The following is a 42,772-nucleotide window of genomic DNA, read 5'->3' on the forward strand; positions in this document are numbered from 1 at the left end:
GAAAATCGGAGGGCCCGGGGCTAAAGCTAGAGCATGTTCTTCACGTCCCCGAAGAAGTTGAAGCTCCCCACTCCCCAGGAGGCGCTGCCGGGCCGTCCGCAGGAGATGCAGGTTCCCCCGAAGCACACCGTGCTGGGCACCCCGTTGAAGGGGCCGGTGCCGGAGGGCTTTGAAGAGGCCGTCTTCGGCATGGGCTGTTTCTGGGGGGTGGAGCGCAAGTTCTGGCAGGTGCCGGGGGTGTACTCCACGGCGGTGGGCTACGCGGGCGGGCTGACGCCGAACCCCACGTACGAGGAGGTCTGCTCGGGGCTCACCGGCCACAACGAGGTGGTGCGCGTGGTGTACGACCCGAAGAAGGTCTCCTACGCGCAGCTCCTGAAGGTGTTCTGGGAGAACCACGACCCCACGCAGGGCATGCGCCAGGGCAACGACGCGGGCACCCAGTACCGCTCCGGCATCTACTACGCGAACGACGCCCAGAAGCGCGCCGCGGAGGAGACGCAGCGCACGTTCCAGGCGGCGCTGAACGCGAAGGGCCTGGGCGACATCACGACGGAAATCCTGCCGGCGCCGGCCTTCTATTACGCCGAGGACTACCACCAGCAGTACCTGCAGAAGAACCCGGGCGGCTACTGCGGCGTCGGGGGCACGGGCGTCAGCTGCCCGATTGGCGTCGGCGTCAGCGCCTGACGTGAAACACGCGGCGTGACACAGGGACGCGGCGCGGATCCACCGTCATCGGGTTCGCGCCCTCCCACCACGCTGCGGGCAGGAAGGGAACCCGGTAGGGTCGCGGTCCCTTGAACACACGCCTCGCCACCCTGTCGGCCGTGGCCCTCGTCGGGCTCACCGTCGCGTTCGCCCTGCACTTCGCCGCCGCGCCCACGGCCCTGCCGGCCACGGCGCCCGCGGAGGTGTTCTCCGCCGGGCGGGCCCGCGCGCACCTGGAGCACATCGCGGCGGTCCCGCACCCCGTCGGCTCGCGGGCGCACCGCGACGTGCGCGAGTACCTGCTGCGCACCCTCCGCGAATCGGGGGTGACGCCGGAGGTCCAGGTGACCTCCGCCATCAACCCGACGCTGGGCACGGGCCGCACCATCCCGGGCTCCACGGTCCACAACGTCCTGGCCCATCTGAAGGGCGTGGATGGAAGCAAGGTCGTCGCCATCGTGGCCCACTACGACTCCGTCCCCACCTCGCCCGGGGCCTCGGATGACGGGGCTGGCGTGGCGGCGATGCTCGAGACGCTGCGCGCGCTGCGCACCGGTCCCCCGCTTCGCAACGACGTCCTCTTCATCTTCATGGACGCGGAGGAGACGGGGCTCGTGGGCGCCAGGGCCTTCACGCTCCAGCACCCGCTGGCGAAGCGGGTCTCCGTCGTCCTCAACTTCGAGGCCCGCGGCTCGCGCGGCCCCTCGCTGATGTTCCAGCCGAGTCCCGACAGCCGCTGGCTCATCGAACGGCTGGCGCGCTCGGGGGCCCCCGTCCAGGCCAGCTCGCTCTTCGATGAGACCTACCGGCGGCTGCCCAACGAGACGGACTTCTCCATCTTCCTGAAGGCGGGCACGCCGGGCCTCAACTTCGGCTTCATCGACGGGTTCATGCGCTACCACACGCGCCTGGACGACCTCACCCGCCTGGATCCGGACAGCCTCCAGCATCACGGCGAGATGATGCTCGCGCTCGCGCGCCACCTGGGCCAGGACCCGCTGGAGCCCGCCCCCATGGGGAGCGCCGTCTACTTCAACGTCGGGCCCTTCCTCGTCCACCATGCGTCGTCCTGGGCGGTGCCCCTCGCGCTGCTGGCGCTCCTCGCCTGCGGTGCCGCCATCGCCGTGGGCCTGCGGCGGGGCGCGCTGCGAGCAACCGGCCTCTTGAAGGGCGTGGGCGCACTGCTCGCGACGACGGCGGGGAGCGCGGCGGTGATCCAAGCCGCGTGGTGGCTCGTGCGGCGCATCGATGGGGGCTTGAGTGCCCTGCCCCAGCGCGACGCCTACCAGGGCCGCCTCTTCATCGTGGGGCTGCTGGCGCTGACGCTCGCGACGGTGGCCGGTTTCCAGGCCCTCTTCCTGCGCAAGGTGCGGCGGGCGGAATTGGCGGCGGGCGCGCTCATCGCGTGGACGGTGCTGGGACTCGTCAGCGCGTTCGTGGCGAGCGGACTCAGCTACCTGTTCACCTGGCCGGTCGTCTTCGGCGCGCTCGGCCTGGGGTGGCGGTGGCGCGAACCGGGGGAGACGCTGACCTTGCGCACGCGCCTGGTGCTGGCCGCGAGCGCCATCCCCGGCCTGCTGTTGTGGGTGCCGCAGGTGCCCCACTTCTACGTCGCCCTGACGCTCTTCCTGGTGGCGGTGGTGACGGCGGTGGTCGCGCCCTGGCTGGCGCTGCTGCTGGCCCAGACGGTCGCGGAGCCCGTGCGCCTGGGCCGGACGGTGGCGCCGCTGGCCTTCGCGCTGGCCGTGGTGCTGCTGGGCGTGGGCGTGGTCCGGGAGCGCTTCGACGTGGAGACCCCGCGCCCCAGCAGCCTCGCGTACGTCGTCGATGCCACGAGCAACGAGGCGTACTGGCTCTCCGGCGACTACGAGCCGGACGCCTGGGTCTCCCAGGTCCTCGGCGGCGAGGCCACGACACGCCGCATGGGCGACTACCTGCCCTTGTTCCCCAAGGACGTCCGCGTGGCTCCCGCGCCCATGCGGGCCCTGCCGGCGCCAGAAGTGCGGGTGGAGCGCGACGAGACCCGGGACGGACTGCGCCAGCTTGCGCTTCGGGTGACGTCGCGCCGGCAGGCGACCCAGCTCCAGATCCAGCTTGGCCCGCACATGCCCCTGCGAGGCCTGTCCATCGCCGGCCACCGACTGGAGCCCGAGGCCATCGCCCGCACGCGCGATCGTGAGACGGGCACGGCCCTGGTGTACTGGGACGCACCGCCCGAAGGCATCCTCCTGGAGTTCTCCGTCCCCGAGGGCACCCGCGTGCCGCTGCGCGTGACGGACCTCCGCTTCGACCTCTCCGAAGCCCCCGGCGCGCCGGGCGACCAGCGCCCGGCCGGCACCATCCCCGTGCCCTTCTACTTCGGCGTCACGGACGAGACCCTGGTGAGCATCGCGGTCGAATACTGAGGCAGGGACGCGTCAGCGCTTCCCCTTGCGCCGGGGATTCGCGAGCCCGAGGAGCGAGAGGAGCAGCAGGCTCATCACCGAGGCGCTCGTTCCTGAGCCACCGCAGCCCCAGCCCTCGCCGATGACTTCATCGGGAACCGGAGGAGCGTCCACGCAGACCCCCTCCTGGCACACCTCGCCGTCGCCACACTCGGAGGGCGCGCCGCAGAACGTGTCAGGCGTGTTCGGGTCCGTCTCGCTCGAATCGAGCCGGCCATCGTGGTTGGCGTCCTCTTCGCCGTCCTTGCGCCCGTCCCCGTCCGTGTCCGCGTTGAGCGGATCCGTGCGGGTGCTCGGATCCGCGTCCGCCACGAACTGTTCCTTCGAGACGTCGGTCCCCACATGCGGCGAGGAGACGGCCATCTCCGTCCCATCGAAGAGCCCATCATCGTCACTGTCCGGGTCCCGCACGTTCGGCAGGCCGTCACCGTCCGAGTCCTCCGTGGGAGCCAGCTCGTGACCATCGAGCACGCCATCATCATCCGTGTCGGCGTCGTGGGGGTCGGAGCCCGCCTCGAACTCGGCGACATTGGAGAGCGCGTCGTCGTCCGCGTCGAGCGAGGCGTCACCCGGTGAGTTCGGGTCGAACCCATGGGCAAGCTCCCACTCGTCGGCCATGCCATCGTCGTCGGAGTCGGTGGAGACGGTGACGGAGGTGCTGGCACTCTGACCGTCGGCCGTGACCCGGACGGTGTTGGAGAACGTTCCGCTGTGGAGGCCAGCGGTGAAGACCCCCGATGCGTCGAGGGTGCCGCCGCCGTTGACAGCCTCCCAGGTGGCAGTGAGCGGAAGCTCGTTGTCGAACGCGTCATAAGCCTTCGCGCTGAAGGTGATTCTCCCCTGGATGACCACCGTCGGGTTCTGGGGTGAGATGACCACGCGGTGAAGGGCGCCTGGCGCCACGACGACCGAGCCCGAGCCCGCGAGGCCGTGGGCCGTGGCGAGGACACTCGCCGGGTAGGTGCCAGGCACGGAGGTCGCGGTGAAGCGGCCCTCCGGGGTGATGCTGCCGGCGCCGCGCAGGACCGACCAGACGGGCGCGATGGAGACCTCATTGCCCTCGGCGTCCTCTCCCTTCGCGCTGAACGGCTGCTCGTTGCGAGGTCCCAGTTGGGCGAGCGCGGGAGTCACCACGATTCGCGTCACGTCACCGGGGGCGAGCGTCACATCGGCGGAGCCGCTCATGGCGTCGAACCGCGCCGTCACCGCGCCAGGGTATGCGCCCGCCCTGCCGCTGGCCGTGAACAGGCCTTCGGCGTCGATGCTGCCCACGGCCGTCGAGCCGACCGACCAGGCCGTTGTTCCGGGCACGGTATTGCCCCAGGAATCGGTCGCGGTGGCGGTGAACCGCTGAGCCCCACGCACCCGCAGGGCCGTGGACGCAGGGGTCACCTGCACGGTCTGGATCGGTCCTGGGTTCACCGTGACGCTCGCTGTCGCGGACAGCGCACCGCTCAGGGCCGTGATCGTCTGGGTGAAGGTTCCCGCGACGGTGCCCGCCGTGAACACGCCGTCCGGACCGATGTCCCCACCGCCGTCGGTCACGAGCCAGGAGACCGGCGCCAGGGGCAGCGGGTTGTCGCAGCCATCCCGGACATTGGCGGTGAACTGCTGTGTGTCGTTGACGGACAGGGTCGTCGTCGCCGGAGCGAGCATGACCATCGCCGCCGGGCCCGGGGTGAGCGTCACCGTCGCGGACGCGGACTGGCCATCCACCGTCGCGGTGACCGCACCCGGATGGGTGCCCGCCGTGCAGCTCGCCGTGAACAGGCCGCTCGCGTCGATGGTGCCCGCCGCGCCGTGAGCGGACCAGGTGATCGCCGCATCGGGCAGCGGGTGGTTGGAGGCGTCATAGGCCATCGCGGTGAAGGCTTGCGTGCCCTGGACGACCAGGGAGGGCGCCGAGGGCGTCACGACGACATACGCCGCCAGCGGCCGGACATACGGGAAGGCTCCCATGTCCGAGCCATCGGAGGCGGCGTTGCGGCACGGCGACGTGGCCTGAAGCGAGAAGTCGGTAGCTCCCACGAAAAGCGGGTCGGCGGAGAGGCTGCCGGGACCGGGCGTGACGTTGAGGTAATTGGCGGTGCCGTGGCCCCAGACGTTGTTGTGGATGACGGAGCGGTTGGGGCCGCTCGGATGCGAGAAGACAAGGCCATACTGGCCGTTGGAGGTGATGATGTTGTCGGAGAGGGTGACGTCTCCGTTGAAGGGATACACGTTGACGCCCATCCCGTTGCCCGTGATGGTGTTGTGGAGCAGGGAGGACTGGCCGCCCAGCGCGATGGCGTAGGTGGTCGGGGCGGGAAGACCGTTGGCTCGCACCAGACTGTGCTCGAGCCGGGTGATGGTGTTGAAGACAGACTGGAGGGCTTGAGCGCAGTTGCGCAGGGTGCCATGGCTGAAGGTCGTGGTCCCGCCATAGACGACCAGGCACTGCGCGGTGTCACCCTGGATGGTGGTGCGGTGGAAGGTCGACTCCCCCGTACTGTGGACGCCGACGATGCCCGCGTTGAGGGTGGCGAAGTCGAAGGTGGCGGAGCCCCGGACGTACACGCCGCGGGCGCCGGTGGCGGTGAGGGTGACGGGGGAGGCGGAAGTGCCCTGGGCTTCCAGGTGTCCGTCGATGAAGAGTTCGATCTTCTTCGTGTCCGTGCCGGCCCCGAGCGCGTCGGTGGCCGCGAAGGTGAGCGAGGCCCCTGGCGCCAGCGTGAGGGTGACACCCGGGCGGACGGTCAGATCGCCCGCGAGGGTGTTGGCGCCGGTGAGGGTCAGGTCCGAGACGAGGGCTCCCAGGAGGCCGGGGCTGGGGTGGCCCGCATAGGGGAAGGCGCCCATGTCGGTGCCATCCGACGCGGCCAGGCGGGCCGGCGAGTACGCGGTGAGGCGGAAGTCCGAAGCGCTCACGAAGAGCGGATTGGCGGAGATCCCCCCGAGCCCCAAGGGGGCACTGGGGGCCCAGACGACGCCGTTGCTCCACACGTCGTTGTGGTGGATGGCGCCGGGAGGGGTGATGGCGGAGTAGAAGGGCCGATGACCGCTGGAGGTGATGATGTTGTCGTAGATGCTGATGGAGCCGGCGTCGTCGCGGACGTTGAGGGCTTCGTAGAGGTTGTCGACGATCGTGTTGTGGACGACGTGGGCTGAACCTCCCCCTCTCACTTCCATGGCGTAGACGCCGTTCCCCGGTGCGCCGCTGCTGCGAACCAGGCTGTAGCGAAGCTCGATGGTGCCGCTCGTGGTCCAGATCGCCTGGCGGCAGTTCTGCAAGGTGCCCTGGATGAAGCGGGTGGTGCCGCCCGTGACAAACAGGCACTGGGTGGAGGCCCCTTGGAGGGTGGAGTTGCGGAAGGTGGTGGCACCGGTACTGGCAGCGCCGTAGAGGCCGGCGTGGAGGGTGGTGAAGTCGAGGGTGGCGGAGCCCTGGACACGCACGCCGTAGGCGCCCGTGGCGGTGAGGGTGACCGGCGCGTCCTGGGTCCCCTGGGCGGCGAAGGTGCCGTCGACGATGAGCTCGACCCTAGCGCGGTCCACGCCCGAGCGCAGGCCGTCGGTGGCGGCGAAGGTGAGCGAGGCCCCTGGCGCCAGGGTGAGGGTGACGCCCGGGCGGACGGTCAGATCGCCCGCGAGGGTGTTGGCGCCAGTCAGGAGCCTGTCGGAGAAGAGGACGCCCTGGAGCGACGGCGTGGGGGCCCCCGCGTAGGCGAAGGCGCCCATGTCGGTGCCATCCGAGGCGGCCAGACGGGCCGGAGAGTTCTCCGTGGGATGGAAGTCCGAGGCGCTGACGAAGAGCGGGTTGGCGGAGATGCCGCCGGGGCCCAGTGTGATGTTGGTGCTGACGTCACGGGTGCTGTGGCCCCAGACGTCGTTGTACTGGACGGTGCGAGTGGGGAACGTGGAGCCTACCGCGGTGATGCCGTAGAGGCCGTTGGAGGCAATGAGGTTGTCGGAGAGTTCGGCGGTTCCCGCGAAGCTGGCGAGCTGGACGCCGCCGAACGGGTTGCCCGTGAGAGTGTTGTGGACGAGCCGGGCCGAGCCTTGCAGGTAGATGGCGTACTGGGACAAGGCGCTTGAGCCGCTGGTGCGAACCAGGCTGTAGCGAAGCTCCGTGGTGCCGCCGCTGGTGATGAGGGCTTGAGCGCAGTTCTGCAGGGTGCCGTGGCTGAAGGACGTGGCGCCTCCCGTGACAATCAAGCAGGTGCTGGAAGCCCCTTGAAGGGTGGAGCGGGTGAAGGTGGAGGAGCCGTTGCTGACGACGCCGTAGAGGCCGGCCTGGAGGGTGGTGGAATCGAAGGTGGCGGAGCCGCTCAGCACGCGCACGCCATAGGCGCCGGTGGCGGTGAGGGTGACCGGAGCCTCTGGGGTGCCCTGGGCGACGAGGGTGCCGTCGACAATCAGCTCGGTCTTGCCCTTGTCGATCCCCGAGCCAAGGCCATCCGTGGTGGCGAAGGTGAGCGAAGCGCCGGGTGCCAGGGTGAGGGTGACACCGGGGCGAACGGTCAGGTCACCCGCCAGCGTGTTGGCACCGGAGAGCGTCTTGTTGGAGAAGAGGACGCCCTGAAGCGTGGGGCTGGGATGGCCCGCATGGGCGAAGGCCCCCAGGTCGCCACCATCCGAAGCGGCGAAACGTGCCGGAGAGTATTCGGTGAGGCGGAAGTCAGGCGCGCCGACGAAGAGCGGGTTGGCGGAGATGCTGCCAGGACCTGGAGTGACGGTCGCGGGGCTGTAGTCGTAGGTGCTGTGGCCCCAGACGTTGTTGTACTGGACCGTGCGCGTGGGGTTGAGGGCGTTGGCGAAGTAGACGCCATGGTAGGTGTTGGAGGTGATGATGTTGTCGGAGACGTTGACGGTCCCCGAGAAGATGTTGATGCGGAGGGCGCCGTGGAGGTTGCCCGTGAAGGTGTTGTGGACCAGTTGGGCCGAGGCGAACACGTCGAGGGCAAACTGGTTGGTGGCACCGCTGGCGTGCACCAGGCTGTCGCGCAGGGACGTGGTGCCGCCGTTGGCGACCAGCGCCTGAGCGCAGTTGCGCAGGGTGCCCGTCTCGAAGGACAGGGTGCCTGAACTCACGAGCAGACACTGGGTGGCGGCGCCCTGGATGGTGGAGGAGCGAAGGGTGGTCCAGCCGGCGCTGACCACGCCGAAGCGCCCGGCGTTGATCGTGGTGGAGTCGAAGAAGGCGGAGCCGGTGCCCAGGACGCGCACGCCGTAGGCGCCCGTGGCGGTGAGGGTGACGGGTGAGGTGCTGGAGCCCTGGACGCTCAGCGTGCCGTTGACGATCAGCTCGGTCCGGGACGCATCCGCGCCCGAGCCCGAGCTATCACTCGCGGCGAAGGTGACCTGGACCCCGGGCTGGATCGTCAGCGTCCGGCCGGAAATGATGGTCACGTCCCCCGTGATCACCCAGGGGTTGCCCGCGCTCGTCCACGTCGTGTCGACGGAGAGCGGCCCGGACACGTTGGTGGCGCGTGCAGCGGAGGGAAGAAGCACAGCGAAGAGGAAGAGGATCAGGAGACGAACTGGCGACAAGGCCGGTCCTTTTGCGCGCTCCCCCAGGCGGGAGAGTGACGAAGAGTCGATGCCGCAAGGTACCACGCCGCCTGTTCAATCGGAGCCAGTGCAGGGGCCACCCCAGCGGGCCGCGCGGGCAATTCCGAGTGGGCCAGGATGGCACGCCCCAAGCGGTACTGATGGCGGCCTGAGGACGGCCGCGACCTTGTCCTCTTGCTCCAGCAGGTTGTACGCCTCCATCCCGCCATCCCCCTCATGGGGTATGGCCTCCTCGGAGGCCATGGGTAACCTCTGGCATTGCAGAGAAGGTCACGGGCAGACGTCGTCCGCACGGCCAAGCACCTGGAGCCCTCGCAAGGGAGCTCAGGCTCTCCGCAATACCAAAGGGCAACTCCATGAGACTGGACCGGGTGGTCATCAAGAACTTCAAGTCCATCAAGATGATCGAACTGCGAATCCCCCAGAAGGATGAGCATCGACAGGGCTCTGCCGACTTCCTTTCCATTGTCGGGGAGAACAACGCAGGAAAATCATCCGTCCTCGAAGCCATCCGCTTCGCATGTACCGCCACGTCGAAATCAGCGCAGGTGCAGTTTCCGGGCAACGAACCAAGCAATGGTCCTATTGAGATTGAACTGGATTTCGACCAGTTCAATGAGAGCGACCGCGCTTCACCCGTTCTCCAGGAAAACATCTTCATGGAAGACGGGCGGGAAAAGTATCGACTCAAGCGGAGCTGGAGAACGGTTGGAACTGCCTCTGAGAACTCATCATACAACCCCAACCGCCCACCCACGGATCATCTCACGGGGTGGACTGGCAAGAAGACCCTCAAAACCCTTCTTGAAGCAGACGAGCGATGGAAGCCCATCGCCGAACTCGTCGCCCAGGAGAATTCTACCCCTAGACCGCCAATTGGCGTGCTCATCAAGGCGGCGAGGCAGCTCAACTCACCCCTGCTTGAGACCCATCCGCAAGAACCGTGGGCAGCCCACCCGGGAAGCAGCGCATCGCATCTCGAAGCCATCCTGCCCAGCATCATCTACGTTCCAGCGCTTCGTGAAACCAGCGAAGAAGCAGACGTGGGCATGAAACAATCCTCGATTCGCAAAATCGTGAACTCCCTCTTTGAGCAGCAACTCGCAAGCCACGAGAGGGTCATCCGGTTCAGAGCCGCAGCAATAGAACTCCAGGATCTTTTCGCTACGGAGGGAAAACACCGGATCGTGACCTCCATCGAGGAGCAGATCACAGCGAAGTTCAAGGAACTCATCAACATTGGCGCTGAGCTCAAGTTCAGCGCTCCCGATGTGATGTCGGATCTCGCGAGCAGCACCGAGTTCAGGGTCCTGGATGGGGGCCTGTCCACGACACCGGACAATCAAGGCCACGGAGCACAACGCTCCATCGTGCTGGCGCTTCTCCAGATGTACGCCGAACAGCTCAGGAAAAGCACTGCACGTGAGCAGCACCCCATGTTGTTCCTGATCGAAGAGCCGGAAATCTATTTGCACCCTGCCATGTGCCGAAGGATGCGCGACACGCTGCTGAAAATCTCCCGAAGCGGCATCGGTCAGGTCATCTGCACAACGCACTCCCCGGTCTTCCTGGACCTCGCCGACCGTCACGACGGCATTGTCATCTTGAGGAAGAAGGCGGCGGCTCCGGTCGCCAAACAACGAACCCGTGACGTGTTCGACCAGACCGCCACCGACAAGGAGCAGCGGGCGCGGCTCCGAATGCTTCTGAGCTTCGATCCCGCCGTCAACGAAGCATTTTTCTCGGAACAGGTCTGCCTTGTCGAAGGAGACTGTGAAATCGCCGCAGTCGAAGCGGTCGCCAGACGGCTCGAAAAGGAAGGGAATATCAGCTGGTCCAAATACCTCATGGCCAGACGCACGGTCACCCTCATCAACTGCCGTGGCAAATGGACCATCCCTGCCTTCCAGAAGGTGCTCAGCGCTTTCGACATCAACTATCGCGTCATCTACGACCTGGACGCGGGAGCCCAGGCCAACCAGGCCAACTCCCAGATCGAGAACCTCTTGTCGGAAAATGACAAGAGCCTGCCGCACGACCCGAACTTCGAGCAGTTCATCTTCGGCAAATCCTGGCGGAGCGACAAGCCCTGGCTCGCCACGAAGACCATCAATGAGGCTCCTCAACTCAATGCGCGACTCATCGAATTCTTCGAATTCGCACTCGGGAAATCTGTCTCGGACCTGAAGCCGGACGCCGTGCCTCCAACCACTGAGAACACGACCGCTCCGCAAGTCCAAAGGCCCAGCCGGCGAAATCTCCGGGGAAAACTCAAGGAGTTCAAGGTTCCGTCCCAGGTCATCCAGTCTGCACAGCGCGTGGAACAACTGTTCCGCGTCGCCGCAGGGCCGAATTTCGCGATACGTCCAGACTCCGATTCACCCTTTCAGCAACTGGAAGGGACGAAAATCGATGCATTCGCCATCGTCACGGGCTCATCCATGGCGGACACCCTGCACGACAACGACATCGTCGCGCTCAAGTTCCTCAACAAAGTCTTCCTGGAGTCTGTGCACTCGACCGACATCCCCTTCAATGCCGCGCTTCCAAGCCTCCTTGAGAATGATGGCATCTACGTGTTGGCTGCGAACGATTACATCGATCAAAAATCGTACACCATGAAACGCGTCAGGATTTCCACCCGCCCCGACGGGGCATGGCGCGGAGATATCTCCGCGGACAACCCGGACACGAACTGGGGCGACCGCGGTCATTTCGAGATCCGCAAGACGGATCGCATCCACTTCGCAGCACAAGTCATCGGAGTCGTTCGAAGAGACGAATTGGAAGGATTCTCCCCGGAGGCCATTGGGTTGACCACCATCCCAATGGAGCAAGAGCCCACCTTCGAGGAAGACTGAGTTCGCATCATTCTTCCATTGGAGCGAAGGGCGCGAGGGCACGGCCCATCGAAGTCCGGGCAAAGCCCTCACCGGGGGCGCATGCCGGTTCGACACGCGAACCCCATTCCGCGCTGCGCGGGCGAAAATTGAAACGACGCTCCGGACTACCGGACCTCGGCCTGGGCCGAAGCCACCGGGACGGGAACCTGACGGCCCGCCCAGGCGCGCTCCAGGTGCGGCGCGAGCTGGCCCACGGCCATCAACCCCGCCATGCGGAGGTCGGAGATGAACGACCAGAGCGGGTACTTGAAGCTCGCCGGACGGTTGTTCTCGATCTTGAAGTGGCTGAACCACGCGAAGCCGTAAGCGGCCACCAGCGCGGCGGGAATCAGCGCCCCGCGCCCGGTGACGGCGGCCGTCACGCCCAGGCACACGCCCAGGCTGGTCCCGGAGAAGTGCAGCCAGCGTGTCGACGGCAGCGAATGCTCGCGCAGGTAGAACGGCCAGAACTCGGCATAGGTCTGGATGCGGTCGGACATGAAGTGAAGTTGTGTCCAGACCCTGGCCTCCCGTCAACCCGCACCGGCATTCAGGCTGCCCGCGCCGACACCGGTCGGCCCTCGGGTCCCGGCAACCCGAGCGGACCCGTTGGCTGGAAGGCAGCCGGGCAGGCCTCGACGCAGCCCGTCGTTTTCGGCCGGCTCCAGAACAATCCGGTGTCGGCAGCGCGGGAGGCACAGGGTGCGCGTGTCGTGAAAGACTCGGGTCCGCGCATGAACGACTGGACGCCCAAGCTGAACCCCACGGTGGACCTGCGGCGCCTTCCCCTGAACGCGGAGGAGGGCTTCGTGCTGTCGCGCCTGGACGGGCACACGCGGGCCCGGGACCTGCCCGCGCTCACGGGGCTGCCGCAGGAGCGACTGCACGACATCCTCGCGCGGCTCGTGGCCCAGGGCGCGCTGTTGCCGGGCGCGGACACCGTGGCGACGCCCGTGAACACCGTGCGACAGGAGCCTGCTCCCGAGCCTTCACTCGACGTCCCCGACACGGAGCTCCTGCCGGACGCGGAAGCCTCCGATGCCGGTGACGACGAAGCCGCGCCCGAGGAAGAAGTCCCCGAGGCCGTGCTGGGCAACTACCGCAAGCTCTTCGAGACGCGCCTGCACGCGCTGCCCGAGGACCAGCGGGTCGCGATGGCGCACGGTGCGGCGGACCCGGAGCTGTCCGCGCTGTGTTTCGACCCGGTGCCCGCCGTCATCAAGGCCGCCCTGGAGAACCCGCGCGTGGGCCTCGCGCACGCGCGCCTCATCGCCCGGCACCACCGCAACCCCGTGGGCCTGGAAGCGCTGGTGGCCCGAGCCGCCTTCGCGGCGGACACCGGCGTGCGCCGCTTCCTCGTGCGCAACCCGCAGCTTCCGGCGGCCCTCTTCCGCCGCATGTGGGCGCTGCGCCGGCTGATGGAACACCACAAGCTCACCGTGGACCGCGACGTGCCGGAGTCCACCCGCCGCACCGCGCGCGAACTCCTGCGCCAGCGCTTCGCCACCGGCCCCTCCGAGGAGAAGGTGGAGCTCATCCTCAACACGGAGGGCCGCGCGCTGGGGGCGCTCGTGGGGATGCCGGTGGATGGCAAGACGGCGTCGCTGCTGTGCGGCCGCACGTACCGCTCACCGCTGCTCGTGCAGAACCTGGCGCGCTGGAGCGCCGCGCCGCCCGTGCTCATCGCGCACCTGCTCAAGCAGGAGCTGGTGCGCCGTCAGCCACAGCTCCGCGCGATGCTCGCGCGCCATCCCAACGCCCCCGCGGACGTGAAGCGCGCCTGACCCCTCACCCCGGTGAAGGCGTCCGCAGCGCCGTGAAGGCCCTTCGCAGCTCGCTCCCCACGCCGAGGACGGCCACCAGGAGCATGGCCAGGGCGAGGGCCAGCCAGATCAATGAAAAGCCCCACAGGTCCATGAACCCGGACACGGGCCGCACGTCGTGCCGGTATCCCCTGTCGTGCACCCGCAGGGCCACCGGCGCCCCCACCTCGATGCGGTCGGGGGATTTCATGTCGTGCATCTTGCGCGTGAAGGTCTGTCCATGAAGGACGTAGCGCACCTCGGGCGTATAGCAGTCGTACTTCTGGATGCGGGTGACGCCTCCCGAACGACTCCGGATCTCCTGCACGCAGTAACTCGCCACCGACGCACTGCAGCTCCCCTCCACCTCGACGGCGTGCTTGAGGAAGGAGTGCGTGTCCCGCAGCTGCCCCACGGAAATCGAAAGGAGGAGTGAACCCAATCCGCCGCAGAAGAGGATCACGATCCACAGGAAGAGCCTGCTGCCTCCATCCAGGAGTTTCGACATGGCGGCGAGTCTCTTCGAGTCGTCGCCCCGCAGCGAGCCATTAATCTTCGCGTTTAACGGGACCGCCAGAGTGATGCGCCAGGTCAATGCAGGGGTCACGCAGCCTCTTGGGTATGCAACTACCCAGGCGGCGCTCTCCACTGCTTAGGGACTGGGTCCTGGACGTCTTGGCAATCTTGAGCCTCAACCCCTGCACAGCCTGGGGTGGTTCTTGCACCGAGACCAACCTCGAGAGCATACGGGTGGAGCCCCACACGGATAGTCCATGTCAGCGTCTCGGCTCGTCGTGCACACGGCCGCGATGTACAATTCGCATGCTCGCCCACCTGCGAAAATCCGTGGATCTCGCGCATCGGCCATCCACGCAGTAACCGCACGGAATCACTGCTGGCGAGCATCAAGCGGGGAGGCACGAACTTGGGGCCAGGGAGCTTCGTTGAGTCCGAAGAGAACGACCTCGGCGTAGGTAAGTTGGTCGAGTTCGATGGCCGCAGTGCGAGCATCGAGTACTTCGTCTCGCCAGCGTCCAACGCGCGGAAGGTGCTCCAGGTCGACATCAAAAGCCTGAGCCCCGTGCAACTCCATGCCCAAAGCAGGGTCTTCTGTTGGGATGCCGCGCGTGCGGTCTGGCGGGCCGCCCGACTCCTTGATGGGGAGCCCGCCTCCAACTCCGGGGTAGACCACTACCAAGTCGCCTTTCCCAACAAGCAGGCGGCCTTGGTCCCCGCCTTCGACATGTTCCTGCGCTGGAGGCACCCGGTCGATGACCCGACCGACTGGCTCGCCTCCACTATTACGGAAACTCCCTATTGGCACGAGCGCAGGGCCCGATTCATCCGCTTCGTGACCGGGCATCGTTCGAACTTCTGCGGCCTCTCCGGGCTTGCATCCTCAAGCATCGATCTCCATCGCCACCAGGTCGCCGTGGTGCGCCGTGTCTTGAGGGACCCCGTGCAGCGATTCCTCCTGGCGGACGAGGTGGGCCTCGGCAAGACCATCGAGGCCGGCATCATCATCCGCCAGTACTTCCTCGATCACCCCCATGACGCCACCGCGCTCATCGTCGTCCCTGAGCATCTGGTCGAGCAATGGCGGGGCGAGCTCCAGGACCGATTCCACCTGGGCGATCATCTCGACGACTCCATCCACGTGACCGCCTCGAACAAGCTCTCGGAACTGAAGTTCCGTACCGAGCCCGGCATGCTCATCCTTGATGAGGCGCACCAATCCGCCAGGTGGGCCTATTCCACCCAACGCTGGCAGCGAGCGACCTACGAGGTGCTCGAGAAGCTGGCGCGCAAAGTGCCGCGCGTCCTGCTGCTGTCGGCAACGCCATTGCTGCACAACGAAGATGGCTTCCTGGCCATGCTCCACCTGCTCGACCCCCAGGTGCATCGCATCGAGGATCGCGAGCGATTCCACAAACTGGTGGCCAGCCGTCAGGAGATCGCCGAGCACCTCCAGTCTTTGCAGGACGATGTGGCCGAACTGTTCCTGGAAGGGACGCTCGACGGGATAGACCAACTCGCGCCCGAGGACTCGCGCCTGCGCTCGCTCGTTGACAGCGTCCGCGCCCTGGCCGGCGAGGAGGAGGATAACGAGCAGCGCATCTCCGCCATTCGCACCCTCCGCGCGCACATTGGGGAGACATACCGCATCGACCGGCGCATGCTGCGTACCCGCCGGGAGTCCGAGTCCGTGGCCAGCGATCTGCCCCAGAGAACCGGAGCGGTGCGGGTCTCGCACCTGTGTGACGCCAGGACCACGGCCGCCAAGCTCCTCGACGAATGGCAGGAGCGTGCCTCGTTCCAGGTCCGTTCGGCGGGGAATCCCGCCTTTGAGGAAGAGATCCAACGCCTCTTCACGCAGTTGGTGGAGGCATTCCTCTCCCACCCGTTCGTGCTCCGGGAGCACTTCACCAAGCGCGGCCGCGCGCTGGACAAGGGCACCCGCGCCGCCTTCGACTCGGAGCGCGAGTGGCTGAGCAATGCCGAAGAACTGATCGCGTCCCCTCTCGAGCACGATGCGCGGCTCGATGCGCTGCTGAAAGTGGTTGCCGAGCAGCAGGCAAGAAAGCATCGCGCGGTGATCTTCATCGACGAACCCCGTGTCGCCGATTGCGTCCATACCGTGCTCTCAGCGCGTGCCAGTGGCAAGGTCCTGCGCGCCCCCTTCGCGGCCAACACCAACACGGGTGCCGTCGCCATCATCTGTGATCGGCACGCCGAGGAAGGTCTCAACCTCCAGGGAGAAAAGGCAGTGGTCGTCCACTACGACCTGCCTCTCTCGCCGAACCGGCTTGAGCAGCGCATCGGCCGCCTCGATCGCATCGGGGCTCGCGGAAGCGTGGGTTCCATCCTCCTGCTGTCGGAAACGAGGTGGGAGGAGACATGGGCCGCCTGCCTGCAGGGGGCAGTGGGTGTCTTCTCGAACTCGGTGGCGCCTCTGCAATACGTGATCGAGGAGCAGATGCGCTCGCTCACTGCGGGACTTCTCCATGACGGCACTGCTGCCATCGAACAGGCCGCCGCCCGGATGCATGACGACGAGAAGGGACTGCAGCCCGAACTCAAGCGCATCCGCGCGCAGGAGGCACTGGACTCGACCGATCCGGCCGAACTCGAAGACGGATTCTCCTTCGATACCCTGGAAGAACACGACCTCAAGGACGACACCGTGGTCGAGGCCATGCGCGCCTGGGCCGTCGAGGGGCTCCAGTTCGAGGACCGGCCGGAGCGCGAGCCCAAGTCTTTTCGCTATGCCTATTCACATCGAGATCGGGGTTCGAACACCCTCATCCCGGTGATGGACCTCATCTCGTCGCTCGACCAAGCCATTGAGGGGAGCGGCCGCGGCGGCGAGTGGCGGACCTTCAAGATGACCGCGAGCCGGCGCTTCGCGTCCCGCACCCACTCCCCTCTTTTGCGTGTGGGGCACCCCTTCCTCGACGGCCTCACGAAGCTGGCGCGCAATGATGACCGAGGCATCGCCTGGGCCCTCTGGCGCAGCATCCCTGGCTACCAGGCGGACTCGGTGGGCGATGTCTTCTTCCGCTTCGACTTCCTGGTCGAAGTGGACCTGGACCCCGCCCTCGAGTTCCTCCAATCGTCCGGCGAGCCCACGCACGCGCTCCGCCGCCGGAGTGACGAAGCCTTCCCTCCCATCTTCCAGACCGTCTGGGTCGACCGGGACGGGGAGCCCGTCCTTTCTCCAGGCACGCGCGCCCAGCTCGAGGAGAGCTACCGCCAGGAGTCCCGTGGAGGCACGGACCACAACCTCAACCCAGAGCGTTGGGAAGTGGTGGCCAACATGGGCCTGCTCTCCAACTGGGAAGACACCTGCCGGGCCGCCCGAAAACGGGCGGAGGCCCTGCTCACCGCCGACGTCGGCCTGGGCCAGCTGACCGAAGATCATGCCCAACGCATCGAGTCGCACGCAGCCACGGTAGCAGCGCGACTCTCCAGCCGCTTGGCGCATCTGGAAGAAGGCTCCTCGCGCGAGGCCGAGCAGCGCCACATGGAACTCGAGAACCGGCTCGCCGCAGCTCTGGCACGGGGCATCCGCCAACCCCGCCTCCGCCCGGACTCGGTCGGTGCCGTATTCCTCTCCGGCCAGAATCCATTCCAGAGCCGATGAGTTCCTTCTACACACTCCAATCGCTCCTGGCGAATTGGCCGGTCGAACCCATCCCCGAGGAGGCCTTCGAGGACGCCATCCACGACAGGCTCCGACTCGCGCTCCTGGGTCTCCAGAAAAAGCGGACCGGCCCAGGCGATCTCGCCGGACTGATCCGCCATGTACTAGCCCGGCATGCCGTACTGGGAAGCACGGGACAGCCTCCCTACTTCGCCGTCCCCCGGGCCGCCGGCTGGCCAGACAAGCGAATCTGGAACGCGTTTGGAATGGAGATCGTTTCTGAGGCCCCGGACCGTTTCAAAGTCCGCGCCTCGCCGTGGCACCCGGGTTGGCTCGGCAGCCCCAATGCGGACCCCACAGCGGACGCGCTCGCGGAAAGGCCGCGACGGCGCGACGCCAAGCCTCCGATGGATCCGGCCGTCACGGCCCTGCTCAAGAACGCGCCACAGGCCTCGCGGACATACACTTCTCCCGGGCAGCGGCAAGCCATCCGCGCCGCGTTCCTCTTGGAACCAGGGGCCACGCTGCTGGTGAACCTCCCCACCGGAGCTGGCAAGAGCCTCGTCTTCCAATCTCTCGCGTTGGCGGCACGGGCGCGTGGCCAGATGACTGTCGTCATCGTCCCTACGGTGGCGCTGGCCAAGCATCAGGCGCAGCGTTTCGCCGGACTGGTGGGCGAGGAAGAGGCCGATATCGAGTGGGCCTACCACGGAGGACTCAGTCAGGAGGCCAAACGTCTCTGCAGGCAGAGGATTCGCAAGGGCGAGCAGTCCATCGTCTTCACATCCCCGGAAGCGGCGGTGGGCACGCTCCGCTCGGCACTCTTTGAGGCGGCGCGCGGCAACAGGCTCACCTATTTCGTCGTAGACGAAGCGCACCTCGTAGCAGAATGGGGTGCGGACTTCCGCCCTGAGTTCCAACTGCTTTCGGGGCTCCGGAACGGGCTCTTGACCGAGAGTTCCGGGCAGTTGCGTACCCTGCTGGCGACGGCCACGCTGACCGAGGACACTTGGTCGACCCTGCAGCTCTTGTTTGGGGAGATGGACGTCGTCTCTGCCGTCCACCTTCGTCCGGAGCCAAACCATTGGATCCACCACGCCCGGAACGAGGCCGAACGGGAAGCATGTCTCTCAGAGGTCGTCCGCCGCGTCCCACGTCCATTCATTCTCTACACCACTCGCCGTGAGGATGCCGCCAATTGGGAGACGCGACTCCTCGAGATGGGAATGTGGCGAGTGGCCTGCGTTCGCGGAGGTGACCTTTCCAACGAAAATGGCACGCGCCTGTTGGAGCAGTGGGAGCGACGGGAGATTGACGCGGTGGTCGCCACTTCGGCCTTCGGCCTCGGAGTTGACCAGTCGGACGTGAGAACCATCCTCCACGCCTGCGTGCCTGAAACGGTCGACCGGTACTATCAGGAGGTCGGCCGCGCGGGGCGGGACGGCAAGGCTGCCTTCGCCCTGATGATGCACATCGATGAAGACCTGGGGACCGCCCAGCAGATCGCTGACGAGCGAATTATCGGCGTGAAGAAGGGAATGGATCGCTGGAGGGCAATGTGGAACGGACGCGAGCGGGTCCCTGGCCGTGAGGGTGTCCTCCTGGTGCCATTGAATGCGCGACCCTGGCACGTCACGGGCGACTCGAAGGAGAACCAAGCGTGGAACCGCCGCACACTGATCCTGATGGCCCGGCTCCAACTGCTCTCTCTCGATACGGTTTCCCCTCCCCTTCTTGAGCCTGCGGAGAACGAGAGCGAAGTCGACTTCGAGCAGCGCTGGCGCGACACGTTGAACCGATTCTATGAGAAGACCGCCGTGAAGCTTCTCGAAAGCGGGCACCAGGTAAAAGCTGTGTGGGGCCAGAGGCGTTCCGCCATGATGCAGGACGGTGACTCGCTGGCGGAAGTCATGGAGGTCCTCTCGGGCCAGCGTACCCTCTCCTCCATCTTCAACCGCACCTACACGCTGCACGAGCTCGGCATCTTCCCGGAAGGTGCCTCCGGAGACTGCCCGGTCACGAGGCAACAAGACCAAGTGTCCCACGACTACGTCGTTCCCCATGCTGCGCCCCTCCGCCGGGTGGCCGACGTTTTCAACCGGGCCTCGTGGATGAGCAGCCTTCCCACCGGACTGGTCATCGTCTCTTATCCCAGGCCGGTGGACAGGCAGGCCCTGAACGCTTGGCGCCGGAAGGTCATTGATCTGCTCGGAGTGCTGACCGCCCGCGGATTCCTTGAGGTCGCCACGGGACAGATGCTGGCGGAAATGAAGGAAGTCCGGGAGCTCTGGCTCAAATCGCCTCTCCGATTCCTCATCCACCGGGACATCAACGAGCAGGACACACCGTCGGGCGAGCCCCTCGTGCGAAGAGTCAGCGTCATCGAGCCCGAGGAGGAGAGGAAGCCGCTCCTCTCGTATCTCTTCTCACTCGACCGGCCGGCGCACATTCTGGTCCTCCCGGACGATGTCCTCGAGCCCGGCGATCGAGGCAGACGGATAGTCGAACTGCGCGAGCACATATCCCTGAACCTCTTCCTCCGAAGGCTTGACTGATGGGTCTCCTCAATCGTGCAAGTGATGGACAACTGAGTGTCCTCCTGGCGTTCCGACGTGCATTGCTCCTCCGCAGCCCGCTTCCCAGGCAGGAACTTCTCGACCTTTGTGCGCCCAAGACGCTTTGGTCCTCGGCGGAGCCCACAGGCGACGACAAGAAGGACGACGCGAGCAAGAAGGAGCAACAGCAGGCCAAGGCCACGCTAACCCGATGGCTTGAGATCGGCTTCTTCGTGCAGGAGGAGGGAGATGAGAACACCATCTCCCTGGGTCCCGCGTTCAATCAAACAAGCCTCGACTCGAAGGATGCGGCTCTCCTGAGAACGGCGATCCGCCAACTCGTGTTTTCACCCGCCAACAACCTCCAGATCCTTTCTGAAGAGCGGGATTCGGAGGTCGCGGGCCAGTGCGCCGACCTCACCCGTGGGGCGTGCTGGGTGCTCGCCCAGGATTCGTACGCCTTTCCTGGCGGCAAGTGGTCCGACGTCGACGAACTTCTCAAGACGCAGGTCTCCACCAAGCCGATGCCCTTCCAGAACGACACACGCTGGTACGCGTACCGCGACGACTACGCTCCGTTTCTAGGCCTGGGATGGCTCAATCCCCAGAGAGGTTTCAGCAAAACGCAATCACCCGCAACTACGCCCTCCCGCGCGCTGGCATCCAAGTCGGCTTCTTCGGAGCCCATAAAAGGGATTCCTGAGCTGATCGCCGATCCGGCTGAGGCCGTGCTCGACGAGCTTCCAGCCACTTTCGAGGACACCCGTGAACTCCCCATCAACCGATTCCTGGAACGACTCGCCGTGCGCTTGCCCGTCATCGATGGTGGAACCTACCGGCAGCAAATGGAGGAACACCTCCGGAAGCGGGACGTGTGGAAGCCTCGCGCGCCCCATGAAATCTCCACCAGCCTCTCTCGTGCCCTCATTCGTCTTGAGGAATCGGGAGTGCTTCAATTGCCCGCCCGCTCTGATGCCCCCGAGGTGAAGCTCCTACTCGGCCGGGACAGCACGCCCATTCAGAGGATCTCCCACGTGGTGTGGACGAAGACCACATGAGTATCAACTCCCTCCTGCCGTACTGGCCAACCATCAACAACGTCAAGGCGTGCATCTCGGCCGAGGCCGAGACGAGCAGTAACGCCATCTTCCTCGCCGCCCACCAGGCGATGAAGTTCGAATGCAGGCGAGTGGGAGGCGGTCAGGAGACCGAGCCTCGCGATGAGCGCGCGCTAATCGAGGCCTTCATGGAGGACGCTCCACCGGAAGGCCGGATCATCCTGCCCATTATTGGAAGCTCGGGAGTAGGCAAGTCTCATGTCATCCGCTGGCTCGACGTTCAGCTACAGACGCATCCTCGGTACGAGCATCTGCACATCATCCGTATTCCAAAGGGCTCCAGCCTAAAAGGCGTGCTTCGCCTGATTCTCAAAGGGCTACCGGGAGCCGCCTACGCCCCCTTGCGCAAGAGGCTGAACGAGGCACACGAACAGCTCGATCCTGAACTGGCAGCAAAGATGCTGCTGACGAACTTACGGCACCTGTTGGTGAAGGCTTCCGCCGCAGCCACCGAACGGCTGGTGGCGAATCACTCGCAAGATCCGGGAGAAGACAAACTTCTCAAGACCTTCGGCTCCCCGCGCGCCCTGCCCGCGCTCCTCGGAGATCCCGTTCTTGAGACTGAACTCTTTCTCGGAACCGCAGACAAGCCGGGAATCATCTCCCGGCTGGCAGAGCACGTCACCCAAGAGGGAGGCTCCGACGTCGACCAGCGGGCGCACCAATTCGAGCCCTCGGACTTCAGGGTTCCCGATGAACTCGTACGTCAGATGAATGCCCAGGCAAAGGACTTCTACCGGCAGATCGCCAAGGAGGAAGATCAGCACCGGGCCCAGGCGGCACGACTGCTCAATGGCCTGCTCGATCAGGCCAAACAGGAACTGCTCCGGCTGGGGGACAACACGTTGACGGAGCTGTTCGTGGACGTCCGTGCCCAACTCCTCAAGGAGGAGCAGGAACTCATCCTCTTGGTGGAAGATTTCGCAGTACTGTCTGGCCTGCAGGGGGCGCTCCTAGATGTAATGATTCGCGAGGCGTACCGGGACGGCAAGCAGGTACTGTGCACCATCCGCAGCGCACTGGCCTATACCGAAGGCTACATGCTGAAGGATACGGTACGAACCCGCGCTCGCATCGAGTGGCTCATCCCAGAGAGGGACAATGACGTGGTCAGTCGCGCGGTGGAACTCGTGGGCGGGTACTTGAATGCAGCCCGCCTCGGACGGGACAATCTCACGGCCAGTTTCAACACACGCGCTGAAGGCTCGCAGAGTGAGTGGTCTACCGGATGGGTTCCCCGCTTCGAGCACCAGCTCGACGAGCCGGGAGCACAGGTCCTCGATATGTTCGGCACGTCAGTCCAGGGTCATCCCCTCTTCCCCTTCAACCGCACTACAATCGAACGGCTCGTCACCACGGGTTCCCAGGGAGCGGATGGACGTCCTCTGTTCAACCCGCGCAACATCATCAACAATGTCCTGCGCGAGACGCTCGTGTACCGCCCTGAGTTCGAACGCGGGGAGTTCCCGGCCGAGACATTCGGTACCACGGACGGCCTTTCGGGCGACACGCTCGCGGAGATCCGGCGCCTCCAACCAGACCATTGGAAGCGGTACGCGCGGGTGGCCGCCTACTGGGGAACGGCTCCCCAGATCTTCCAGGCTTTCGGGCTGTCCGCGCTCAACCCGGGAGACACCATCCATGTCGAGGATCCTAGGGATATATCCCCGATAATGGAGTCCGTGGTCCCCGTTGGGCCCAAACCGACCACCAAGCGGCCCCAGGTCAGCGCGCAGGCGTCCAAGGTCCAGGAGTGGGACCAGAAGCTCACTGAGTGGCAGCGCGGCAAGAACCTTTCCCAGGGCGACGCTCGCGACCTGCGGAACTGGATCGCTCCCCGGGTGATGACTTTCATTCCCTGGCCTCTGCATATGCTGCAGCCTTCCTGGGATCTCAAGGAGATGGCGGAGAAAATCTTCCTACCGGGAGGTTCGACGGCGGATACCACCGAGGCCAACGCGCTCTTCGTGGTCTGCACGCAACGCGAACGACTGGACGAACATGCATCCCTCGGAATACGCAATGCGCTGCTAGCCATTGTCCGTCACGAGACATACGGAAGGGAGTGGAACTATGAGGGAACTGAGCGCGACAGTGCTCGTGTGGCCCAGTTCCTGTCGGACCGGGTCGCCATAACAATTGATGCCGCCAAAGAGCAGTCAGATGAGCTTATCACCCCGATGGTGGAAGTCCTTCTCGTGGGAGCCCGCTGTCTGGGAGCCAGGGTCGGCCACACATCGAACCGGACAGCGCTGGTGGAAGCCCTATTCGAGAAGCTCACGCCACCTGCGCCTGGGCCTCCACTCCAGCGGCTTGACTGGCGCAAATGGGATTCCGTGCTCCATAAGATCGCCGGTCTGCGCGCAGATACACCGACCCGACTGTCGGCACAAGACATCCTGTTGCAGTTGGTGGGATCCAGGCAGGGCGAGCAAGGAAGAGACGTTCTCGCCCTAGATGTTGTGCGCCTCATTCCAGCGCTGGATTCGGTCAAGAAGAGCTGGAACATCACCTCGCAGGTGAAGTCCTCGTCCAAGAAGGAACTGCGTGCGCTAGCGAACGACGTCTCCGGCCTGAAGACGGAGATCCAGGCTGCGGCGAAGAAGTTGTCGGAGGAGTTGCTCGAGTTGCGCCGGACGAGCCTGAGCTTCCTCGGCGAAACGTTCGACAGGGACGAAGTCCGGATCGTCTTCACCGAACTCGTCGAGTTCACCGCAGCCCTGGGTGTGGTGCAGGGCTTCGATCCACAAACACTCCGTGAGTCGATCAAGTCGTTCTACGACAGCCCGGTGAAGACAGTGCTCGATCAGCTCGCCCGCCTGGAGACAGAGAAGGCCCCGGGACAGACGCTCGGGGTCCTCGCGCAACTTGACCGCTCCGCTCTCTTCGTCATTGAACGCGTCATCGATCAAATGAACGCATTCCTGAAAAACGCCAGCGCTGCCCTCAAGGCAAACCTGGATGCCAGTGAGCCGGATCCCATTGAGACCGCGCGGAACGCGCTCGTGGAAGAACTCGAAACCATTGGACAACACCTGCAGAGCCTGCGGGGGAGTTCCTCATGAACAACGCAGTCCCACTCGCCCGGGAGCTACGTCAGCAAGCCGAACGATTCAAGAACCGTCAGTCCGATGAAGACAAGGCACATCATTTCGAGAAGCGGCGGATGGAACTCGTGGAACTCCGGGAGCGGCTGGAACAGTTCTCGCTTCCTACGGGCGTTCTAATGCGTAACGGGCGCTTGCCCGCCGACAACCTCCCTGAAGACACGGAGCACGAAGATCTGCTGACGAAGCTCTTGCAGAAAGCCCGCCAGGACGCACCGGAAGACTTCACCAAGGGCAACGACTACTCCCGGTTCTGCAAACGGCTCGGTGCACTGAACAGCGAACTGGAGCGCCTCGTCGATGAGACCTGGAAGGCATTCCTTTCGGAATTGCCCCAAGCCAACGAGAATCTGCTCGAGGACATCGCCACCATCCCCGGTCAGTCGCAATCGGTGCGGCAGGTACGACAACTCAAGAGCGAGTTGCAGGCCTCCTCAGTCCGTGCACCGCGAACGGATAGCGATTTCAAGGCCATCCTTGAGCGGGCGGAAGCACTGCGTGCCGGACTCGCGGACCTTAGCGACACCCACTATCCCCAGGCGGTGCGCCAGTTCCTCCGAGCCTCCCAACAGCCCGGAGGTGCGGCGCTCGTTCTCCTCACGAAGGACGTACATCAGTGGCTTGAAAGCCGGGGGCTCCTCGACCGGATCCGTCTGCGCTGGTTCGAGGGTACAGGGGGGCGAAGGCCATGAGCCTGGATGAGGCGCAGCGCCAGGGACTCGATTTCCTGGGCGAGATCGAACGGGCCGAGGCCGCACTGCTCTCCTGGGGCATTGTCGATGGGTTCTTCTCCCAGGAAGAACTCCAGGATCGGGCCTCGCGGTTCCTCGATCGCATGGACTCACATGCCTTCGAGGATCCCCAGGGACTGCTCGACTGGCTTGAGAATGAGCGCCTGCTGTGGCTGGTCCACGGAGAGGACGGACGCTACCGCACGCGCATGGCGGAGACGCTCCGGCTACTGGCGAGGCTGCGACAGATCTTCGCCGACAAGCCCAAGAACCCTGCAGCACGGTGGCGCACCGGGAAGAATTTGGTCGCGGACTTCCGCCTGCTGTTGCGTCCGCGCTTGTTCCCCAAGCGCCGGTTCACCGCGCAGGATGTGCTCACAGCCCTCCAGGGCACTGGACTCGATGCCCGTCAGGTGGCGGTGGTGAAGGCCCTGCTACGGGTCAACTCCAAGAAGCCTTTGGAGTTGGCACAGTTCCAGCTCACCGCTACGCGGGACATTCTGAGCCAGCGCGTCTCCAGCAAGCGCTCGTTCGGCACCATCGTCTGCGCGGGGACCGGTAGCGGAAAAACGCTGGCTTTCTATCTGCCCGCCTTTATCTCCATGGCCCGATGGCTGGGCGGCCCCCCATGGACCAAGTGCTTGGCCCTCTACCCTCGCAACGAACTGCTCAAGGATCAGTTGCGCGAAGCGCTCGGGCAGGCGAAGCGGGTCAACGAGGAACTGCCAACAGGTGTCCGGCTATCCATCGGCGTGTTGTACGGTGACGTTCCCAAGGTGGCCAAGGATCTGCTCGACCGTTCATCCCAGAGGGCAAAACATTTCGACGCATGGGAGAAGGTTGGAGACAAAGCACTTCGTTGTCCCCTGCTCGACTGCCCTTCTTGCAATCGGCGACTCCTATGGCGTCTCGACGACATCCAGACAGGCCTTGAGAGGCTCTCGTGCGAATCGAAATCCTGTGGTCTCAAGGTGAGCCCCGACGAGATACGCCTCACGCGCGACAGCCTCTCCCGGAGCCCACCGGACCTGCTGTTCACCACCACGGAGATGGTGAACCAGCGGATGGCCACCTCGATGGGCAAGCTGTTTGGGTTCAAGCAACTCGAGCACCACCGGCCGCGCCTTGTCCTGCTTGACGAGGTACACACTTATGAAGGAGTTCACGGCGCGCAGGTCGCCCTTCTGCTCCGCCGCTGGCAGAAACTCACCCAGGCCCGGCCCCACTTCGTGGGTCTCTCCGCGACCCTGGCTGACGCGGAACGCTTCTTCGCAGATTTGACTGGAGTAAGGCGGACGGATGTCATCGCGGTCATCCCGGACGACTCCGAGATGGAGCCCGAGGGCATGGAGTACCAGGTAGCCCTCCGGGGTGACCCCGTCTCCGGCGCAAGCCTTTTGTCGACCTCCATCCAGACGCTCATGCTGATGCGCCGGATGCTTGAGCCCAACGGCATCTCGCGCCCGGCCTACGGCAAGAAGGTCTTCGCCTTCACCGACAACCTAGACGTCAACAACCGTCTCTTCTTCGACACGCTCGATGCGGAAGGGTGGAAGCGCCCGGGAACACCAGATCCAAGGAAGCCATGGGGCTCGTTGGCCACGCTTCGCGCGCGCGAGCACGCCGACCACGGCGCGAGGCTGGTCCAGGGCCAGTCCTGGGTCGTCGCAGAGTGGATCGGGCACGCACTGACCGGGGGAGCCCGTGCCGCAGTCGACCGGGTGAGTTCCTTGGATCGAGGCATCAACCGGAGCGCGGAGATCGTCGTTGCCACCTCGTCGCTCGAGGTTGGATTCGACGACCCGGAAGTCGGAGCTGTGGTGCAACACAAAGCCCCCCGCAGCGGGGCCTCATTCCTTCAGCGGAAGGGACGCGCCGGCCGGCGACGTGAGATGCGGCCCTGGACCCTCGTCGCCCTCACCGACTTCGGACGGGATCGGCTCGCCTACCAGGCCTACGAGCAGATTTTCTCCCCCGTGCTGGCTCCCAGGTACCTGCCCATTGGCAACCGGCATGTTCTGAAGATGCAGGCCACGTACACCCTTCTCGACTGGGTGGCGGCCGTTACTTCGGCGGGCAGCAGTACGCCGATGGATGCCTGGCTCATCCTCTCCACCCCCGCCGATCAGCGATACCCGAACCAACTCCAGCGCCAAAAGGAAGCCATCGAGTTGCTCCGTAGGGTGCTCGAGAACCCGGCCGAACGGGCTCGCTTCACCCGATACCTCCAGGAGGCGCTGGGCCTCGACGAGTCAACGCTCCAGGCCGTGCTCTGGGAACCTCCCCGCGCCCTGCTCACCTCGGTCATCCCGACCTGTCTCCGCCGGCTCGAGCGCAATTGGAAGATCGCCACCAGTGGAAAAACAGAAGCACAAGAGCCTTCCACGCCACGCACTCCACTTCCGGAGTTCATCCCCCGGGCGCTCTTCGGCGATCTGAACGTGCCTGAAGTGCAGGTCGTGCTGAACAATGCTTTCCGGCGGCGCGAGGAGTGGATGCCCGTGGCGCAAGCCCTTCGCGAGTTCGCCCCTGGACGTGTTTCACACCGTTTCAGCATCCAGCACCAGAACCAACGCAACTGGGTGCGATTGCCAGAGGTGGGTGACACGCTCTGGCTCGAAGACTTCTGCAACCCGGAATACGCCACCGAGATTGGCCGCTTCGACGTGCCGTGGAGCGAGCACAAGCAACCGTTCGCCGTCATCCGCCCGCTCCAGATGAACACGGTGGAGCCCCCGGAGGAGATCCTCTCGACCTCCAATGCCTTTCCCGTCTGGAGCACCACACTCCGCACCACGGCCGAGGGGTACAGACTGAGCCTGCCCCGGGGCTCGAGGTGGCGAAAGCTGATCGACGCGCTCTGGATCCATACCTACGCCTTGTCCCAGCCCGTGGAACTCATCCGTTTCACCCCAGAAGTGAACGTCTCCTTGAAGATGAAGGGCGGAGAAGTTTCCGAGCGGGTGGTGTCCTTCAAACGCCGGGAAGGCGAGGACGGCAACGAACCGGTCGCACTGGGCTTCAACGCGGATATTGACGCGCTGGCGATCGATCCCAAACTTCCAGAGTCGCTCGCCGCGCAATGCACCTCCGACCCCGGGTTACTGCGCGCGCTGCGCCCGGCGCTTTTCCGCCAGCGTCTCCAGGATGATTCACGGCTCGATGGCATTGCCAACCGGTTCCAGCGGGACTGGCTGGCTGACGCCTGCTTCTCGGCCCTGGCGCTCGAGGCACTCGGGGCTGGAATCCCTCTGGAAGAGGCATGGTCGCGAATCCGGACCGATGACAAGGCACTGACCCAGGTGCTCGACATCCTCTTCATGGCGCTCCCGGCGACTGAGGATGGCGGCGAGGACGCCGAGGGTGAGGTCGACCGAGGGCGACGCCACCAGGAACTACTCGAACTGCTCGACAGCCCGACAGTCGTCACCGTGCTGGGAGAGGCGGCCACGGTGCTGTGGAGCGCACCAGATGCCTCGTGGGAACCGTGGCTTCGCAGACGGGTGCGCTCCACCCTGGGAACGGCTTGCCTCGAAGCCATTCACATCCTCTGCTCCCAGATCAATGCGGAAGACTTGCTGCTGGACCTGGATGCAGTAGGGACCGGGCCCGGCGACCGGCTGTGGCTGACCGAAGCCGCGTTGGGCGGCGCGGCCATCATCGAATACTTCCTGTCGCGCTACGGGGACGATCCACGCCGCTTCTTCGGCTTGCTCGATTCGGTGCTCGCACCCTCGGATTTCGAGGAGATCGACTTCCAGCTCCGTGCGCTCCTCTCGCGCCTGTGTGCGCCTGATGTTGACCGGGACGAGGCGCTGGTGAACGCGGTGGCGGCGATACGCCAATCCGGGGCACACGAGGACTGGGTGGAGCACTCTAACCACCTCAGGCGTCTGCTGTCGGATCGTGGCTTCCTGGTGAATCAGCAGTTCGTTGCTGCGCTCTTCGCCCGGCTGCTGCGTCCCGGAAGCTCCCCAGCGATGGACGCGATGCTCGCGCGGCTGCTCGGCGCCTGGGACGCAGCGGAGGCGAGGCTCGGCGTCGAACTTGCCCCCCAGATCGTCGCCTTGTGGGAGAGCAAGAACGAAGCGCTCGACTCGACCCTCACGCGAGCCGGCGAGGTCCCTGGCGGTGAGCGGCGCGGATGGCGCTATTCCACCCTCCTGGGACTGTTGTGGCCTCGGGGCTCGGGCGTCCGGGCCGAAAGCCTCAAAACATCCAATCCCTACACCAGCCTTCCCACCTCCGATCGGCTCCTCATTGAGGTCCTCCTTCCGCAGCAGGACATCGAAGTACGGCTGGAGGAGACAGACTGGCTCACGATACTGACGGACCGGCTCATCACGCATGGCCACGCCAGGCTGTCGGCGCCAGAAACCGACCTCCGGGAGCTCAGGGAAGCCATGCTCGCCATGCTGATCGAGCCGCTGGACATCGGCGCCCTCCTAGTCCACCCCCGGGTTCGAGGCACGCGCCGACAGAGCGGGCGCGTCGCAGTCACCTTCGATTTGCTGGAGGCAGTGCAATGATGCAGGCGTCCACGCGACACATCCTGCGCAGTTCCTCCGCCTCCAGACAGGAGATCCGTGAGGTGCTCCAGGGTCTCTTCATCCGCGAGTTGCTGTTGCCCAGCCGCTGCCTGTGGCTCATCTCACCCTGGGTGAGGGACATTGAGGTTATCGACAACAGGGCGGCGGCGTTCCGAAGCCTGGTGCCCGACCTGCCAGCGGCCGGCATCCATCTGCACCAGATCCTGCACAAACTGCTCGAGCGCGGCACCCGTGTCGTGCTGGCGGTGCGCCCGGAGCGCGAGAGCGTGCATTTCGGCATGACCCTGCGCAACTCGCTGGAGGGGCGTATTCCGGCGAATGCATTCACCCTCCTCCAGCGCGATGTGCTGCATGCCAAGGGACTGGTTGGTGACGACTTCGGACTCACCGGCTCCATGAACTTCACCTTTAGCGGAGTGGAGTTGCAGACGGAACTGGTGACGTTGGAGCGAGAAAGGGCTGAGGTCGCCAGGATGCGGGTCGATTTCCATTCCGAATACGGGGGTGCCCTTTGAGCGAATCGGCTGGCTCTTGGCTAGATTCAGACTTCGCCCAGCGGTTCTTCGGTCCAGGAAACAGGCTGCGGTGGGATGCGATCAATAACGGCTCCCTCTCTCCTGATACCTTGGAGCGGATCAAACCCTGGATTGAGGATCTCAAGTCCAACGCCGATTTCATCTGCCTGCCCAGATCCCGGGAGAACGGCAACGTCGAGTGGTATGTCCTGGCATCCACAGACCGGGGGGCCCGCGCGCTACGAGAGCAACTGGTGGCACTGCTGGGCACTTCCTACGCGGGGCCGTGGCTGGCGTGGAGTCGGTTCGATGACAAGGATCCCATCGATGCGGTCGTAAAGGAGTTCGCGCCTGGACGTGCATACCGGCTCCGTCTACGGGACCCGGAACTGCTCGAGGCGGTGAGAGCAAAGTTGTCGCTCTTCCGCGCCCTTAGCAAGGAGCGCCCCGTCCGTACCGCCGCGACGGCCCGACCGGTGGGACGCATTCTCAGCGATTTCGAGTATGCCCTACGCGCCCAGGAAGGCCGGCAGGCCACGGAGTACATCGCCGAGTTGCGCCGTTTGGGCCGTCTGTCGGCCCAGAACCATCTCTTCCTTGAGATCCTGCGACTGGAGAGTATCCGAGCGTGGGATGAAATTCTTGAGGAGCCCAGACTCAACACGCTCATGATGCTCACACGGCCTCGCCGTGTGACCCAGGCGCTCATCCGGGCGCTCTACGCTCGAGAACTCCAGCATTTTGAGAGCATCGGTGATGCCTCAGGAGCCATAGCGCAATTCAAGGAGAAGGTCTTACAACCGTGGCCCGCGCTCTTCAGGACGTGGCATGGGATGGATGCGTCAGAAGTCGTGAAATGCTTCATGATGCTCGCCGCGACCACCTCCCCCTCACGTCTGCAATTGCGCGATGCGCTCCTCGCAGCCCATCCAAAGCAAGCCGCCGACCACCCCTATCTGGAGTCGCTGGCTGCACTCGTGCCTGACACGGCACTGCCCGCTGCCAGCCTCCGTGACATGGAAAGTGTTCGGAACGCCTACGATCAGGGAGAGGTCGAGCGTGCATTCCAGGAGGCAATGGCGCTCCCAGGAAGTCTCGAACGGCTGGTGATACTACTGCGCTGTGCACGAGAACTTGACACGCTGGACGCGGCCGCTCAGGCATTGACAGAGGTTGAGGGCGCGCCCCCGGCGCAACGTGAGGTGCTGCTCGGACGCACCCCCATTCGCACCCTCTGGGAGAGACTGCTCGACCTGACAACAAGGCCTTCCCAATCACAGACTCCCGTTGCCGTCGCGTCCACACCTAGTCCTACGGTACCAGTGGGGCTCGTGGTCTGGCTTGAGCGACTGGGGGACGAGACCGAATGGCCCACGGCTCTTGAAGTGCTCGAGCGAGGCGTTCGCGAGTGGTCTCGCGATGCGTGGTTCGCAGATCAAACCCGCGTCGCCGCAGCGGCAGCGGCCATCAAAGCGTCTCGACAGCCCTGGGGAGATGAAACCCTCCGAAACAGCTTACCCCACCTGCTCCATTTCCTGCTGGCCTCGGATGAGCCGGAACGCGTCCTCAAACCCGTACTCAAGGAACTCGCCGTTGTCGTCACACTGGATGATCAGGTGCGTACCGAGCAACTGCGGATACTCACCGAAATCACCGAGGCCCTTCTCAAGATAGGGCTCTCTGCACTGGAATATCGTGAAGCCCTCTGGGCTCTTCGAGAAACCTGGCGGCGCACCGGAGCAGCCACCTTGGCGGACTGGGCGATCGATACACTGGATATGCTCATCAGCCACCCGGCTGCGGATCCAGCCGAGAGGACACAATTCTGCTACGAGACCGCAGCCTATCTGCGCCAGCACTCGCGCCGCTCAAGCCGGGATCAGGTGATGCTTTTCCAGGCCCTGGCAGCGGAACTGGAGCTGGAGGTTCCTCCCCAGGTCGCGCGGATGTTCAGCGAGGAGTCGGGAGAAGACACCAACGCAGGCGAGGACCTGTCCTCAGCGCTCTCGGGGAGAAGGATCGCTCTCTACTCATTGAAAGAGCCCACCCTCAGACGGGTTGCGCGGATCATCGGTGAACTCGCCCCGACGGCACGGGTGGCATGTTTCAATGACAAGGTTGGTGGTTCTCCCGCTCTAAAACAACAAGCCGCAACTGCGGATATCTTCGTCATCGCTACCGCTGCGGCGAAACACGCAGCGACAGGATTCATCGATATCCACCGTCCATCCGAGGCCATCACAATCTACGCTGCCGGGCAAGGAAGCGCTAGCATGCTGCAGGCCCTCCGAGACTTCGTTATCCGCAGCAGCGGAGAAGCCGGCAGAAAGCCCATGAATGAACTCGATATGGAATAATTGGGAAACGATTGCGCACCAGCACTACGGAATCGAGGGAGCGGCGACGTTCTTGCCGCCCCATCGTCAGCCATCAATTCGGTTCACCTAGGCACAGATGTCTTCATTGCCTTCCGCGAACCTTTACGCGAGGCAGTCGCTTTCTGTTCCTGCGGGATGGAGGCCCCTGCCGACGCAGACCACACCCTGCTCTTGTATTGAATCATGAGGTAGTTCGTCAGCAACTCAATGTCTTTTGACGTATTCTGCACCTCATTCCACTTACGTTGCTGTCCAGGGCCGAAGTCCCAAAACCCCGCAGTCCATCGGCAGGACTCCTTCAACCCAAGAAGGTCGGTTGCGAACTGGGCGGCACTGGGATGGATGCGATCACGATATCGATCGCTGATTGCATCCATGATGAGGCCCATGCTGATGATTCCTGCGCCATGCATGAGTCGCGACTTCTTCGGCGGCAGTCCCCAGCCAGCCTTGAAGACTTCCTTGACCGCAGCCCAGTAGGCGTAGAGGACGTTGAGCATCTGCTCAACGTCCACAGTCGACTCCTCCCCTGAGTTGAACCGGTACAGCACCCCGTCATTCAGACTGTTTTCCAGCATCCGCAGGATGGAGTTGTCCTTGATGAGGCCATGGGGATTGGTTGCGGTCTGGATCATCTTTTGAAGCGGCGACCCCTCCTCCAGATTCATTCGCTCCATCAACTGGGCCGGCAGACGGCGTCGGTCCAGCAAGGAAGGCAGCCGAGCGCTTGTTCCAGGCAGGAGTTCATAAATGAGTCCCTTGGGAAGCGGCTTCGTCGAATTGACCAGGATGAACTGCTCGGTCTGCTGGCCAACGTCATCCGTGATGAACGCAGTCATACAGATCGGAAACCGGTCGATATTGGCATCGCGGATTGCCGCAAGCCTCTGTTGCCCATCGACAATGAAGCCAGGCTTCCGATCATCCGCCATCTCCTCTTCAAACGGGATGGTGAGGATGCCGGCGCGCGAATAGTCGGAAGTCACTGCCTTGGAGTCAGGATGGAATTTCACCCGCGAATCAAACGCAACCACCAACGCGTTTGGAACCATGGGAGAACTGCTTTCCAGATAGGTGCGGATTTCGTCGATATGAGACAGCACCTCGGGACGCTGGTAGCCAGACAGGCCGCCATCGTCCTTGCGCCGCACGCGAGAAATGGTTGCGAACCGCGGAACCAGCTTTCCATCCACGGCGAATGTGTACAGCGTTCTGCCCTTTGACTGCTTTACCTCGATAGCGGGAAGCTTCAGCTCTTTTGGCATGTGACTCCTGTATCAGGTCGGGCCTTCAGGCCGCGCTCCCCTGCCCGAGCCCGAGTTCCTTCTCGAGCTGTTGATAGAAAGTCCAGATGTTGTGAAATCCGCGCCGACGATTTCTCTCCGCTCCGCGGAAAAGGACGACGTGATAGCGCAGATCACGGCACACGTCACACGGACACTTGCGCCAGGGAGCATCCGTGAGCGTCTGACGGTAGGCCGCCTCGTGGTTCTTCTTGGAGCCCGGATCGTAGAAACGCTCGTATTCCATCAATACCGCCAGGGCCTGGTCGACTGTCCGGCGCCCTTCATCAAAGAGCTTCATGACCTCAAGACAGGCTTTTTCCAGTTTCCGGGCGAGGTCCTGGGATACGGCACCGGACGAAACTTTTCGCTGGAGCGCCGGATTGCCCTCGACCTGGGGAATCCGAATGGCCGTGTAGTTACGCGCGGCGGTGTAGTAATTGTCCTTATCGTCCTTGAACGCCTGCCTCAGAGGAGACGTGCTGTCAAAGGATGTGATTCCCAGGCGGGCAAAGGTCTTCAGATGCTCCGTCCGGGTGATTCCAAGCAAGTGCAGTTGAATGCCTGCCTGCTTGATCTCGTGAATGGCCTCGAGACAACTGATGATCTCGTTCGACTTGAGAGGAACCATTCCTCCGAGTGCAATCGAGCGAAAGCCCATCTTCTGAAGGGCCTTCACGGAGTTCGCATAGGACAAAGGGCTCCACCCCTGGGCGACCCCTACGGGTTCAAAAGCGTAGCCACCTTTCGTGTGCCTTTTCAGGAACTCCTCCGCGAGCCGCAACGTCAACTCCCTCCGCTCGCGCAACTCCTCTGGAACAAGGTCCCTCGCTGCACCGCGAGCATCCGCCTCCGGCTTGAACAGCAGGATGACGTGGTCCAGGGAGAGGCCGTAGTCGAACTGGCAATTGCCGTAGAAGTCCAGGACCTCCTCGACGGAGTAGGGCGGCACCTCCTCCTTTACATAGGTGAAAGCACCGCAGTCGCCCATGATGGAGAGTTTCCGAGGGGCCTGGTCGAGGCGGAAGAACTCTGGAGCCCCCAGACGCAACAACCGGTGTCGCTGCGCAAGCGTATAGCGACTTCCCAGAGCGCCGTAGCCATCCACGATCCCTTTCGAGACCAGGAAGCCATCAAAAGGCGTCGACGCGAAAACCTCGTGAGCGTAGAGGTCATCCCTCTGCCGCTTTCGAGTCGTCGAGCGTCGTTCGCACTCGAAGTCGAAACTGGGATCGATCAGGTCCTGGCTGTCGGGAAAGAAGAACTTCACGCGACCGTCCGCCGGTTGCCCGTGTACGCACGAATCAGGACATGCGAGAGCAACCGAATGTGTTGGGGAGTGTTTTGAATCTGATTCCAGGCAAGGCCCGATTCCTCCCAGTGTCCCTCCGTCCATCGGCATACGTGCCGGATGCCGAGGAGTTCCGCCTTTACCAGTCGCGGAGCGCGCGCTCCATTGATGTCGATGTTGCTCATGACCTTGTCCATCAAGCGTCCCATCGCGCGAACCCCGGTCCCATGCATCAACCGGCTTCGTGATGGAGGGAGTCCCCATGCCTCTGGGAAGACCTCTTTCACGGCCGTCCAGAACAGGAGGAGCATCTTGCGAATCGAGTCAAAGTCGGTTTCCAAAGTGGCGACGTTCCGATAGGGAAACAGGCAACCCGTCAAATGGGTCAAGCTCTCCTTGATCATCGTCACGATTGCCATGTCGGTGATGATGGCGTTACGACGGGCTTCCGCATCCATGGAATTGCGCCGAATGAGCCCCTTGAAGGGTGATTCTCGGTCCCGATTCAACAAGTCGCAAAGGGCGGCGGGAACCCTTCGCGCCGCCAGGTTTGGTGGCAACAGAGTCCCGACTTCCGGCAGGAGTTCAGTGATGAGGCCACGAGGAAGTGGCTTGCTGCTGTTGACCCGCAGGAACTGATCCCGCTGCACATCGACTTCGTCCGCGATGAACGCATTGACGGGTACGAGCAGATCCTGGCGACGGCACTGAGCCAGGGCCAGGGCCCTCTGCTGACCATCGACGATCCAAGCAGGCCGGGGCTGCCCTGGTGCGGGGATTGGAATACAGAGCACCCCGGATTCGAGTTGCCCCCCATCCACGCGCGGCCCCAGCTCCTTCTTGAAGATGACGGCGGAGTTCAGTGCAAGAATGATAGGGTTTGGAAAGATGACCTCTTCGCTGTCGAGGTACTCCGTGATGTTTCGAACGTGCCGCTTCACCTTGGGGCGCTGATATCCCTGAAGACGACCTTCGGCATCGCGAAATACACGCGAAATGTCAGCCACAGCCTGCAGTTCCTTCGCGCTCAGGGCGAACAGGAAAAGGGGATGCCGTGGCGTCTGGATGACGCGAATGGCACGTCGCTCGACAACCTCACGCTTTGCTCTCTTCATGTGTTCTCCTGAACCTTGACGAAGAGACTCTTGAAGCGGTGTTGCTCACACGCGAACTGCTGTGCCCGGAGTTGCTTCAACCCCGCACTCCACGATTTTACCCCTCCATCCATTGCCTGACGGATGAAGGCGCACACGTCATCATCCGTCATCGGCTTGCGGTTGTAGCGATGGAGCGGAGCGCTCTGCTGGACAAGTTGTCGGTACTCCTTCTGGACTTCAGGAGCATTCAAGCCCCCCCCTGACGAGGTCAGCAGAATCTCGCGTGCCACCCGGGCATGGAGCCCCAAGCGAGACCCCCCCAACCGTTCCTGATGATGAGCGCTCGAGGGGATCCAATAGGGCGCGAGCACCCCTTGTGCCAGTGGCGTGGGCGCAGACACCACCAGCAACCGCTCCGGATGATGAAGATACCCAGCAGCATTGCTGAGATCGGTCGCGAGGGCTGTGATGTAGAGCGGAGAGGCGACAACCAGGAAGTTGGCTTGCGGCTGGTTTCGCGCCAGTTGACTGAGGGAACGCGCTTGATGGCGTGGAGCCCCTCCGCAACCGGACAATGTCTTCCACCAGACCTGGAGTTGTTCGGCGGAGGAATGACCCTTCGCATCGCGCACCACCGAGTCGGCATGACCTCGAGCAAAGGTCGCGGAATAGGGCCGAACCAAAGCTTTCTCGGAGATGAGCCCGTACCCTGCCGAGGCAATCCAAAGGCTAGGGGTGAACCCCCGCTCCCGCGCGATGGCGGAGAGTCCCAGAACGACGCTCCAATGCTCGCCAGCATAGAGCTGACTGGCAGGTCTCGTCGGATGCGCGTTGGAACTCAGCCGCTGCCACCAAGCTCGTGCGCGGGCCTCCGCATCTGCCCCCTGGGTATGACGCAACCGGAGAGACTCCGGTACCGGGAGATGCTTGCGATCCGTACAACTCGCGATGATGTGCAGCGTGTTCCCCATGGAGCCACTCGCCTCAGGGAATTCCCAGCACCTTGTGCATCTGGAGCCCCAACCGCCACTGCGGATGCTCCAGGCAGTACTCAAGGGCCACTTGTGTATTCCGCACGCGGTCCGGTCCATCCATCGGCTGAAGGATGAAATGGGAGAATCCCAGTGCCTCGAAGCGCTCCGGTTCGAACCCCAGTTGGGGGAAGACGAGCTTCAACTCATTGCCAGTCCGCTGCACCAATTCGGTGCCCGCTTTCGGACTCACACAGATCCAGTCCACTTCCGACGGGACGGGACGCGTTCCATTGGTTTCCACAGCAACCTGGAATCCTCGAGCATGAAGCGCATCCAGGAGCGGTACATCCAACTGGAGAAGTGGCTCTCCACCCGTGCACACCACCATGGACTGGGCCTTGGGTCGTTCCCGTGGCCATGCCGAGGCAACAGCATCGGCCAGGATCGACGCGGAGGCAAAGCGCCCACCGCCAGGACCATTCGTTCCCACGAACTGGGTGTCGCACCATCGGGAACAACCGCCCGTGCCGCGTTCCCGGTCTCGTTCGAGGCCGCTCCACAGGTTGCAGCCCGCGAAGCGGAGGAACACGGCGGCACGACCCGCCTGAGCTCCTTCACCCTGCAACGTGTAGAAAAGCTCCTTGACCGCGTAGCTCACGGAGCGGACTCCCGAACATTTTTCGCCGCTTGGCGGACCACGTTCCTCTTCCTCCACTACCCACATACGGCAAGGCGCCGCACCTCATCTCGCACGCAGGGATTGTTCCGGGCAGTGATGCGGCTTCTACATCATGCCTCCGCTGCTCCGGAGGTCGAGGAAATGGTTCCTCTCTAACAGGCGCTACAGGTCACTCCTCTACCTCTTCAAACCGCACCTGCACGCACTGGTCGCGCGAGGCCTCGACTCGCCTGCGAGGTGAACCGTACTTGGAGTGCATACCGCATGCTCGTCAGAGGTCCTGCCACTTCGGCCCTGCGTTCAACCCTGGAGGTCCAGCGCGACTGGGCGTTCCGGGCAGCACGCGCCCTCCGTCATCGAATGCACCTACAACGCGTCACTGTCGTACATGTTCACGGCCTGGACGGTCCCAACTATCAGGGAGCGTTGGTTCCAGGAACAGCGACGCAGGAGCGGGCAGCAGCGTCTTGCTGGAACAACAGCGCTAGACGCTGGGGCACACCCGCATACGTCTCCGCTACGCCGTCTTGACTACTGCTGTAGTCATGGCATATCCCTTCGTGACTACAACTGTCGCCAAGAGGGTGCCGTGGACAGAACGCCGAGCGGATGGACAGAGCGTGACGGACAGCGGTGGCTCCCGGTGCTGCGGGACACACTGGGGTGGCTGGTGGCGCTCCAGCTCCTGGTGGCGCTGGTCTGGGTGGGACCGCTGCACCCGACGCGACTCCCCGTGTCGCTCGACACGCTGCGCACCCGGGCGCGACAGGCCCAGGTGCTGTTCAAGGCCGCCGCCACCGTGCGCCACCACGCCCTGCCCTTCGTGCGCCTGGAGCTGGAGTCCTGGTGGCTCAGGGTTTCCGAACGGTGATGAGCGGCTGGTAGAAGCCGCTCTCCTCCGGCGAGTACCAGCGCGGATCCACCAGCCCCGCCTGCGTGAGCGCGCGCTCCAATTCCAGACGCTCCAGCAGCCGGTAGATGCCGGTGTGCTCGGTGGTGTGCCAGATGCCGGACTCCTGGCGCAGGATGAACTGGCGCACCGTGTACTGCCGGTCGTCCACCGCCCAATCCCAGACCTGGAAGAGGACGCGGCGGCCCAGCGGCGTGTCCAGCACGCGCTCCGCCGTGAAGCGCGGCCGCTTCTCCAGCAGCGCGGCGTTGTCCCGCAGGCTCGCCACCAGCAGTCCACCGGGCACCAGGCGTGACGCCATCGCGTTCGCCGCGTCCTGCAGGTCCGAGTCCTCCAGCAGGTGCGCGAGCGCGTTGTCGCACGCCATCACCACGTCGAACGTGTCCGGCACCTGCCAGTCCAGCATCCGCATGTCCGCCACGCCCGTGGTGATGCTCACGTGCATGGCGCGCGCTTCCCGCTCCGCGCGGGCCACCGCGGACGGACTCAGGTCCGTGGCGTGCACCCCGAAGCCTCGCGCCGCAAGCCCCAGCGCCTGCGTGCCGATGCCGCACGCGCAGTCCAACACCCGGCGCGGAGGCGGCGCGCCTGAACGGCGCAGGAGTGCGTCCAGCACCGCGCCCTGCCGCTCCACCGACTGCTCCCAGTCCGCGAAGAGCAGGTGGTACTCCTCGGCCAGCCCTTCGTAGAAGTCCAGGACGCTGTCAGGCATGACGGCCTCCTCCTTAACACCCTCCCACCTGCCGTCACGCCCTCGGACGCGAGACGTTGGCTGGCGGGCGGGCCCATGCTCGCGGTGCGGGCGGGCGCACGGACTTCCACGGATTTTCCCTGCGGCGGGCTGTTACCGGGAAGACGGGACCTGGGGGACTCAACCGGCGGAGGTGGTATCCCGGGGCAGGATGCACCGTCGTCCCCCGCGGTCGCCAAGGAGCCCCGATGCTGACGTTGACACCCTCGCAGGTCCGACTGGGACGCTCCGCCGCCAACAAGGCGGAGGCCATCCGCATGGTCGGGCAGGTGATGGTGGAGTCGGGCTTCATCGCGCCCGGCTACATCGACAGCATGCTCAAGCGCGAACAGGTGTCCGCGACGTACCTGGGCCACGGCATCGCGATTCCCCACGGTCTGCCTGAAGCGCGGGACCACGTGCGCCAGACGGGCGTCGTCGTGGTGCAGTTTCCCGCCGGCGTCCCGTGGAGCCCGGAGGGTTCCGCGCGCATCGTGGTGGGCATCGCGGCGAAGTCCGACGAACACCTCCAGGTGCTCGCCAACCTCACCGGCGTGCTGGGTGATGAAACCCAATCCGAAGCGCTGGCCCACACGCGGGATCCGGCCGTCATCGTCCAGGCGCTCAACGGCGCCGCCGCCGCGCCAGAGCCCCAGGCCTCCGTCGTGACGTTCGACGGGCCGCATCTCCAGGTCACCTCCCCTTCCCCGCACGGCCTGCACGCGCGCCCGGCCACCGTGCTGGTGGAGGTGATCCGCCGCTTCCGCGCGGACGTCACCGTGCACCACGAAGGACGGCAGGCGAATGCGCGAAGCCTCCTGTCGCTCCTGCAACTGGGCGCTCGGGCCGGCACGGCGCTGACGCTCACCGCGACGGGGGATGACGCGAACGCGGTGCTCGACGCGCTCCGGGACGCGTTCCAGTCCGGGCTGGGCGAAGGGGAAGCCGTCGCGCCCACCGCGAGCGCGGCCCCGATGGCCGCCACCGTGACGCTCGACTACGAGGGCACGCTGGTGGCGGGCCTGTCCGCGTCGCCGGGCATCGCCGCCGGGCCGGTGTGGGCCTTCCAGCGGGAGCGACTGGAGGTGGAGGAGCACGCCCCCGACAGCGCGCAGGAACACCGCCGCCTGGAGGAATCCCTGGCGGGCGCGGCGGCGGAGCTGCGTCAGCTGCACGAGGGCTTCCTGCAGAAGGCCGGAGCGCAGCGGGCCGCCATCTTCAAGGCGCACCTGGAGCTGCTGGACGACCCGGAGATGTTGTCGGAGACGCACGGCCACATCGACACCGGGATGAGCGCGGGCGCGTCCTGGCGCCGCGTGTTCGAAAGCCGCGCTGACTCGCTGGCCAGGCTGGCGGAACCGACCCTGGCCGCGCGAGCCGCCGACCTGCGGGACGTGGGCCGGCGCGTGCTGCGGCCCCTGGCGAAGGTGGTGGAGGGCGAGGCCACCTTCCCGGACCACCCGGTGGTGCTGCTGGCGGAGGACCTGGCGCCGTCGGACACCGCGAAGCTGGACCCCGCGATGGTGCTGGGCCTGTGCACGGTGGGCGGCGGCACCACGTCGCACACGGCCATCATCGCGCGCTCGCTCGACCTGCCGGCGGTGGTGGCGGTGGGGCCGTCGCTGCTGGACCTGCGCAATGGACAGCACTGCATCCTGGACGGCGACGCGGGCGTGCTCGTGGTGGGCCCGTCGGAGCGGGACCGCGCGAAGGCCGCGAACCAGCGCGAGCGCACCCAGGCCCGTCGCGAGGAGGAGAAGCTGGAGCGCTACCGGCCCGCCATCACGCTGGACGGCAAGCGCGTGGAGGTGGCCGCGAACATCAGCGAGGCCGCGGAAGCGCAGAAGGCCGTCGATGCGGGCGGCGAGGGCGTGGGCCTGATGCGCACGGAGTTCCTCTTCCTCAAGCGCGACAACCCGCCCGACGAGGAGGAGCAGTTCCACGCGTACCGCACCATGGTGCGCGCGCTCAACGGCCTGCCCCTCATCCTGCGCACGCTGGACATCGGCGGCGACAAGCACGTGCCCTACCTGTCGCTGCCGGCGGAGGAGAACCCCTTCCTGGGCGTGCGCGGCATCCGGCTGTGCTTCGAACGCGAGGACCTGTTCCGCACGCAGTTGCGCGCCATCCTGCGAGCGTCGAAGGAGGGCCCGGTCCGCATCATGTATCCGATGGTCGCGATGCCCGAGGAGCTGGCGAAGGCCCGCGCCATCACGGAGTCCGTGCGGTTGGAGGTGGGCGCGGATCCGGTGGAGGTGGGCATCATGATTGAAGTGCCCTCGGCGGTGATGATGGCGGACCGGCTGGCGAGGGACGTGTCGTTCTTCTCCATCGGCACGAACGACCTGACGCAGTACGTGCTGGCGATGGACCGGGAGCACCCGGTGCTGGCACCCCAGGCGGATGGTCTGCATCCGGCGGTGCTGCGCATGGTGGACCTCACGGTGCGAGCGGCCCGGAAGGCGGGCATCTGGGTGGGCGCCTGCGGAGGCATCGCCGGAGACCCGTCGGGCGCGGTGGTGCTGTCCGGACTGGGCGTCACCGAGCTGAGCGTCGCCATTCCCAGCATCCCGTCGGTGAAGGCGCTGCTGCGGGGCCTGTCCATGGCGGACGCGGAGGCGGTGGCGCGCGAGGCCCTGGACAGCGGCAACGCGGCGGAGGTGCGGGCGTTGGTGCGCGGCCTGCTGGCGAAGAAGGGAACGAAGGCATGAGGGCGACGAAGCCGGGGGTGGTGACCGTCACCTTGAACGCGGCCATTGATCAAACGCTGGAGTGCCCGGGCTTCACGGCGGGCGCCGTCAACCGCGTGGTGGCGGAGACGCGCACGCCGGGGGGCAAGGGCATCAACGTGGCGGCGTTCCTCGCGGGAGGCTCCCGGCCGGTGACGGCGGCGGGCTTCCTGGGCGCGGACAACGTGACGCTGTTCGAAGCGTTGTTCCACGACCGGGGCATCCAGGATCGCTGCCTGCGCCTGCCGGGCTCCAGCCGCGTGAACATCAAGGTCGTGGACCGCACGAGCGGCGCGGTGACGGACCTGAACCTGCCCGGGCTCCGCGTTCCGGAGGAGGCCCTGGACGCGCTGGGGGCCACGCTGGACGCGCTGACGGAGGACCACGGCTGCTTCGTGCTGTCGGGCAGCGTGCCGGCGGGAGTGCCCGCGACCATCTACGCCACGCTGACGGAGCGCCTGCGCGCGAGGGGCGCGGTGACGGACCTGAACCTGCCCGGGCTCCGCGTTCCGGAGGAGGCCCTGGACGCGCTGGGGGCCACGCTGGACGCGCTGACGGAGGACCACGGCTGCTTCGTGCTGTCGGGCAGCGT

General features: G+C 64.9%; 24 protein-coding genes. 15 read left to right on the forward strand and 9 right to left on the reverse strand.

The features are described 5' to 3' along the window. Positions 1-33 precede the first annotated feature (33 nt). Positions 34-690, forward strand: coding sequence for a peptide-methionine (S)-S-oxide reductase MsrA (gene msrA, locus D7X74_RS09155; RefSeq protein ID WP_120532546.1), 657 nt, complete (start codon positions 34-36; stop codon positions 688-690). 110 nt (positions 691-800) lie between these two features. Continuing rightward, complete coding sequence (locus D7X74_RS44985) at positions 801-3,116, forward strand: M20/M25/M40 family metallo-hydrolase (RefSeq protein ID WP_120532547.1); 2,316 nt, start codon at positions 801-803, stop codon at positions 3,114-3,116. 12 nt (positions 3,117-3,128) lie between these two features. On the opposite strand, the gene D7X74_RS09165 is transcribed toward D7X74_RS44985, so the two are convergent. Continuing rightward, positions 3,129-8,684: a right-handed parallel beta-helix repeat-containing protein gene (locus D7X74_RS09165; protein ID WP_147446512.1), complete on the reverse strand. Its 5,556-nt coding sequence runs from the start codon at positions 8,682-8,684 to the stop codon at positions 3,129-3,131. Positions 8,685-9,061: 377 nt separating this feature from the next. On the opposite strand from D7X74_RS09165, the gene D7X74_RS09170 reads away from it, so the two are divergent. Beyond that, positions 9,062-11,566, forward strand: a complete 2,505-nt coding sequence (locus D7X74_RS09170) for an AAA family ATPase (RefSeq protein WP_120532549.1) — start codon at positions 9,062-9,064, stop codon at positions 11,564-11,566. 146 nt (positions 11,567-11,712) lie between these two features. On the opposite strand, the gene D7X74_RS09175 is transcribed toward D7X74_RS09170, so the two are convergent. Beyond that, the gene (locus D7X74_RS09175) at positions 11,713-12,087 is read right to left on the reverse strand and encodes a DUF962 domain-containing protein (RefSeq protein WP_120532550.1); all 375 of its coding nucleotides are present in this window, start codon (positions 12,085-12,087) and stop codon (positions 11,713-11,715) included. A gap of 234 nt (positions 12,088-12,321) precedes the next feature. Between D7X74_RS09175 and D7X74_RS09180 the strand changes: the two genes are divergently transcribed. Then, entirely contained in the window at positions 12,322-13,371 is a 1,050-nt protein-coding gene (locus D7X74_RS09180) for a hypothetical protein (protein WP_199741795.1), read from the forward strand. A gap of 4 nt (positions 13,372-13,375) precedes the next feature. Here D7X74_RS09180 and D7X74_RS09185 read toward each other — a convergent pair whose 3' ends face one another. Continuing rightward, positions 13,376-13,897, reverse strand: a complete 522-nt coding sequence (locus tag D7X74_RS09185) for a hypothetical protein (RefSeq protein ID WP_147446513.1) — start codon at positions 13,895-13,897, stop codon at positions 13,376-13,378. A 204-nt stretch (positions 13,898-14,101) separates the two neighbouring features. Between D7X74_RS09185 and dpdE the strand changes: the two genes are divergently transcribed. From dpdE to dpdD, 8 genes are read left to right on the forward strand one after another with little or no spacing between them, the layout of a single operon-like run. After that, a complete protein-coding gene (dpdE, locus tag D7X74_RS09190; protein ID WP_304984911.1) occupies positions 14,102-17,533 on the forward strand; it encodes a protein DpdE in 3,432 nt (1,143 codons plus the stop codon). Continuing rightward, positions 17,530-20,088 (forward strand): protein DpdF, encoded by a 2,559-nt coding sequence (dpdF, locus tag D7X74_RS09195; protein ID WP_120532554.1) that lies wholly within the window; start codon positions 17,530-17,532, stop codon positions 20,086-20,088. The genes dpdE and dpdF overlap by 4 nt, the downstream gene beginning before the upstream one ends. After that, the gene (gene dpdG, locus D7X74_RS09200) at positions 20,088-21,146 is read left to right on the forward strand and encodes a protein DpdG (RefSeq protein ID WP_147446515.1); all 1,059 of its coding nucleotides are present in this window, start codon (positions 20,088-20,090) and stop codon (positions 21,144-21,146) included. Before dpdF ends, dpdG begins: the two co-directional genes overlap by 1 nt. Then, the gene (gene dpdH / locus D7X74_RS09205; RefSeq protein ID WP_120532556.1) at positions 21,143-24,271 is read left to right on the forward strand and encodes a protein DpdH; all 3,129 of its coding nucleotides are present in this window, start codon (positions 21,143-21,145) and stop codon (positions 24,269-24,271) included. The genes dpdG and dpdH overlap by 4 nt, the downstream gene beginning before the upstream one ends. Further along, positions 24,268-25,005, forward strand: a complete 738-nt coding sequence (locus D7X74_RS09210; RefSeq protein ID WP_147446516.1) for a hypothetical protein — start codon at positions 24,268-24,270, stop codon at positions 25,003-25,005. The genes dpdH and D7X74_RS09210 overlap by 4 nt, the downstream gene beginning before the upstream one ends. Beyond that, a complete protein-coding gene (dpdJ, locus tag D7X74_RS09215) occupies positions 25,002-29,573 on the forward strand; it encodes a protein DpdJ (RefSeq protein ID WP_120532558.1) in 4,572 nt (1,523 codons plus the stop codon). The genes D7X74_RS09210 and dpdJ overlap by 4 nt, the downstream gene beginning before the upstream one ends. Next, positions 29,570-30,109, forward strand: coding sequence for a phospholipase D-like domain-containing protein DpdK (dpdK, locus tag D7X74_RS09220; protein WP_120532559.1), 540 nt, complete (start codon positions 29,570-29,572; stop codon positions 30,107-30,109). Before dpdJ ends, dpdK begins: the two co-directional genes overlap by 4 nt. Next, complete coding sequence (gene dpdD / locus D7X74_RS09225; protein WP_199741794.1) at positions 30,106-32,466, forward strand: protein DpdD; 2,361 nt, start codon at positions 30,106-30,108, stop codon at positions 32,464-32,466. The genes dpdK and dpdD overlap by 4 nt, the downstream gene beginning before the upstream one ends. A gap of 83 nt (positions 32,467-32,549) precedes the next feature. Here dpdD and dbpB (D7X74_RS09230) read toward each other — a convergent pair whose 3' ends face one another. The 5 genes from dbpB (D7X74_RS09230) to queE are packed head-to-tail and all read right to left on the reverse strand — an operon-like array spanning position 32,550 to position 37,790. After that, positions 32,550-33,752, reverse strand: coding sequence for a DGQHR domain-containing protein DpdB (gene dbpB, locus D7X74_RS09230; RefSeq protein ID WP_120532560.1), 1,203 nt, complete (start codon positions 33,750-33,752; stop codon positions 32,550-32,552). 25 nt (positions 33,753-33,777) lie between these two features. Then, positions 33,778-35,040, reverse strand: a complete 1,263-nt coding sequence (gene dpdA, locus D7X74_RS09235) for a tRNA-guanine transglycosylase DpdA (protein ID WP_120532561.1) — start codon at positions 35,038-35,040, stop codon at positions 33,778-33,780. Then, the gene (gene dbpB / locus D7X74_RS09240; protein ID WP_120532562.1) at positions 35,037-36,176 is read right to left on the reverse strand and encodes a DGQHR domain-containing protein DpdB; all 1,140 of its coding nucleotides are present in this window, start codon (positions 36,174-36,176) and stop codon (positions 35,037-35,039) included. Before dbpB (D7X74_RS09240) ends, dpdA begins: the two co-directional genes overlap by 4 nt. Further along, positions 36,173-37,129: a hypothetical protein gene (locus tag D7X74_RS09245; protein WP_120532563.1), complete on the reverse strand. Its 957-nt coding sequence runs from the start codon at positions 37,127-37,129 to the stop codon at positions 36,173-36,175. The genes dbpB (D7X74_RS09240) and D7X74_RS09245 overlap by 4 nt, the downstream gene beginning before the upstream one ends. 13 nt (positions 37,130-37,142) lie before the next feature. Next, a complete protein-coding gene (gene queE / locus D7X74_RS09250; protein ID WP_120532564.1) occupies positions 37,143-37,790 on the reverse strand; it encodes a 7-carboxy-7-deazaguanine synthase in 648 nt (215 codons plus the stop codon). A gap of 664 nt (positions 37,791-38,454) precedes the next feature. Between queE and D7X74_RS09255 the strand changes: the two genes are divergently transcribed. Next, positions 38,455-38,682 (forward strand): hypothetical protein, encoded by a 228-nt coding sequence (locus D7X74_RS09255; RefSeq protein WP_120532565.1) that lies wholly within the window; start codon positions 38,455-38,457, stop codon positions 38,680-38,682. Here D7X74_RS09255 and D7X74_RS09260 read toward each other — a convergent pair. Then, positions 38,663-39,433, reverse strand: coding sequence for a bifunctional 2-polyprenyl-6-hydroxyphenol methylase/3-demethylubiquinol 3-O-methyltransferase UbiG (locus tag D7X74_RS09260; RefSeq protein ID WP_120532566.1), 771 nt, complete (start codon positions 39,431-39,433; stop codon positions 38,663-38,665). The two genes, D7X74_RS09255 and D7X74_RS09260, sit on opposite strands and share 20 nt — an antisense overlap. A 227-nt stretch (positions 39,434-39,660) precedes the next feature. Between D7X74_RS09260 and ptsP the strand changes: the two genes are divergently transcribed. Further along, complete coding sequence (gene ptsP / locus D7X74_RS09265) at positions 39,661-42,162, forward strand: phosphoenolpyruvate--protein phosphotransferase (RefSeq protein WP_120532567.1); 2,502 nt, start codon at positions 39,661-39,663, stop codon at positions 42,160-42,162. Continuing rightward, positions 42,159-42,772 (forward strand): 1-phosphofructokinase family hexose kinase (locus tag D7X74_RS09270; RefSeq protein WP_233602034.1); only part of this gene is annotated, 614 nt, incomplete at its 3' end. The genes ptsP and D7X74_RS09270, both read left to right, overlap by 4 nt.

Origin of the sequence: Corallococcus sp. CA047B (assembly GCF_003612065.1) — a bacterium.
Classification (GTDB): Bacteria; Myxococcota; Myxococcia; order Myxococcales; family Myxococcaceae; genus Corallococcus; species Corallococcus praedator.

Coding starts and splice junctions, on each gene's coding strand:
- msrA (WP_120532546.1), top strand. CDS start 34: ATGTTCTTCACGTCCCCGAAGAAGTTGAAGCTCCCCACTCCCCAGGAG.
- D7X74_RS09170 (WP_120532549.1), top strand. CDS start 9,062: ATGAGACTGGACCGGGTGGTCATCAAGAACTTCAAGTCCATCAAGATG.
- D7X74_RS09175 (WP_120532550.1), bottom strand. CDS start 12,087: ATGTCCGACCGCATCCAGACCTATGCCGAGTTCTGGCCGTTCTACCTG.
- D7X74_RS09180 (WP_199741795.1), top strand. CDS start 12,322: ATGAACGACTGGACGCCCAAGCTGAACCCCACGGTGGACCTGCGGCGC.
- D7X74_RS09185 (WP_147446513.1), bottom strand. CDS start 13,897: ATGTCGAAACTCCTGGATGGAGGCAGCAGGCTCTTCCTGTGGATCGTG.
- dpdF (WP_120532554.1), top strand. CDS start 17,530: ATGAGTTCCTTCTACACACTCCAATCGCTCCTGGCGAATTGGCCGGTC.
- dpdG (WP_147446515.1), top strand. CDS start 20,088: ATGGGTCTCCTCAATCGTGCAAGTGATGGACAACTGAGTGTCCTCCTG.
- dpdH (WP_120532556.1), top strand. CDS start 21,143: ATGAGTATCAACTCCCTCCTGCCGTACTGGCCAACCATCAACAACGTC.
- D7X74_RS09210 (WP_147446516.1), top strand. CDS start 24,268: ATGAACAACGCAGTCCCACTCGCCCGGGAGCTACGTCAGCAAGCCGAA.
- dpdJ (WP_120532558.1), top strand. CDS start 25,002: ATGAGCCTGGATGAGGCGCAGCGCCAGGGACTCGATTTCCTGGGCGAG.
- dpdK (WP_120532559.1), top strand. CDS start 29,570: ATGATGCAGGCGTCCACGCGACACATCCTGCGCAGTTCCTCCGCCTCC.
- dbpB (WP_120532560.1), bottom strand. CDS start 33,752: ATGCCAAAAGAGCTGAAGCTTCCCGCTATCGAGGTAAAGCAGTCAAAG.
- dbpB (WP_120532562.1), bottom strand. CDS start 36,176: ATGAAGAGAGCAAAGCGTGAGGTTGTCGAGCGACGTGCCATTCGCGTC.
- D7X74_RS09245 (WP_120532563.1), bottom strand. CDS start 37,129: ATGGGGAACACGCTGCACATCATCGCGAGTTGTACGGATCGCAAGCAT.
- D7X74_RS09260 (WP_120532566.1), bottom strand. CDS start 39,433: ATGCCTGACAGCGTCCTGGACTTCTACGAAGGGCTGGCCGAGGAGTAC.
- ptsP (WP_120532567.1), top strand. CDS start 39,661: ATGCTGACGTTGACACCCTCGCAGGTCCGACTGGGACGCTCCGCCGCC.